Raw genomic sequence first — 56,164 nt, 5'->3', positions numbered from 1 at the left:
GCGTTCCCCGAGGCCCAGATGGTGCTGCCCGGACTGATCGGCGTGGCCAACACGCCGATGGCGCTCGCCGACGACAAGGGCAACACGATCATCGTCGACGCCGTCTCCAACCACGCGGCCGAACGCATCGCCCGCGCGGTCTGCGTGGAACTCGGCTGCCAGATCTCCAGCGCCGACACCGTGATGCGCGGCGACCAGCTCGCCGACGGTCTCGTCCCCGCCACGCTCACGCTCGCCGAACGGCTCGGCGCGGCTGTCCGCGAGGCGCGTGCCGCGCACGAGGATCCGGTACGGGCGGCCCGCGCCATGCTCTTCGGCAGCCATCTGCTGACCGGCAAGGTCGTGGATGTCAGCCGCCGCACCGAGGGCGGCTTCGCCCGGGGCAGCGCCCGGATCGAGGGCGTCGGCGGCGACGCGGGACGGGTTCTCGAACTCGGCTTCCAGAACGAACACCTGCTCGCCACCCGGGACGGCGAGACGGTCGCCACCACCCCCGACCTGATCTGCGTGCTGGACACGGACACGGGCGACCCGGTGACCACGGAGGGGCTGCGCTACGGGCTGCGCGTCAGCGTGCTGGCGGCCCCGTGCGACCCGCGCTGGACCACGCCGGGCGGACTGGCCCTCGCCGGACCGCGGTACTTCGGGTACGACGTGGACTACCTGCCGTTTCGCCGGGACTGACCCGCGCGCGACGGTTCCCGGGGCCTCGGGCCGAACCACGCGGCGGGCTCGGACCGGTCGGTGGCACGGGCCCGGGCGTGGTCGGCCGGTCCGCCTCCCGCGGACCGGCCGACCGCCGGTTGGGGCCGAGTCCCTTGCTCAGGCCGGGCGGTCGGCTCGCGCCGGCCGGTCGGCCCGGGCCGCTCGCCTGCCGGTCGTGTGCTTGCCGACCTTCATCGACGCGGCCGCGCAGACCAGCCCGAGCAGCAGGGTCAGCGCGCCGATGATGACGTTGTTCAGGATCACGCCGAGGCTCGGGGCGCTGCCGACGACCCAGGTCGAGATGATCATCCAGATGCCCATGGCGCAGATGGCCCAGCTCAGGCCGTACATCCGCTCCGGCATGGCGGTGAAACCCAGACCGAGTACCGCGATCGCGATACCCATGATCACGTTGTGCGTCGTCAGCCTGGGCTGGGTCCCCAGGAAATTGACCACCCAGGGCGAGATGGCGCAGTAGAGACCGACGAGGAACACCGGTGCGTCCACGAGCGCCACGTCGCGCCCGCCCATCACGCGGGCGTAGCGGTCGCGCATTTCGGAAACATCGGGGTGACCGGCCATGTCACGGCCGGCGTGCGAGAGGTTCGACATGGGGTTCGTCTCCTTCGCTCCTGCAGACCTGGCCGCCCCTTCCGAGCGATAGCGGCCTGCTCTGCCATTCTGCTCTTATATGCCCCTTATGTGTAGTTCTGGGGTGTGTGGGCATCCGGAGAAGCGGAACGCATGCTGGGCGCCCGGCCGTCCAGCCGCTGTGCCAGGGCGACCAGATGGGCCGTGTGCAGCACCCGGTTCCCGAACCCCGGAAGCGGAATGTGCAGCGGTTCGGTCCAGCGTGCCGGAATCGCGGTGTACCCGTACACGGCACCCGCCAGCGCGCCGGTCACGGCAGCGACCGTGTCCGTGTCCCCGCCCACGTCGACCGCGGCGGACAGCGCGTCCTCGAACGCATGCGTGGTGCGCAGCGCCCACAGCGCGGTGCCCAGGCACGGCCACACTGCCCCGTTGAACTCCGTCGCCGCGCCCGGGTGCCAGCCGGGTGCGAGAACGGCCGCCCACCGCTCGCGGTGATCGCCGTGCACGCGGTCGAGCGTGTCCGGAACGGCGGTGAGCGGATCGTCGCCGTCCAGCGCCACCCGGACGAGTTCGTGCAGGACGGCGGTGCCCTCCCAGGCGGCCGGGTCGCCGTGGGTGAGCGCGGCGATCCGGCGGGCGGCGTCCATCGTCGCCGTCCGTCCCGCACGCGCGAAGTACACCGCCGACGTGGCGGCCCGCATCAGCGAACCGTTGCCCGCGGCACGCCCCTCGACCTGGAAGTGCAGGGCCGCCGCGAGGTCCTGGTGCTGCGACCGGAAAGGTTCACCGGCTCGCGACGCCCGGCACGGCACCTCGCCGCGTTGTCGCATCACCCGAGTACGTCCAGTACGCGGACGATGCTCCGCCTTGCGATGCACCGCACCGGACGCCGCGAGCTTCCCGGCAAACCCTTCCGGCCACAGCACCAGCGGTCGCCGCTCGTCAGTACGGCCTCGGTCTGCAGGCCGATGTCCTTCGGCCCGGCGTCCGCCCAGCGGCGGAACCGGTCGAAGAGGTCGGGCGGATCGAAGCCGCCCCTCTCCAGCAGGGACTCGGCGACCAGCACGGCCATCTGTGTGTCGTCCGTGGCCTCGCCCGGCTCCCAGCCGCCGCCCCCGCACATCGTGCCGACGCCGTCGGGGAAACGGGCCGCGTACGCACCGGCGGGGCCGAACTCGAACGGCGCGCCCAGGGCGTCGCCGACCGCCGACCCGACCACCGCCCCCGCGACCCGGTCCGGCCGGTGCGGGGCCACCGGCCGCCGCGATCGATCCCGTCGGTTCCGTGAGGCCATGGCCGGAGCGTACGGGGACCGGCCCCCTTACACGCGCACTTTCCCCGAGCGGCCCCGGCCGCGCGTACGGGTGCGGCGTTCCGCTCCGGTGCCGACCGGCCCGCGATGCAGGTCGCGGGCCCGTTCGAAGCGGGTCCGCGCCTCGCCGAGGTCCACGATCGGCTCCGGGTACTCTGGCGCCGCATCCCGGGCGGCCGGTTTCCACGGCTCGTGGACGGTGCCGCCCGTCAGCCCGGCCAGCTCCGGGACCCAGCGGCGCACGTAGTCGCCCCGAGGATCGAACCGCTTTCCCTGGACCACCGGGTTGAGGACACGGTTCGGCCGGGTGTCCGTGCCCGTGCCGGCCACCCACTGCCAGTTCAGCTGATTGTTCGCCAGATCGCCGTCGACCAGCAGGTCCAGGAAGTGCGCGGCGCCGATCCGCCAGTCCACGTACAACGTCTTGGCCAGAAAGCTCGCCGTCAGCAGGCGCGCCCGGTTGTGCATCCAGCCCTCGTGCGCCAGTTGCCGCATCCCCGCGTCCACGAGCGGATAACCGGTGCGCCCGGCCCGCCAGGCGGCGGTCCCGTCCTCGTCCGCACGCCAGCGGTCGCCGCGCGGGCGGTAGTCGTCGTGCGCGGCGTCGGGGCGGGCGGCGAGCACCTGGTGGTGGAAGTCCCGCCAGGCCAACTGCCGTACGAACGCCTCGGCGCCGGGGCCGCCGCGTCGCCGCGCCCGGTGGACCGCCTCGGCCGCGGAGAGACAGCCGAAGTGGAGGTAGGGGGAGAGATGTGACGTCGCGTCGGCGGACAGGTCGTCATGGCGGCTCTCGTAGGCGTCCATCGGACCGTTCACCCAGGCGGACAGCAGCCGGCGCGCCACCGATTCGCCGCCGGTGGCGAGTCCGGGCGACACCCCGGCCACCTCCTTCCGCTGCGGCAACGGCTCGCCCCGCACTCCCTCCGGCACCCGCACCGCGCGGGGAGCGGGCAGTACACCTCGTACCCCCGTCGCCTCCCAACGGCGGAAGTAGGGCGTGAACACCGCGAAATGGTCCCGGCCCGCCGGAAAGACCCGGCCCGGCGGGAGCGCGGTGACCACCGCGTCATGGACGTGCAGCGCGCAGCCGACCGACGCCAGCGCGGTCCGCAGGCGCTCCTCGCGGCGCAGTGCGTATCCGCTGACGCCCGCCGCGACGTGCAGCTCGCGCGCGCCGGTCTCCACGACCACGGCACGGGCGGCCGCCACCGCGTCGCCGCTCCGGACGACCAGCCGGCCGCCGCGGCGGCGCAGGCCCGCGTCGAGGTCGTGGAGGCAGTCCGCGAGGAACGCCCGGCGGTTGGGGGCGTCGAAACCGGCCCGCCGGATCCCGCTGTCACGCACGAAGAGCGGGACGACTTCGTCCGCGTCGCGTACCGCCGCCCGCAGCACCGGGTTGTCGTGCAGCCGCAGATCGGAGGTGAGGAGTGCCACGGACACCGGCATGGGACGTACGCCTTTCCGTCGTCGTTCGCACGCCCGGGAGGCCGGGGGCCGCGGGCCCGGGGACCGTGCGACGGGTCACCGGGGCCGAGGCGCGCGGGCCCGGAGGCCGACGGCGCGGGCCGGGGGACCGTGCGGCAGCGGGGCCGGGGCGCGACGGTCCCGCGTGGGACGCTCGGGGCCGGGCGTGCGCGAGATCCTTCCACGTGGCCGGGCCGGGCGCCCGTCGGCCGCCGGAGCGTCCCCCTCGCGGCCGTACCGGCGCAGGTCCGTTCGACGCGGGGCAGCCGCGCTCACCCCGGAAGCGCGTGTGCCCCCGGCCGGAGCCGGGGGCACACGGGAGCGGGCGGTCTCATGCCGCCGCGCTCTCCTGTTCGCGCTCCACCTGGGCGTTCCACTCGCGCTTGACCGCGCGCCAGGCGTCGTCGTTCTGGCCGAGCCGCCAGTACCCGGAGATCGACAACCGGGAGAGCGGGATCCCGCGTTCCAGGCGCAGATGGCGGCGGATCTCCTTCACGAAGCCCGCCTCGCCGTGGACGAACGCCTGGACGGCGCCCTGCGGGAACTCCAGCTCCGTGACGGCGGCGACCAGCGCCTCGCCGACCCGGCGCTCCCCGCGGTGCAGCCAGGTCACCTCGACCCCGTCCGGCGTCACGATCTTCTGCTCCTCGGAGGCGTCCGCCACCTCCACGAACGCGTGCACCACCGCGCCCGCCGGCATCCGCTCCAGGGAGGCGGCGATGGCCGGGAGGGCGCTCTCGTCGCCCGCCAGGAGGTGCCAGTCGGCCACGGCGTCCGGGACATAGGCCCCGCCGGGACCGAGCATCGTCACCTGCTGGCCCGGGACCGCGCGCAGCGCCCAGGGCCCGGCGAGGCCCTCGTCGCCGTGGACCACGAAGTCGACGGCCAGCTCCCGGGCGGCCGGATCCCAGGAACGCACGGTGTAGGCGCGGGAGGAGGGCCACAGCTCCCGGGGCTGCTCCTCGCGGATGCGGGCCATGTCGAACGGGTGCGGGTAGTCCGCGCCCTCGGGCGCGAAGCAGATCTTGACGTAGTGGTCGGTGAACCCGGCGAGTTCGAAGTCGGCGAGCCCGTCACCGCCGAACACGACGCGCACCATGTGCGGGGTGATCCGCTCGGTGCGCAGGACCTCTGCCCGCTGCGCCTTGGGTGCCTGCCGTGCCGGTCGCTCTGCCACGAGGTTCTCCCCTGATCCGATTTGCTTAGGCTTACCTAAGCTAGCATCTCAGGTGTGCAGTGTGGAGAGCAGGCGCTGCAGGGCACCCCCCAGCCCCCAGCGCTTCGCGAGGGCCTCCAGGGCGACGGGATCGCGCGGCTCGGCGGGCAGCGCCGGGTCGAACGCGGGCAGCGGTACGTCACCGGCGACGCGGACCACCTTCGGCGCGACCGCCACGTAGTCCCGGGCCTCGTCGAGCCGCTTGCGCTGCGAGGGCGTCAGCCGGGAGGACGGTTCGTCGACGGCGGCCATGATCCCGGCCAGGTCGCCGAAGGCGTCCAGCAGTTTCGCCGCGGTCTTCTCGCCGATGCCGGGGACCCCGGGCAGGCCGTCGCTCGGGTCGCCGCGCAGCAGTGCCAGGTCGGCGTAGCCGGAACCGTCCACCCCGTACTTCTCCCGCATCCAGGTCTCGTCGGTGAGCTGGAGCGAGCCGACCCCCTTCAACGGGTACAGCACCCGCACGCCGCGGGCGTCGTCGACCAGCTGGTAGAGGTCGCGGTCGCCGGTGACGATGTCCACCGGCCCGGTGGCCAGGCGGGTGAGCGTGCCGATCACGTCGTCCGCCTCGTAGCCCGCGACGCCGACCCGGGCGATGCCCAGCGCGTCCAGCACGTCCTCGATCACCGGCACCTGCGGGGCCAGGGTGTCGGGGGTCTCCTCCTCGTCGGGCAGGCCCTCGGCGGTCTCGACCGCCACCCGGTGCGCCTTGTACGAGGGGATCAGCTCCACCCGCCAGTGCGGACGCCAGTCCGCGTCCATGCAGGCGACCAGGTCGTCCGGGCGGTGGTCCTGCACCAGGCGCGCGATGAAGTCGAGCAGCCCGCGCACGGCGTTGACCGGTGTCCCGTCCGGCGCGCGCACCGAATCGGGGACCCCGAAGTAGGCGCGGAAGTAGAGGGAGGCGGTGTCCAGGAGCATGAGTCGTCGCGTCACACCCCGATGATGCCGCACCCCGCCGACACCGCCCGTCGGCCGCGTGGGCGGCGGGGCGAGGGGCGGGCCGGGGTGCCCGGAAGGGGGGGCGACGGCGCCCCCACCCCCGGGCCGAGCGCATGCCATACCCCGCTTGAATGTGACCTGAATCACTCTTGCGTTTGGCTCGTGTAAGTGGGGGCAGGCGCGCAGCCGGAGCGGAACACGTAACGATTTCAACCAGTGCACGTGCCGTGCGGACCGAATCCGCGCCGCTCCACGGTCTGCCGGAGGGGGTGGCAGACCGTTTTTCGGTTCAACGCGCGAGGTGTATGTGTCAAGGCTGCAAGCCGAACACCTGTACAAGGTGTTTGGTAGACGACCCGATCAAGCAGTGCGAAAGCTCGAAGGCGGCGCCGACCGCGACGAGCTGCGCGCCGACGGAACGACCGCAGCGGTGATCGATGCCTCGTTCACCGTGGAACCGGGACAGATCTTCGTCGTGATGGGTCTGTCCGGGTCCGGAAAGTCCACGTTGCTGCGCATGCTCAACGGGCTTCTGGAGCCCACAGCCGGACGAGTCCTGTTCGACGGCCAGGATCTGACCGCCCTGAGCCCCGCCGAACTGCGCCACGTCCGCTCCTCCAAGATCAGCATGGTGTTCCAGCACTTCGCGCTCTTCCCCCACCGGAGCGTGCTGGAGAACGCCGCGTACGGCCTCGAAGTGCAGGGCGTGCCGCGCGCCGAGCGCGAGAAGCGCGCCGTCGAGGCGCTGGAGCTGACCGGCCTCGCCGGCTGGGAGAAGTCCTGGCCCGACGAGCTGTCCGGCGGCATGCAGCAGCGTGTCGGCCTGGCCCGCGCCCTGGCCACCGACGCCGACCTGCTGCTGATGGACGAGTCCTTCAGCGCGCTCGACCCGCTGATCCGCCGCGACATGCAGGACCAGCTGCTCGAACTGCAGAAGCGCCTGAAGAAGACCATCGTCTTCATCACCCACGACCTCAACGAGGCCATGCGCCTCGGCGACCGCATCGCCGTGATGCGCGACGGCAGGATCGTCCAGCTCGGCACCGCCGAGGACATCCTCGTCACCCCGGCCAACGACTACGTCGCCTCCTTCACCCAGGACGTCGACCGCACCCGGGTGCTCACCGCGGGCGCCATCATGGCCGAGCCGCACACCGTCCTGGGCACCAGCACGGACGACGGCGAGGAACTGCGTACCCCGGACGACGTGCTGCGCGCGGCCCCGGCCACCGTCACCGAGTCCACGCCGATCATCGAGCTGTTCACCCCCTGCTCCCGCAGCGGGGTCGCCGTCGCCGTCACCGACACCGAGGGCGAACTCGTCGGCGTCGTGCCGCGTGCCCGGCTGCTCGCCGTCCTCGGCGAACCGATGAGCCCCACCGAGGTCCCGCAGGACGTCCGGACCCCGGCCGCCGACGCGAAGGGCGTCAAGAACCCGAAGAAGGTGGCCAGTGTTTAGGCTTCCTCTCGGCGACTGGGTCGACTCCGCCGTCGACTGGCTCCAGACCCATCTGTCCTGGCTGTTCGACGCGATCAGTTCGGTCGTCAGCGGCATGTTCGACGGCATAGCCGCCGTGCTCTCCGCCCCCGCCCCGCTGCTCTTCGCGGGCATTGTCGCCGTCATCGCCTGGTGGCTGCGCGGCCTGCTCGCCGGTGTACTCGCCTTCGTGGGCTTCGCCCTCATCGACTCCGTCGAGCTGTGGGACGAGGCGATGGACACCGTCACGCTGGTGCTCGTGGCCACCATCATCTCGTTGGTGCTGGCCGTGCCGCTGGGCATCTGGGCCTCCCGCTCGAAGGCCGTGAGCGCGGTGACCCGGCCCGTCCTGGACTTCATGCAGACCATGCCCGCCATGGTCTATCTGATCCCCGGCGTCATCTTCTTCGGCGTCGGCGTGGTCCCCGGGATCATCGCGACCATCATCTTCTCGCTGCCCCCGGGCGTCCGGATGACCGAACTGGGCATCCGCCAGGTCGACAGCGAGCTGGTGGAGGCGGCCGAGGCGTTCGGCACCACCCGGCGCAACACCCTGCTGCGGGTGCAGCTGCCGCTGGCGCTGCCCACGATCATGGCGGGCATCAACCAGGTCATCATGCTGGGCCTGTCCATGGTGGTCATCGCCGGCATGGTCGGCGGCGGCGGCCTCGGTGGCGCGGTCTACCGCGCCATCGGCAACGTCGACGTCGGCCTCGGCTTCGAGGCGGGCATCTCCATCGTCATCGTGGCCATGTACCTGGACCGGATGACCGGCGCGCTCGGCCGCGAGGTCTCGCCACTGGCCCGCCGGGCGGTCGCCAAGGCGCAGGCCATGGCCGGCGGACTGAAGATCTGGAACCACCGCCCGCAGCCTGTCGTCGCGGTCGTCGGGGTCGTCGTCCTCGCGCTCGTCGCGGGCGGCATGGGCCTCTTCGGCTCCGGCGGCGCGGACAAGGGCACGGGCGTCGACGCCACGAAGCCGGGCACCGGCAAGAAGATCAGCATGGGATACATCCCGTGGGACGAGGGCATCGCCTCCACGTTCCTCTGGAAGGAGATGCTGGAGCGGCGCGGCTACCAGGTCGACGTCGAGCAGTACGAGGCCGGGGCGCTGTACACCGGCATGGCGGGCGGCCAGATCGACTTCGAGACCGACTCCTGGCTCCCGGTCACCCACGCCCAGTACTGGGAGAAGTACCAGGACCGGCTGGAGGACCTGGGCTCCTGGTACGGCCCCACCTCGCTGGAGCTGGCCGTCCCCGCGTACATGAAGGATGTCCGGTCCCTGGAGGACCTCAAGGGCAAGGCGTCGCAGTTCAAGGGCCGGATCGTCGGCATCGAGCCGAGCGCCGGCGAAATGGGCCTGCTCAAGGAGAAGATCCTGCCGGGCTACGGCCTGGACAAGGAGTACAAGGTCGTCGACGGCTCCACGCCGTCCATGCTGGCCGAGCTGAAGCGCGCCTACGCCAAGAAGGAACCGATCGTCGTCCCGCTCTGGTCGCCGCACTGGGCGTACAACCAGTTCGAGCTCACCAAGCTCGAGGACCCCAAGGGTCTGTGGGGCAAGGGCGACGGCGTCCACACCCTGGCCCGCAAGGGCTTCTCCGCCGACCACCCCGAGGTCGGCCGCTGGCTGAAGAACTTCAAGATGACCGAGGACCAGCTCACCGGTCTGGAGGCGGAGATCCAGAAGGCCGGCTCCGGCAACGAGCAGAAGGCCGTGCGCACCTGGCTGGAAGCGAACCCCGGCGCCGCCGACAAGTGGACCCCCGTGGCGGGGGCCGGTGCGGCCGAGGGCGCGAACGGCAAGGACGAGCGCTCCCGCCCCCTCGACGTCGCCTGGTTCCCCTGGGAGGAGGACATCGCCGCCACCTATCTGTGGAAGGCGGTCCTGGAGGAGCGCGGCTACAAGGTCAACCTCAAGCAGTTCGAGGTCGGCCCGATGTACGCGGCGATGTCCCGCGGCCAGATCGACGTGCAGTTCGACGGCTGGCTGCCGTACACCCAGAAGAACTACTGGGAGAAGTACGGTTCCCGGCTGAGCGACCTCGGTTCCTGGTACGGCCCGACGTCCATCGAGGTCGCGGTGCCCTCCTACGTGAAGGACGTCGAGTCCCTCGCCGACCTCAAGGGCAAGGCCTCGCGGTTCAAGGGCCGGATCATCGGCATCGAGCCGGGCACCGCCACGATGGAGAACCTCAAGACGAACGTGCTGCCGACCTACGGCCTCGACAAGGAGTACCAGGTCGTCGACTCCTCGACGCCCGGCATGCTGGCCGAGCTGAAGCGCGCGTACGCCAAGAAGGAGCCCATCGCGGTCCTGCTGTGGACCCCGCACTGGGCGTACAACGAGTTCGACTTGACCAAGCTGAAGGACCCCGAGAAGGCCTTCGGTGACGGCGACCGGCTGCACACCATCGCCAGCAAGGACTTCCCGAAGACCTACCCGCGGCTGACGAAGTGGTTCAAGGACTTCAGGCTGAGCGAGGACCAGCTCGCCGGACTGGAGAACGAGATCCAGAAGCACGGCGCCGGTCATGAGAAGGAGGCCGTCGGCGCCTGGATGAAGGAGAACCCGGGCATCGTGGACACGATGGCTCCCCAGTAGGGCCCGGACAGGGACTCCGCGACACCGGGGAAGGGGTGGGCACCGCCACGGGCGGGCCCACCCCTTTCCGTTGCCCCAGGACCGGGGGAGGGTTGGTCCCAGGGCCGGGGACCGGCGGTCCGGAAGCCGTCCTCCGGTCCCGTCCGCAGGGCGTACGCGGGTCGTGCGGAAGCCGCACGCCGGTCCGTGCGGAACCGCCCGGAGGGGCCCTAACCGGCCGATCTCGCGCAACCATGTGCGGAATGCGCCGACAACCGGAAGGATGACGAGTCGGGAGGGAGCCGCACATGGACGAGAAGGAAACACTCCGCGTGGGCGCCGCGATCCGCCGAAGGCGCAGGTCCCTGGGGCTCACACTGGCCGCGGTCGCGACGCGCAGCGGTCTGTCCGTGCCGTTCCTCAGCCAGATCGAGAACGAGCGGGCGCGCCCCAGCACCCGGTCCCTGGACCGGGTCGCCGGAGCTCTGGAGACCACCCCGGCCCGGCTGCGCGCCGCCGCGGACTCGGCACGCGCCGTCGACGTCGTACGGGCGGCCGGGAGCCGGGCGGACGCCGGGACCGGAGCGGTCGCCGGGCGCCACGGCGACCGCCGGGGGACCGATGAGGCCGGCGGACACGAGGGGAGCGGCGCGGTCGACGGGGTGCGCAGGGTGGTGCGCGGACGCCACCAGCTCAGCGCCCTGGAGTTCACCGGCGAACTCGACCTCGGGCGCGAGTTCCAGCACCGCAACGACGAGGTGATGTACGTGGTGCGGGGCGCCGCGGAGGTGGAGGCGGAAGGGCGGGCGTACCGCTTGGAGGAGGGCGACACGCTGTTCCTGTCCGGCGGGGTGCGGCACCGCTGGCGGGCCACGACGCCCGGCACGCGGCTGCTGGTTGTCGCGGTCGCCGAGCACATCGACGCGACCGTCGACCCGCGCCGCTGAGAGGTGTCCGTCGTGCGCGTCGTCTCCCTGGTGCCCTCGCTCACCGAGGCCGTGGCCGTCACCGCCCCCGGCCGGCTCGTCGGCGTCACCGACTGGTGCACCCACCCCGCCGGGCTGACCGCCGCCCGCGTCGGCGGCACCAAGAACCCCGACGTGGCCGCGATCGTCGCGCTGCGGCCCGACCTCGTCCTCGCCAACGAGGAGGAGAACCGCGCCCCGGACCTCGCGGCGCTCCGGGACGCCGGTGTCGAGGTGCTCGTCACCGAGATCCGCACCCTCGACCAGGCGTTCGAGGAGCTGGAGCGGGCCCTGGCCGCCGCCTGCGGCGCGCCCCGGCCGCGCTGGCTGGACGAGGCCGAGGCCGCCTGGGCCGCGCTGCCCCCGCCCCGGGCCCCGCGCCGTGCGGTCGTGCCCGTCTGGCGCAGGCCCTGGATGGTGCTGGGCCGCGACACCTTCGCCGGTGACCTGCTGTCCAGGCTCGGCGTCGACAACGTCTACGCGGGCCACGCCGAGCGCTACCCCCGGATTCCCCTCGACCGGCTGAACGCGGCCGGCGCCGATCTGGTGGTCCTGCCCGACGAGCCGTACCGCTTCACGGCGGACGACGGGCCGGAGGCATTCCCGGCGCTGCCCGCCGCACTCGTCGACGGGCGGTATCTCACGTGGTACGGGCCGTCGCTGCTGCGGGCGCCTGCGGAGCTGCGAGCAGCGCTCCGCTGAGCAGCCCGCGCAGCGTCCGCGCCCCCGCCACCGCCCATGCCGTCACCAGCAGTGCGTACAGCGCGACGGCCAGCCAGGTGTACGCGTCGAGGCCGGTGTGCCGGGCCAGCCCCGCGGCGCCCGTGACGCACGTGCCGACCGGGAAGGTGAAGCCCCACCACGTCATGGCGAAGGGCATGCCGTTGCGAATCGCGCGCACCACCAGGGCGGACGCCAGGGCCAGCCACATCAGCGCGAAACCCATCACCGGCACCCCGTAGAGCACGGCGAACGCCTCGAAGCCCGCGGCGTACGGCGCCGGGACCGTCCCCTCCGCCACATCGGCGAGCTGGCCGACCGCCGTCGTCGACTGGCCCAGCGGCCCGAGGACCAGGAACAACGTGGGCGTCAGCGCGAGCGGCAGCGGACCCTGGTGGACCAGCCGGGCGAAGACCAGCGGCAGCATCACCAGTGTGGCCAGCAGGCTCAGCCCGAACATCGCGTAGCAGGCCAGCAGCATCGCCTGGCGCCACTGCCCGGCGGGCAGCTCGGGGATCAGCAGTGGGCCGAGCGCCGCGGAGACCATCGGGGCCACCACCGGCAGCAGCCACACCGGCGAGGCGGTGCCGGCCTCGATCCGGTGGCGCGCGACCATCAGGTACGGCACCGCGACCGCGGCCACCAGCCCGATCACCGTGCCCGCCGTGTACAGCACGGCGTCCAGGGCCACGGCCGCCCCGTGTCCGACGACGTCCCGGCCGACCACCATCGTCGAGCCCCCGACGGCCAGCAGCGCCATCGAGAGACAGCCGTAGAACGGGGCGACGGCCGGGTCCAGCAGATGACGGCGGGCCTGGTCGCGATGGGCGGCCCAGTGCCCGGCGCGGGCCACGAGCACCACGGCCAGCATGACCGTCGCGAGCGCCCACACCACCGTGCAGGCGCCCCGCAGCCCCGGAACGCTCACCGGCAGCGCGACCCCCGCGCTCGCCACGATCGAGGTGCCCATGACACTCGCGTACCAGTTGGGGCCGATGTGCCGCAGCCGGGGGAGGGGCGGGGCGTCCGGTCGAGGGGCGGCGGACCGCCCGGTCGGCTGTGGGACGTCGGATTGCCGGGGCTGCGAAAAGATGGCCATGCCACGATTCTCGGAAGGAGCGCGGAACCCCACCAGGGACTCCGTCCCTATGAGGCCATAAGCTGGATTTATGACCACCGGCACGCATGTTCCGCTCTCCCACCGGGTTCCCGACCTCGGCGCGCTGGAGCTGCTGCTCGCCGTCGCCCGGCACGGCAGCCTGGGGCGCGCGGCCCGCGAGGTCGGGGTCACCCAGCCCGCGGCCAGCAGCCGGATCCGGTCCATGGAGCGGCAGCTCGGCCTGGCCCTGCTGGACCGTTCACCGCGTGGTTCCCGGCTCACCGACGCGGGCGCGCTGGTCACCGACTGGGCGCGCAGGATCGTCGAGGCGGCCGAGGCGTTCGACGCCGGTACGCAGGCGCTGCGCGACCGCCGGGACTCCCGGCTGCGGATCGCCGCCTCCATGACCATCGCCGAGTACCTGCTGCCGGGCTGGCTGATGGCGCTGCGCGCCGAGCGGCCGGACACCGCGGTCTCGCTGCTCGCCGGGAACTCGGCGGCGGTCGCGGGGCGGCTGCTCGCCGGGGAGGCCGATCTCGGGTTCGTGGAGGGCCTGTCGGTGCCGGCGGGGCTCGACGGCACGGTCATCGCCCACGACCGCCTCGTCGTCGTGGTCGCCCCGTCCCACGCGTGGGCCCGCCGCCGCACCCCGCTGACCCCGCGCGAACTCGCCGCGACCCCCCTGGTGCTGCGGGAGCCGGGCTCCGGGACCCGCCAGGTCCTGGACGCGGCCCTGGCCGCGCACGGCGGGCTCGCCGTGCCCCTGCTCGAACTCTCCTCGACGACCGCGGTGAAGGGCGCGGCCCAGAGTGGGGCCGGACCGTGCGTGCTCAGCGAACTGGCGGTGGGCGAGGAACTGTCCGCCCGGCGGCTGGTGAAGATCCCGATCGGCGGCATGCGGCTGCGGCGCCAGTTGCGCGCGGTGTGGCCCTCCGGCCATCGCCCCACGGGCCCGGCGCGCGATCTGCTGTCCCTGACGGCGCGGGACGTCCGGCCGCACTGAGGGCGGGCGGGGCCGCCCGCGGAGCCGGTGGTGCGTCCCGCCCGCCGGTCAGTCGCCCGTTCGCCGCGGCGGGGCGAGGCCCTCCAACGGTGCACGGGCCGCGACCGGGCGGGATGTCGTGGCCGCCGCCACCAGTGCCCGTGCCAGCCGCAGGTCCTCGCCCATCTCCGGATGCCACTGCACCCCGAGGACCCACGGGGACCCGGGCAGCTCGACCGCCTCGACCGTGCCGTCCGCCGCGTGCGCCGAGGCCACCAGGCCCGGGGCGAGCCGTCGTACGCACTGGTGGTGGTAGGTGGGGACGGCGCTCTCCTCCGGCACGATCGACGCGTAGAGCGTCCCCGCCACGGGGACGACCGGGTGCGAACCGAGGGCCCCGGCCGCTCCCAGCGGTCCGCCGTGCCCGTCGAGGTGCTGGGTCAGGGTGCCCCCGAGCGTCACGTTGAGCAGCTGCATGCCGCGGCAGACGCCGAGCAGCGGGGTGCCGCGCTCCAGCGCGGCCCGGATCAGGGCCGTCTCCCAGATGTCGCGTTCCTCGGCGGGAGGGCCCGTCCTGAAGTCGCGCTCCGCGCCGTACAGGGCCGGCTCCACGTCCGCGCCGCCCGCGACGACGAGACCGTCCAGCCGTGCCACGGCGGCTGCGGCCCGGGCCGGGGCGTCCGGCGGGAGCAGCACGGCCAGGCCGCCCGAGCGCTGGATCATGCGCGGATAGGCGGCGGGGAGGAGCGCGGCGGGCAGTTCCCAGACGCCCCAGCGGGCCGCAGGTTCCAGGTAGGTGGAGACGCCGATGAGAGGTTCGGACACGGGGCGGTCCCTCCGGTCGGCCGCCGCTGGGCGGGCGGCGGGCTCGGTTCCATCATGCCAATGGTGGCAGAGAATACCTTTGGGATCGGGCGGGATCACCGCCCGGGCGGCCCGGTCCCGGCGCCGGCCGCTCGGGCCGGGAACCCCGCGAGCCCGGGCGGGGGCCTCGGCGGCTCGCGCCGGGAGGCTCAGGCCAGAAAGCCGCGCAGCAGCGCGGCCGTACCGTCGCAGTGCTCGCGCGTCACCGCGCGCGCGGCCTCCGCGTCCCCGTCCAGGACCGCCTCGACGATGCTCGTGTGCTGGTGCTGGGAATGCTCCAGGTTCCGCACCAGCAGGGGTATGCAGTCCAGCAGGTCGTTCACCGTGGCCCGGACCGCCGCGTACTGCGCGGTCAGCGAGGGCGAGCCGGCGAGTTCGGCCAGGGTCAGATGGAAGAGGGTGTCGCGCCTGCGGTATTCGGGCAGAGGAGCCTCGTGCGTCGCCGCCAGAGCAGCCCGCAGCCGCTGCACGCCCGCGTCCGTCACCCCCTGTTCGGCGCAGAGCCCGGCCGCTCCGGCCTCCAGCACCTCACGGAAGCGCAGCGCGTCGTCCAGGTCGACCGACTCCACCTTCCGGCGCAGCTCCGCCTCGCCCGCCCCGGCGCACCGGGGCACCACGAACGTGCCGCCGTACCGCCCCCGCCTGCTCTCCACCAGGCCCTGGTCGTGCAGCACCTTCAGCACCTCGCGCAGCGTGACCCGGCTGATCCCCAGCAGTTCGGCCAGTTCGCGCTCGGCCGGCAACCGCCCGCCGCCCGGCACCAGGCCCAGCCTGACCACCTGGAGGATCTGCTCCAGCGCCTCCTCGAAGCCGTTGCCCGCCCGGACCGGCCGGAGCACGGGCAGCAGACGGTCGGTGAACTCGTTTTCCTCGGCCACGCCCCGTGGTTCCCTTCGCAATCAAAGGTTCTCTTGCATACCTTAGAGGGTCCGGCAGTGGGCAGCACGGGAGCAGGAGCGGGGCCGGGGTGCGCGCATCGCAGGGCGGAGGACCGGGCCGACACGGGGCATCGGCGACCGACGACGACGCCGCGAGACGCGCGCCCCGGCCCCCGCCGCGCGACGCCCGCCGAACTCAGAGGAACGTACGGCCCTCGCCCCGGTACGTCGGCACCGTCGCCGTCACCCGGTCGCCCTCGACCAGCCGCAACACGTCGAAGCGCTCGCACAGTTCACCGGCCTTCGCGTGCCGGAACCACACCTTGTCGCCGATCAGCAGATCGTCGGCCGGTGAACCCAGCAGCGGCGTCTGCACCTCGCCGGGCCCCTCCTGGGGGTCGTAGCCCAGGCCCTCCGGCAGATACGGGACCGGCAGCCGGTCCGGCCCCGCGGGGCCGGACGCCGGGTAGCCGCCGCCGAGCACGGTCACCACCCCCGCCTCCGGGCGGCGCACCACCGGCTGGGCGAACAGCGCCGCCGGACGCGCAGTGAACGACGTGTAGTTGTCGAACAGCCGGGGCACGAACAGCCCCGACCCGGCCGCGATCTCCGTCACCGCCCGCTCCGCCGCCGTGTGCTGCACACTGCCGGTGCCGCCGCCGTTCACGAACTCCAGGTCCGGAGCGACCGCCCGCACGGCCCGCACCGACTCGGCCCGCCGCACGACCAGCTCCCTGCGGCTCGTGGCCTGCATCAGCCGGACCGCCCGCGAGCGCAGCGGATGCCCCGCGACCGCGTCCCCCACCCCGGCGATGTGCCCCTCGTACGCCATCAGACCCACCAGCCGGAAGCCGGGCCTGCGCACCACCGAGCGTGCCAGCTCGGCCAGTCGGGCGGGCGTCCGCAGCGGCGAGCGGCGGGCGCCGATCCGCACCCGGCCGCCCAGCAGACGCAGCGAGGTGTCCAGTTCGAGACAGACCCGGATCTCCTCCCGGCCGCCGGCCCGTGCCGCGTCGATCAGCTCCAGCTGCGCGTGGTCGTCCACCATCACCGTCACGGTCGCGGCGAGCTTCGGGTCGGCGGCCAGCTCCGCGAAGCCGGCCCGGTCGGCCGACGGATAGGCCAGCAGCACGTCGTCGAATCCGGCCCGCGCCAGCCACAGCGACTCGGCCAGCGTGAACGACATGATCCCGGCGAACCCGGGCCGGGCCAGCACCCGTTCCAACAGGGCCCGGCAGCGCACGGACTTGCTCGCGACCCGGATCGGTTTGCCGCCGGAACGGCGCACCAGGTCGTCGGCGTTGGCGTCGAACGCGTCCAGGTCGACGACGGCGAGCGGGGCGTCCAGATGGGCGGTGGCCCGGTCGTAACGGGTCCGGTCAGCGGCGCGGGCAGTCATGGCCGCAGCTTGCCAGACGTCCGTACCGCTGGGTAGGGGGATGATCCGCACAGATCGCCCCGCCGCCCCGGCGTCCCGCTCCCAACCGGGCCCCGCCACCCCGTAGAGTGACGGCACGCGGCGAACCAACGGGCCTGCCTGCGGCGTCGATCCGCGCACGGTACGGAATGGGATCAGGGGGGCGGATGAGTACCGAGGCGCAGCGTCCTCCCGTTCCGCCCCGCCCGGCCGTGGCCCCCGCACCCGCCGCCCCGCCCGCCCCGACGGCAGCACCCGTACCGGCTCCGACGGCCGCCGCGACGCCGCCGGTCCGCGCCCAGCACCCGTACACGCACCGGCAGCCGTTCCCCGAGACACCCGCCGAGACCACCACCCGGCTGCGCCCGGTACGGACCCGCCACCCCGCCCGCACCGCGGCCGCCGCGGTGTGTGTCGTGCTCGGACTCGGACTGATCGGCGGCGCCGCCACCGGCGCCTGGCTGACCAGCACCTCCTCCGCGGACCCCGCCGCCCGCAGTCCCTACACGGTCGGGCGCTCCGCCTGGCACAGCGTCCCCGTGGACACCCTCTTCCCGCGCGTTCTCGACGGCCGGGGAGCAGGGCCCGGCGGCGCCGACCGGGTCTGGACCAGGCTCGCCGTGGCCCCGGACGGCGGCTGCGCGCCGGCTCTGGACCCGCTGCTGGCCCGGGCCCTGCGCCCGGTCGGCTGCGCACGGCTGCTGCGGGCCACGTACGCCGACGCCACCACGAGCTCCGTCACCACGGTCGGGGTGATCTTCACCGAGGGGGACGCCCGGGCCATGACGACGCTGCGCGACCGGTTCTCCGAGCAGCACCTCGACCGCCGCGCCGACCTGATGCCCCGCACCTACCCCGTCGACGGCACGGTCGCCGCCGCGTTCGGCGACCGGCAGCGTGCCGCCTGGTCCGTCCGCGTGTCGACCGGGATGCCCGTCGTCGTGTTCGCCGTCTCCGGGTTCGCCGACGGGCGCCCCGTCAACGACCCGCGACCCGCGGACCGGGCCGCCGACCCCGAGGCGAAGGGCACGGTCGCCGAGGCCGGGCTCGGCCACGAGGCCGGAGGCGTCGCCGACCGGATCGAGCGCGGTCTGCGCCGGGCCGTCACCGACCTCACGGAGAAGCCGCGATGAGCCGCCGCGCCCGCCGCCGCGTGCTGGGCGCGGTCTGTGCCGCCACCGCGTTCGCGCTGCTGCCCGCGGTCCCGGCCCGCGCCGATGCCATACGGGACCAGCAGTGGGGTCTGGAGGCGCTCCACGCCGACCAGGCGTGGCGGACCACCAAGGGCCGGGGGATCACCGTCGCCGTCGTCGACACCGGGGTCGACGGCAGCCTCCCCGACCTGGACGGCCAGGTACTGCCCGGCAAGGACATGATCGGCTTCGGCGCCCGCCGCGGCGACCACGCCTGGGCGCGGCACGGCACGGCGATGGCGGGCATCATCGCGGGCCGCGGCCACGGAGCCGGTGGCGCCGACGGGGTGCTCGGCGTGGCGCCCGGGGCGAGGATCCTCCCGGTCCGGGTGATCCTCGAAGCCTCCGACCCGGCCCGCGCCAGGGCCCGGGAGTCCCGTGGCGCGGCCCTCGCCGACGGCATCCGCTGGGCCGCCGACCACGGCGCCGACGTCATCAACCTCTCGCTCGGCGACGACAGCGAGTCGGCCCACCCGGAAGCGGGCGAGGACGCCGCGATCCAGTACGCGCTGGGGAAGGGGGCCGTCGTCGTCGCCTCCTCGGGCAACGGCGGCGAGAAGGGCGACCACGTCTCCTACCCCGCCGCCTACCCCGGGGTGATCGCCGTCGCCGCCGTCGACCGGTACGGCACCCACGCCGCCTTCTCCACCCGCCGCTGGTACACCACCGTCAGCGCGCCCGGGGTCGACATCGTCGTCCCCGCCCCCGACCGTCAGTACTACGTGGAGTGGGGCACGTCCGCCGCGGCCGCGTTCGTCTCCGGGGCGGTGGCACTGGTGCGCGCCGCGCATCCGGGACTGACCCCGGCCCAGATCAAGCAGCTGCTCATGGACACGGCCCGCAGCGGCTCGGGCTCCGGCCACGACGACGCCCGGGGGTACGGCATCGTGGACCCCGCCGCCGCGATCGAGGCGGGCTCCGCGCTCCGCCCCGCCGGTCTGCGGGCCGAGTCGGCCGAGGCCGGGTACCGCGAGCGGTACTTCGGACCGGGACCCGCCCCCGAGCACCACGACACCAGGCCCACCGGCCGGCTCGCCCTCGCCGCCGGCGGCCTCGGGGCCGTCCTGCTGGCCCTGGCCGTGATGCTGTGGCGCGGCGGGCCCGGCGGCCGGGCCGGAGCGCGGCGCCGGGCCTGATCCGGTACGCCGACGGGCATCCGGGACGGCGGCGGAGTACACGCCGACCTGCCGGAAGGGCGCGCGGGCGCAGGGACTACGCTCGCCCCGTGGAGCTGAAGAACATTCCGGACCCCGGTTACTCCGACGACGACGGCTCGGCCGACCCGGCACTCACGGCGGCGCTCGCCGCCTGGGCCGAGGACCGGACGGCGGTCGGCCCGGTACTCGAAGCACTCCAGGGGACCCGGCTGCTGGTCCCCGTCGTCGCCGTGCTCGGCGAGGTGGAGGTGGACGAGAACGGGCTGCGTCGCGAGAAGACCAGCGACATGGCCGTCCCCACCCTCCTGGCCGGGGACCGCCGCGCCCTGCCCGCCTTCACCTCGACCGACTCGCTGGCTCTCTGGGACCCCGGGGCCCGCCCCGTCGCCGTCCCCCTGCACCAGGCCCTGCGCGCCGCCGCGCACGAGAAGGCGGACACCGTCGTCCTCGACCTCGCCGGACCGGTCGCGTTCGAACTGACCGGCCCCGCGCTGCTCGCCCTCGCCGAGGGCCGCACCAGCGCCGATCCGCTGGACGACCCCGCGGTCACCTCGGCGGTGCGCGACGCGGTCGCCGCCGAGCCGGCCGTGGTCCGCGCCCATCTCGGCCCCGGCCGGGCCGACGGCACCCTCGCCCTCGTGCTCGACGCCGGGACGGACCCCGCCGACGCGGCCCGCCGGGTCGCCGAGCGGCTGGCGGCCGACGAGGTCCTGCGCGCCCGTCTGGTGCGGGGCCTGGACCTGGCGGTGCTCCCGGCCGACGCGGCGGCACCGGGCGAGGCCCTGTTCACGCGCTGAGCCCCCGGAGCCCGTACGACACGAGTGAGCCCACCGCCCCCGGGGGCGGTGGGCTCACTCGTGTCGTACGGGAGAGAGAAGGGCGGAAGAAGGAGGGGCGGGTCAGCCGAAGATCGGACCGGTGTACTTCTCGCCGGGGCCGGTGCCGGGCTCGTCCGGCACGAGCGACGCCTCGCGGAAGGCGAGCTGGAGCGACTTCAGACCGTCACGCAGCGGAGCCGCGTGGAAGGAGCTGATCTCCGTCGTACTGGCGTCCAGCAGACCGGCCAGGGCGTGGACCAGCTTGCGGGCCTCGTCGAGGTCCTTGTGCTCGTCGCCGTCCTCGGTCAGGCCGAGCTTCACGGCGGCGGCACTCATCAGATTGACCGCGACCGTCACGATCACCTCGACCGCGGGCACCTCCGCGATGTCGCGGGCCATCTCGTCGAAGCCGGGGGAATCGTTCACGGGGGTCGCGTCACTCATGCGCCATACGATAGGCGCACGTGAACACCGTGCCGTGGGCGGGAGTGCCGGGAGACACCGGGTTAGCGCACGCCCTGCGGAACTGCTAGCCTTGTGTGACGACCGGCTGGGCGACTATGCGCCCGGCCCACAAGTGGAGGCTCCGATCTCCCACCTGGCTGCCCCTCGGGGCGGCGGGTCACCGGTCAGGCGGTGCCCATCGTTCCGTACGGACGATGGAGCCGCCCGATGCGCCCCGCGGAGGACCGCGGCGGTGTTCCGGTTGTTTCAGGAGCCCCGCCTGTGTCCCGTCGGGGCATTTTTCTTGTCCTTGTGCGGTTGGTCTGATCGAAAACAGACGTTACGTGGCTGTCCGCCAGGCGGTCGCGTGGTGCTACCGAGGAGGATCCATCAGCGCCGAGCCCCGCATCAACGACCGGATTCGCGTTCCCGAGGTGCGACTTGTCGGTCCCAGCGGCGAGCAGGTCGGGATTGTTCCGCTTGCCAAGGCCCTGGAACTCGCGCAGGAGTACGACCTCGACCTGGTCGAGGTGGCGGCGACCGCCCGTCCGCCCGTGTGCAAGCTCATGGACTACGGGAAGTTCAAGTACGAGTCGGCCATGAAGGCCCGTGAGGCGCGCAAGAACCAGGCGCACACGGTCATCAAGGAGATGAAGCTCCGGCCGAAGATCGACCCGCACGACTACGACACCAAGAAGGGTCACGTCGTCCGGTTCCTCAAGCAGGGCGACAAGGTCAAGATCACGATCATGTTCCGTGGTCGTGAGCAGTCCCGCCCCGAGCTGGGCTTCCGACTGCTCCAGCGTCTGGCTTCGGACGTGGAGGACCTCGGTTTCATCGAGTCCAACCCGAAGCAGGACGGCCGGAACATGATCATGGTTCTTGGCCCGCACAAGAAGAAGACCGAAGCCATGGCCGAGGCCCGCGAGGCCCAGGCGGCCCGCAAGGCGGGGCGCCAGGGTTCCGGCGCCGGTGCCGAGGGCGAGAACGCCCAGGCTTCGGGAGAGACACCTTCCGAGTCGTGATCTCAGGGGGCCGCCATCCAGGCGGCCCCGGGTCACCCCGGAATCCCCACCAAGAACTGACGCCCCTGCTGTCCGGTGCCCGCACCGAGAGGGGCGCCACTGACGAGGAGAGAACGGCGCGATGCCGAAGAACAAGACGCACAGCGGTGCCAGCAAGCGTTTCAAGATCACCGGCTCCGGCAAGGTGATCCGCGAGCGCGCCGGCAAGCGCCACCTTCTTGAGCACAAGTCGTCCAAGAAGACCCGCTCGCTGACCGGCACGGTCGTGCTGGCCCCGGCCGACGCCAAGAAGGTCAAGAAGCTTCTCGGCAAGTGAGTCCGTCGCCCCGGGTGATCCCGCGGGCGCGACCTCGACTGAGACCGGGACCCATTCGTTTTCGGGTCGTGTGAGTCCAACCACGGCCCCGCTGCAAGGAGTTGACAAGTGGCACGCGTCAAGCGCGCAGTAAACGCCCACAAGAAGCGCCGGGCGATCCTGGAGCAGGCCAGCGGTTACCGCGGCCAGCGCTCGCGGCTGTACCGCAAGGCGAAGGAGCAGGTCACCCACTCCCTCGTCTACAACTACAACGACCGCAAGAAGCGCAAGGGCGACTTCCGCCAGCTGTGGATCCAGCGCATCAACGCCGCTGCCCGTCAGAACGGCATGACGTACAACCGCCTCATCCAGGGTCTGAAGGCCGCCAACATCGAGGTGGACCGCAAGATGCTGGCCGAGCTCGCGGTCAACGACGCCAACGCGTTCGCCGCCCTGGTCGAGGTCGCCCAGAAGGCCCTTCCGAGCGACGTCAACGCCCCGAAGGCCGCCGCCTGATCCAGGCCGCACCTTCCGTTCGCTGAGCCGGACCCGCAGGCGCTCGCCGTCTGCGGGTCCGGTGCGTTGCACCCCCGTTCCGTTCCGTACGTCCGTCACCTCCGTACGCAGAGAGGCTCGCCGCCGACCATGGGCACCCCCGAACTGATCTCCCCGCGATCCCCGCGCGTCACCGCCGCCCGGCGGCTGGCCAAGCGCAACTTCCGCGGCAAGGAGCGCAGGTTCATCGCCGAGGGCCCGCAGGCCGTGCGCGAGGCGGCCGGACACCGCGGCGCCGACGGCGAACCCACGCTGATCGAGCTCTTCGCCACCGTCGAGGCCGCCGAGCGGTACGCCGACATCGTCGACGCCGCCCTCGCGGCCGGCGCCCGGGTGCACCTCGCGGACTCCGATGTCCTCGCCGACGTGTCGCAGACCGTCACCCCGCAGGGCCTGATCGGCGTCTGCCGCTTCCTCGACTCCCCGTTCGACGCCATCCTCGCCGCGCGGCCGAAACTGGTCGCCGTGCTCGCCCACGTACGCGACCCCGGCAACGCCGGCACGGTACTGCGCTGCGCCGACGCCGCGGGCGCCGACGCCGTCGTGCTCACGGACGCCTCGGTGGACCTCTACAACCCCAAGTCCGTCCGGGCCTCGGTCGGCTCGCTCTTCCATCTGCCGGTCGCGGTCGGCGTCCCGGTCGAGCAGGCCGTACAGGGGCTGAGGGAGGCGGGCGTACGCATCCTCGCCGCCGACGGCGCGGGCGACGACGACCTCGACGACGAACTCGACGCCGGGACCATGGGCGGGCCGACCGCCTGGGTCTTCGGCAACGAGGCGTGGGGGCTGCCGGAGGAGACCAGGGCGCTGGCCGACGCCGTCGTGCGGGTGCCGATCCACGGCAAGGCGGAGAGCCTCAATCTGGCGACCGCGGCGGCCGTCTGCCTGTACGCCTCCGCGCGGGCCCAGCGGTCCCGCTCCTGAGCCCGCTCCCGGGCCGGGGCGGGGCCCGTGACGGCGCCGTGATCGTGTCCCGCCGGACGGCGCACGGCGCACGGAGGGCGTGCGCCCCCGCAGGGTGTCGTACCGTCACCGACGACTAGTAGGGTGACGGGCCCGGGGGCCCACTGCACCGGTCAACATCGCGAGAGGTGGGACAGGGGATATGGGCGTCGGCATGAACAGGCCGCGCGGGACACGCACCGCCGCCGTGCACGCCTGCGAGGAACCCGACGCAGCGGACGGGCCGCCCGACTGCCGGAGCCCCGCCCCCCGTCCCCGCCCGGACGCCGACGCCCCCGGGGATCCCCACCGGGGCATCGACCCCGACGACCTGCCCGACGGCCTGGTCGTCGCAGACGCGTCCGGCCGGATCGTCCGCTACAACGCCGCGGCGGCCCGCATCACCGCCGTGCCCCGGGCCGCGGCCCTCGGCCACCTCCTGGAGCAGGCGCTGCCGCTGGAGGACCTCAAGGGCCACCGCTGGTGGGCCCTGACCGATCCGTACGGCGGGCTGGCCACCCGCACCGGCCAGCCCGAGCGCCACCTGCTGCTGCCGGGCGGCCGCGAGGTCCTGGTCTCCGCACGGTACGTGCGCGAGCGCCCGACCGGTCCCGTGCGCCGCGTGGTGGTCTCCCTGCGCGGCACCGAGGCCCGCCGCCGCAACGAGCGCAGCCACGCCGAACTGATCGCGACCGTGGCCCACGAACTGCGCTCCCCGCTGACCTCCGTCAAGGGGTTCACCGCGACGCTCCTCGCAAAGTGGGAACGGTTCACCGACGACCAGAAGCGGCTGATGCTGGAGACCGTCGACGCCGACGCGGGCCGCGTCACCCGGCTCATCGCCGAACTCCTCGACATCTCCCGGATCGACTCCGGCCGGCTGGAGCTGCGCCGGCAGCCGGTGGACCTCTCCGCCGCCGTCGAGCGCCACGTCCAGGCCCTCACCGCCAAGGGCCAGGACCCCGACCGCTTCCTGGTCCGCACCTGCCAGCCGGTGCCCGGGGTCTGGGCCGACCCGGACAAGGTCGACCAGGTGCTCGGCAACCTCCTGGAAAACGCGGTGCGCCACGGCGAGGGAACCGTCACCATCGAAGTCGCACCCGCACCGGCGGACGACGACGAGAAGGGAACGGCCGTCACCGTGAGCGACGAAGGTCCCGGCATCCCCGAGGAATCGATGTCCCGCGTCTTCACCCGTTTCTGGCGGGGCAGCAAGCGCGGCGGCACCGGCCTGGGCCTGTACATCGTCAAGGGCATCGTCCAGGCGCACGGCGGGACGATCACGGTCGGCCGCGGCCCCGGCGGCGGCGCCGAATTCCGGTTCGTCCTGCCCGTGAGCACTCCCGCCTACCTCGGATAGCGGCGTCCGGGCCGCGGACGGCGGTGTTCGCGCGGCGACCGGACGGGCCGGGGGCGGGGTGCCGGGAGGCCGTCCGCGCCGCCCGCGGACCCTGCACACGTCCGGAGCCCTTTAGACTCGTCCTTTGGCACCTTTGCGTCCTCCGGCCGTCGGGCGGGGCCGCCGGGGTCCGGGGCGTCCCCGGTTCAGAGCAGTACCAGCCAATCGGAAGCACGGGAAGAGATGTCGGCACCGAACAAGTCGTACGACCCAGTCGAGGTCGAGGCACTGAAACCGGAAGAGATCGAGCGCATGCGGGACGAGGCGTTCGCCGCCTTCGCCGCCGCCGGTGACCTCGACGCGCTCGCCCGGGCGAAGACCGCGCACACCGGCGGCACGTCGCCGCTGGCGCTCGCCAACCGGGAGATCGGCGCGCTGCCGCCCCAGGCCAAGGCCGAGGCGGGCAAGCGCGTGGGCCAGGCCCGCGGCGCCGTGAGCAAGGCCCTCGCCGCCCGTCAGGCGGAGCTGGAGGCCGAGCGGGACGCCCGCGTGCTGGTCGAGGAGGCGGTGGACGTCACGCTGCCGTACGACCGTGTCCCGGCCGGCGCCCGCCACCCGCTGACCACCCTCATGGAGCGCGTCGCGGACGTCTTCGTGGCCATGGGCTACGAGATCGCGGAGGGCCCCGAGGCCGAGGCGGAGTGGTTCAACTTCGACGCGCTGAACTTCGTGCCCGACCACCCGGCCCGGCAGATGCAGGACACCTTCTTCGTCCGCGGCGCCGACGGCGCCGACACCGACGAGTCCGGGGTCGTGCTGCGCACCCACACCTCGCCGGTCCAGGCCCGCACCCTGCTCGACCGCGAGCCCCCCGTCTACGTCGTCTGCCCCGGCCGCGTCTACCGCACCGACGAGCTCGACGCGACGCACACCCCGGTCTTCCACCAGATCGAGCTGCTGGCCGTCGACGAGGGCCTCACCATGGCCGACCTCAAGGGCACCCTCGACCACATGGTCCAGGCGCTCTTCGGCGCGGACATGAAGACCCGGCTGCGGCCGAACTTCTTCCCGTTCACCGAGCCGTCCGCCGAGATGGACATGGTCTGCTACGTCTGCCGCGGCGCGTCCGTCGGCAACCCGGACCGCCCCTGCCGCACCTGCGGCAGCGAGGGCTGGATCGAGCTCGGCGGCTGCGGCATGGTCAACCCCAGGGTGCTCATCGCCTGCGGCGTCGACCCCCAGAAGTACAGCGGATTCGCCTTCGGGTTCGGCATCGAACGGATGCTGATGTTCCGCCACAACGTCGAAGACATGCGAGACATGGTCGAAGGTGACGTCCGTTTCACCCGGCCGTTCGGGATGGAGATCTGATGCGCGTCCCGCTTTCCTGGCTGCGGGAGTACGTCGACCTGCCGGCGACGGAGACCGGCCGTGACGTACAGGCCGAGCTCGTCGCCGTCGGCCTGGAGGTCGAGACCGTCGAGCAGATCGGCGCCGGCCTCAAGGGCCCCCTGGTCGTCGGACAGGTCCTGACCATCGAGGAACTGGAGGGCTTCAAGAAGCCCATCCGCTTCTGCACGGTCGACGTCGGCGACGCCAACGGCACCGGCGAGCCGCAGGAGATCGTCTGCGGAGCCCGCAACTTCTCCGTCGGCGACAAGGTCGTCGTGGTCCTCCCGGGCGCCGTCCTGCCCGGCGACTTCGCGATCTCCGCGCGCAAGACGTACGGCCGGACCTCGCACGGCATGATCTGCTCCGCCGACGAGCTCGGCATGGGCGACGACGGCACGCACGGCATCATCGTGCTGCCGCCGGAGCACGAGGTCGGCACCGACGCCATCGAGCTGCTCCAGCTCGTCGACGAGGTCCTGGACATCGCCGTCACGCCCGACCGCGGCTACTGCCTGTCCATGCGCGGCGTCGCCCGCGAGACCGCCATCGCGTACGGCCTGCCGCTGCGCGACCCGGCGCTCCTGGACGTGCCCGCGCCGAACGCGTTCGGACACCCGGTGAAGGTCGCCGACCCGGTCGGCTGCGACCGGTTCACCGCGCGGACCGTCGTCGGTCTCCAGCCCGAGGCGCGCTCCCCGATCTGGATGCAGCGTCGGCTGCAGAAGGCCGGGATGCGCCCGATCTCGCTCGCCGTCGACATCACCAACTACGTGATGCTGGAGCTCGGCCAGCCGCTGCACGCCTACGACCGCACCCGTCTCGACGGGCCGATCGGGGTGCGCCGCGCCCAGCAGGGCGAGAAGCTCACCACCCTCGACGGCACGGTCCGCGCCCTGGACGCCGAGGACCTGGTCATCACCGACGACCGCGGCCCGATCGGCCTCGCGGGCGTCATGGGCGGCGCCAACACCGAGATCGCGGACGCCCAGGACGGCACCCACGGCACCACCGAGGTCGTCATCGAGGCGGCGCACTTCGACGCGATCTCGATCGCCCGTACCGCGCGCCGCCACAGGCTGTCCTCCGAGGCGTCCAAGCGCTTCGAGCGCGGCACCGACCCGCAGGCCGCGGCCGCCGCCGCGCAGCGCACCGTCGACCTGCTGGTGCTGCTCGCGGGCGGTACGGCCGAGGCCGGGGTCACCGAGGTCTGTGCCCCGTCCGCACCCCGCACCATCGCGATGCCCGCGTCCCACCCCGACCGGGTGGCCGGCGTGGAGTACGGCCGTGAGACCGTCGTGCGCCGCCTCCAGGAGGTCGGCTGCGACGTCTACGGGCAGGACGAGCTGATCGTCACCGTGCCGTCCTGGCGTCCCGACCTCAGCGAGCCGAACGACCTCGCCGAGGAGGTCATCCGGCTGGAGGGCTACGAGAACCTCCCGTCCACGCTCCCGACGCCCCCGTCCGGGCGCGGGCTCACCGACCGCCAGCGGCTGCACCGCCGGATCGGCCGGGCGCTCGCCGGGGCCGGGTACGTCGAGGCGCTGAACTACCCGTTCGTCGGCGGCGCCGTGTTCGACCAGCTCGGGCTCGACGCCGACGACGCCCGCCGCCGCACGGTCGACCTCGTCAACCCGCTGTCCGACGACGAACCGTCCCTGCGCACCACGCTGCTGCCGGGGCTGCTCGGCGTGCTGCGGCGCAACGACGGGCGGGGCGGTCACGACCTGGCGCTGTTCGAGACCGGGCTCGTCTTCAGGCCCGCCGACGGCGCGGCGAAGGCCGTCCGGCTGTCCGTCGACCGCCGTCCCGGCGACGAGGAGATCGCCGCGCTCGACGCCGCGCTGCCGCACCAGCCCCGCCACGCCGCGGTCGTCCTCGCGGGCGCCCGCGAGCAGGCCGGCTGGTGGGGCGCGGGCCGCCCGGCGGACTGGGCCGACGCCGTGGAGGCCGCCCGCGCGGTCGCCCGGGAGGCGGGTGTCGAGGCGACCGTCCGAGGCGCCCAGCACGCGCCGTGGCACCCGGGCCGGTGCGCCGCGCTTTACGTCACGGTGAACGGGGAGGAGACCCTCCTCGGGCACGCCGGCGAGCTGCACCCGCGCGTCGTCAAGGCGCTCCACCTGCCGGAGCGCACCTGCGCCATGGAGGTCGAGCTGGACGTCCTGGAGCGGGCTGTCGACGGACCGGTCAGGGCGCCCGGCATCTCCGCCTTCCCGGTGGCGACCCAGGACGTCGCGCTGGTCGTCGCGGAGAACGTCCCGGCGGCCGACGTGGAGCGGGCGCTGCGCGAGGGCGCGGGTGAACTCCTCGAATCGCTGCGACTGTTCGACGTCTTCACCGGCGACCAGATCGGCGCGGGCCGCAAGTCCCTGGCGTACGCGCTGCGCTTCCGCGCCGCGGACCGCACGCTGACCGTCGACGAGGCCACGGCCGCCCGTGACGCCGCGGTGGCGCTGGCCGCCGAGCGGACGGGCGCGGTGCTGAGGGGCGCGTAACGGCACACCGCGCATCGCGCGGCATGGGACGAAGGGGCGTGTCCGGGCTTCGGGCACGCCCCTTCGTGCTCGCAGGGAGACGTGGGCGCGGGTGCGGCCCGCCCCGTCCGACGTCCTCGCGGGGCGCGACCCGGGACGGCGCGCGAACGCGAACGGGGCCGGACCGGGCGCACCGGTCCGGCCCCGAACAGGCGCGGTCGGGGATCAGGAGTACACGTAGAAGCCCGAACCGGTCTTGCGGCCGAGCCGCCCCGCGTCCACCATGCGCTGGAGCAGCGGGGGAGCGGCGTACAACGGCTCCTTGAACTCCGCGTACATCGAATCGGCGACCGATGCCACGGTGTCCAGCCCGATCAGGTCGGAGAGCTTGAGCGGCCCCATGGGGTGGGCGCAGCCGAGCTCCATGCCGTTGTCGATGTCCTCGCGGCTGGCGATCCCCGACTCGAACATACGGATCGCGGAGAGCAGGTACGGGATCAGCAGCGCGTTGACGACGAAGCCGGACCGGTCCTGGGCGCGGATCGGATGCTTGCCGAGGACGTCCTGCACCAGGGCCTCCGCACGCTTCACCGTCTCGTCGGACGTCGTCAGCGCGGGGATCAGCTCGACGAGCTTCTGCACCGGTGCCGGGTTGAAGAAGTGGATGCCGATGACCTGGTCGGGGCGGGAGGTCGCCACGGCCAGCTTCACCAGCGGGATGGAGGAGGTGTTCGAGGCCAGGATCGCGTCCGGCCGGGTCACCACCTGGTCGAGCACCTGGAAGATCTCGGTCTTGACCTGCTCGTTCTCCACGACGGCCTCGATGACGAGATCGCGGTCGGCGAACTCTCCGAGGTCGGTCGTGTAGGTCAGCCGGGCGAGTGTCTCGTCCCGTTCCTCCGGAGTGATCTTGCCGCGGTCGGCGGCCTTCGAGAGGGAGTTGTGGAGCCTGGTGCGGCCGATCTCCAGCGCCTCGCCGGTGGTCTCGGCCACCTTGACCTCGAGACCGCTGCGGGCGCACACCTCCGCGATGCCCGCGCCCATCTGGCCACAGCCCACCACTCCGACGCGTGAAATATCGGCCATAGAGTCCGTCACCTCGTGCCTTTCGCTGATCTCCGAGTCGCAGGTTCCCGTGTGAGTCCGGTGCCCGCCCCGACCCCCCGACGTTACTCCGCCGCCTACGGGTGATCGCGGGCCGGGGCGGGCATGCTCTGCCGTACGCCCGAGCACGGAGGCGACGGACACCGGCGCGGACCGACAGCGACGGCGCTTGCCGGCGATGTCGGTCACGACGAGGACGACGAGGGAGAGAGACGGCAGGTGCGAGACGAGATGCGGCAGATGGCCCGAAGAGGGTTTGTGACGGGAGCGGCCGGAGCGGTCGCCGGAGCGATGGGCGGGGCCGTCCTGGCGGGTGACGCCGTCGCGGCTCCCGCCCGGCAGGGGCCCGCCTCCCGGACGGTCGACGGCCCCGGGCGGGAGGGCGCGCCGCCGCACGGCGGCGGCCACCGGACCGCGCGGCGCGAACTGCGCGGTGTGTGGGTCGCCACCGTCGCCAACCTCGACTGGCCGTCGAAGCCCGGTCTGACGGCCGCCGCGCAGCGCGCGGAACTGATCGACCACCTGGACGAGGCCGTCGACCGGCGGCTGAACGCCGTGATGCTCCAGGTCCGGCCGACCGCCGACGCCCTGTGGCCCTCGCCGTACGAGCCGTGGGCCCAGTACCTCACCGGCGTCCAGGGCAAGGACCCCGGCTGGGACCCGCTGGGCACCGCCGTGCGCGAGGCCCACGACCGGGGGCTGGAACTGCACGCCTGGTTCAACCCGTACCGGGTCGCCAACCACACCGACCCGTCCCGGCTGGCCGCGGCCCACCCCGCCAGGCTGCACCCCGACTGGGTCCTGCCGTACGGCGGGAAGCTCTACTACAACCCGGGCCTCCCCGAGGTCCGCCGCTTCGTCCAGGACGCGATGCTGGACGCGGTGCGCCGCTACGACGTCGACGCCGTGCACTGGGACGACTACTTCTACCCGTACCCGGTGGCCGGGCAGGAGTTCGCCGACGACGCCGCGTACGCGAAGTACGGTGCGGGGTTCCCCGACCGGGCCGCCTGGCGGCGCGACAACACCGACCGGCTCGTGCGCGAGACCGGCGAGCGGATCAAGAAGATCAAGAAGAACGTCCGGTTCGGCATCAGCCCGTTCGCGGTCTGGCGCAACGCCGCGACCGATCCGCGCGGCTCCGCCACGAGGGCGGGCGTGCAGACCTACGACGACCTGTACGCCGACACCCGCGGCTGGATCAAGAAGGGCTGGATCGACTACATCTGCCCGCAGGTCTACTGGAATCTGGGGTTCGCCGCCGCCGACTACGCCGAACTGGTGCCCTGGTGGAACGAGGTCGTGCGGGGCACGGGCGTCGATCTGTACATCGGCGAGGCGCTGTACAAGGCCGGTGATCCCGCCCAGCCGGCCGCCTGGCAGGACCCGGCCGAACTCTCCCGCCACCTCGACTTCGCCGCCGCCTGCGACCAGGTGCGCGGCCATGTCTACTTCTCGGGCAAGGACGTGGTCGAGGACCGGATCGGCGCGATGGCCCGCGTGGTGGGCGACCACTACCCGGGCCGGGTGCGCCCGCCCCGCTGAGGGAGCGGCGGAGCGGACGCGGGGACGGGGCGGGCGGCCGGGAGAACCGGTCCGTCCGCCCGTGGCCCGGGAGCGACGAGCGCCGCCGCGGAGGCCGCTACGGGCTCTCCGGTGTCCGCTTCCTGTCGGCGGTGTGCTGTACGACGCTGTCGGGACCGGGCGAAATCAGGTGCTCGTGTCCGTCCTCGGACCGGACGCGGAACGGGGGAGTGCCCCCGGCACCGAGCACTTCGAGGATCTCTGCGACCTTGTCGCGCTGCCCCACGGTCCTGCCGTGCGTCAGCAGCCGGTCGCCCGCGTGTGCCTCCATCGGGAGTGACCTCCTCACGGGTGGCGGTCCTTGTCGACAAGTCTATGACCGAAAAGTGACTTCGCCCGGTGGGGAAGCGGGGATCGCGGGCCGGACGCCGGGGCCGGGTTCGCGCGGGTGTGCCTCGCCGGGGCGCCGGGTGCGCGGCCTCGCCGCGGGTGGCAGGCGGGCGGCGAGGGGACTTCGTCACGGGGAAGGGGCCGGGGCGGTTCCTCGTCACGGGCCCTCGTCACGGTTCCTCGGCGCGGGGCCGGGCGCGCCCCGCGCGTTGGGTGACCGCGATGCAGACGAGGACCGCGACCGCCGCCACCGGCGCCGCCGCCGACACGTCCTCGCCGAGCAGGAAGAACGACCATCCCAGGGTCAGCAACGGCTGCGCGAGCTGGAGCTGGCTGGCCCGGGGCACGCCGATCTCCGCCATGCCCCGGTACCAGACGTACAGGCCGAGGAAGGTGGACCCGGCGGCCACCCAGACCAGTCCGATCACCCCGTGCGCGGTCATCCGCACCGGCTCCAGGGGCAGCGCCACCGCCGCCCCGGCCACCGCGAGCGGCAGCGAGAGGACGAGCGCCCAGCCGACCACCTGCCAGCCCGGCATGACCACGGCCAGCCTGCCCCCCTCCGTGTATCCCGCCGCGCAGACCAGCAGCGCGCCGAACAGGTACAGATCGCCGGCGGACAGCGCGCCGCCGCTCTGGCCCACGGTGAACCCGATCACCACGCCCGCCCCGGCGAGCGCCGCGAGCCAGAAGGCGCGGGGCGGCCGGATCCCGGTGCGGAGCGAGGAGAACACCGCGGTCGTCAGGGGGAGCAGCCCCACCACCACGGCGGCGTGGGAGGTCGTCGAGGTCTGCAGGGCCAGCGTGGTCAGCATCGGGAAGCCGATCACGACGCCCGCGGCCACGACGACGAGCCCGGCCCGGTGCGCGCGGTCCGGCGGTGGGACCCGCCCCGCCAGCAGGAACCCGCCCGCGATCAGCGCGGCGAGCACGGCGCGCAGGGCCACCAGGGACCAGGGTGCGAAGCTCTCCAGGCCCCAGACGGTGGACGGGAAGGTCAGCGAGAAGGCGGCGACGCCGAGGCAGGCGAGAACCACCCCGCCGCGGTTCGACGTGGTGGTTCCCGCCACATCGACCGCTATCGTCCTGCTTTTGGTAGCGCTATCCTCGACTCTCATGCACGAGCCTAGCAGCGTGGCCCAACTGGCGGATTCCCTCCGGAGCGAACTCGACCGCTACCCAGCAGATGGAAAGCTGCCGTCCAGTCGGGCTCTCGTCGAGCGCTTCCGGGTCAGCCCCGTGACCGTCTCCCGGGCCATCGCCCGGCTCGCCGCCGAGGGCCTCGTCGTCACCCGGCCCGGCGCCGGCGTCTTCCGGGCCCGCCCCCGTACGGACACGCCCCCACCGGGCGACACCTCCTGGCAGGAGGTCTCCCTCAGCGGTGACGGCGGCCCCGAGGCGGTGCCGCGCACCGTCGACGCCTCCGGTGTCCTGGTCACGCTCGCCGCGCCCCCGGCCGGTGTCATCGAGCTGAACGGCGGCTACCTCCACTCCTCGCTCCAGCCGGAACGGGCGCTCGCCGCCGCACTCGCCAGGGCCGGCCGCCGCCCGGGTGCCTGGGACCGCCCGCCCATCGACGGGCTGCCCGAACTGCGGGCCTGGTTCGCCCGGGACATCGGGCCCGCGCTCGGTGCCGCCGACGTGCTGATCACCGCGGGCGGCCAGAGCGCGCTGGCCGTCGCGCTGCGGGCGCTCGCCCCCTCGGGGGCTCCGGTGCTGGTCGAATCGCCCACCTATCCCGGCATGCTCGCCGCCGCCCGGGCCACCGGACTGCGCCCGGTGCCGGTGCCCGTGGACACCGGCGGAGTGCGTCCGGAGCTGCTCGCCGCCGCGTTCCGGGCCACCGGCGCGCGGGTCTTCGTCTGCCAGCCGCTCTTCCGGAACCCGACGGGCGCGGTCCTCGCCCCCGAACGGCGCGGCGAGGTCCTGCGCATCGCCCGGGCGGCGGGGGCGTTCGTCGTCGAGGACGACTTCGCCCGGTGCCTGGTGCACGACGACGCCGGTCCGCTGCCCCCGCCGCTGGCCGCCGACGACCCCGACGGTGTGGTCGTCCATGTCCGTTCCCTCACCAAGGTCACCTCGCCCAGCCTGCGGGTGGGCGCGCTCGCCGCCCGAGGTCCGGTGCTCGCCAGGCTGCGCGCCATCCAGGTCGTCGACAGCTTCTTCGTGCCCCGGCCGCTCCAGGAGGCCGCGCTCGAACTGGTGGGATCCCCGGCATGGGGGCGCCATCTGCGCTCCGTGTCGGCCGAGTTGAGGAACCGGCGCAACATCATGACGGCGGCCCTGCGGCTCGACCTGCCGGCCCTCGCGCTCCCGCACGTCCCCTCGGGCGGCGGCAGTCTGTGGCTGCGCCTGCCCGGGACGGGGGCGGGCACCGACGAGTCCGCGGTGGTCTCGGCGGCGCTGCGCGCGGGCGTGGCCGTCGCGCCCGGCCGCCCGTACTTCTGCGCCGAACCCCCTTCCCCGCACATCCGGTTGAGCTTCGCCGCGGTCGCCGGCCCGGCCGAGATCGTCGAGGGCGTCCGCCGACTGCGCACGGCCTGCGAAGAGACCTTGGGGATGCTGCCGGCCGGATCCGGGGACGGATGTCCGGCGGAGGAGCCGACGGAACCGGGCGGGAGGACGCGGTAGGGGCCGCGAGGCCGTCCGCGGGGCGCGGGGCATGCCGGGCCCGTCGACGGAGCGGCGCACCGCACGGGGACCGCGTTCCCGAACCTTCGTAAAGGCTTGCGATTACCCCCTTGACCCGGGTGGCGTTCGGCTCCACGATCGCCGCCATGACTGTGCGAGTCTCGCTCGTCGCCGCGGCCCGCAGTTCCGCGCCGCTCGCCGAGCGCTTCGACGAGGACCGGCCGCTCGACCCCACCGGGTGGCACGAAGTGCGGATCGCCGCGCACGCCCTGGCACCCCTGGGCGCCGCCGAACTGCGCTACTGCTCGCCCACCGCGCGCAGCCGCGCCACCGGTCGGGCGCTCGGCTACGCACCGCTCGTCCAGCCCGCGCTGCGCGACTGCGACATGGGGCGCTGGCGCGGCTGCACCCTGGCCGACGTCGCCGCCTGCGAGCCCGCCGCCGTCGACGCCTGGCTCGCCGACCCGCGCTCCGCCCCGCACGGCGGCGAACCGCTGCTCGCCTTCATCTCCCGGATCGGGAGCTGGCTGGACACCCGGCCCGCGTGCGAGGGCGCCATCGTGGCCGTCGCGGAACCCGCCGTCGTCCGGGCCGCGCTCGTCCACGCCCTCATGGCCCCACCGTCGACGTACTGGAACGTCGACGTGCGCCCGCTGTCGACGGTCACGCTCTCCGGTGGGCCGGGGCGTTGGAGCCTGCGGCTCGAAGCGGGAGCCCACTGACCGGCCGTCGTCGGCGCCCGCGTTCGTTCCCCGTGCGCGGCGTCGTGCGGGGAGCGGACGCGGTGCGGCGTCCCCGGCCGCACGCGTACGGCCGGGACGCCGTCCCTAGTGCCGCTCCCGGCAACGTTTGCCCCGTCGCACCGCCCGGCACGCACTCCCCCAAGGCCTTAAGGGCCAGGGGGGACCCCCTTCGGCGTTGGCCGAAAGCCCACGTAGCCCTTCCCCAAGCTCTCGACTTCGTTCGAGCAGGGGAGACCCCATCCGAGGGCTTTCGGCCGCCTTGCGATCGCACGCACCGGACGCCGCTCCTTCCGGGCAAANGTCCCCGGCCGCACGCGTACGGCCGGGACGCCGTCCCTAGTGCCGCTCCCGGCAACGTTTGCCCCGTCGCACCGCCCGGCACGCACTCCCCCAAGGCCTTAAGGGCCAGGGGGGACCCCCTTCGGCGTTGGCCGAAAGCCCACGTAGCCCTTCCCCAAGCTCTCGACTTCGTTCGAGCAGGGGAGACCCCATCCGAGGGCTTTCGGCCGCCTTGCGATCGCACGCACCGGACGCCGCTCCTTCCGGGCAAACCTTGCCGGTCACGGCACTGGTGCCGCTCCCGGCACTAGCGGGGCGGTTCGGTCAGCCCTCCTTGTCGTCCTCGTCCTTGTCCTCGTCCTCGCCCTTGTTCGGGGGGTCGGAGAGGAACGTGAGGGCCTCGGCGATGGCCGTCTCGGCGGCCGACTTGTCGATACCGAGACCCGACAGCACGCCCGCGCCGTCCTCCTGCTCCAGCAGGGCGAGCAGGATGTGCTCGGTGCCGACGTAGTTGTGCCCCATGCGCAGCGCCTCGCGGAACGTGAGTTCCAGCGCCTTGCGGGCCCCGGCGTCGTACGGGATCAGGTCCGGCACCTCGCCCGCGGCGGCGGGCAGGGTCTCGGTCGCGGCCCGGCGGATCGCGTCCGGAGTGATGCCCTGGGCCTTGACGAAGGCGATGCCCAGCCCCTCCGGCTCGCTGAGCAGCCCCAGCACCAGGTGTGCGGTGCGCACCTGGTCGTTGCCCGCCGCCCGGGCCTCGTTCTGCGCGGCCATGACGACGTTCTTGGCCCGCGGGGTGAAGCGGCCGAAGCCCTGGCTCGGGTCGAGGTCCGACGGTTCGCCGGGGTCCTTGGCGACGAAGCGCTTCTGGGCCGCCTGCCTGGTCACGCCCATGCTCTTGCCGATCTCGGTCCAGGAGGCGCCCGAGCGCCGGGCCTGGTCCACGAAGTGGCCGATCAGGTGGTCGGCCACGTCGCCGAGGTGGTCCGCGGCGATGACGGCGTCGGAGAGCTGGTCGAGGGCGTCGGTGTGGGTCTTCTTGATGGCCTCGATCAGGTCGTCGAGGCGCACGGGATGGGTCATGCGTACGGGATTCACCATGCGTCAACCGTAGGTTGACAGTCGGGGGGTGTCAACCGCGAGTTGACAGTGGAGATGCCGGGAATGACGGAGCGCGCCGCCCGACGGGGCCCGTCGGACGGCGCGCTCGTTCAGAGGTCGCGCATGCGTTCTGTCATGCGGTCGTGCAAAGGGTGCGTACGCCGCGCGCGAGGGCGCGGGCGCGGGTCAGAGGACGCCGCTGTCCGCGATGGTGATCTTCGCCTGGGGGCGGCCGCTCTGCGTGCCGAGGGCCTCGATCTTCTTGACGAGGTCCATGCTCTCCTCGTTGTCGACCTCGCCGAACACCACGTGCTTGCCGTCCAGCCACGACGTCACGATGGTCGTGATGAAGAACTGGGAGCCGTTGGAGTCGGGGCCGCTGTTGGCCATGGACAGCAGGCCGGGCTTGGAGTGCGTCAGCTTGAAGTTCTCGTCGGGGAACTTCGCCCCGTAGATGCTCTTGCCGCCCGTGCCGTTGCCCGCGGTGAAGTCGCCGCCCTGGAGCATGAATTCGGGGATGATCCGGTGGAAGGACGATCCCTTGTAACCGAAGCCCTTCTCGCCGGTCGCCAGCGCGCGGAAGTTCTCCGCGGTCCTGGGAACGACGTCGTCGAACAGTTTGAACGTGATCCGCCCGGCGGGCTCGTCGTTGATGGTGATGTCGAAGTAGACCTTGCTCGTCATGGAACCATCCTGACATCGACGCGTCCGGGGGCGCCCGGCGGGAGCGGTTGCACGCCACCGGGGCGCCCCGTCATCCGCGGCGCGGAAGCGGATCGCCCCGGTTGTCCGCACTGCGGAAGGCGGTGGTGCGCGCTGTCCGACTGTGGTTACCCTGGGCGCATGATCGTGCTCGTGACCCGCCGCCACGTGGACTACGCGCGTGTCACGACCATGAGTTGTCCCACCGCCCGCTGACGCGGCCCCGTGGTGGCACATCCCGCGCCGTAGCCGCGCACACCCCCGCGTACGCCCTCCGCACGGAGCCCCCGTACGCCTGCTTCCTGCACCCCGCCGCTCACACCGGCACCACCCCGCCCGCCGCCGGGCATCGCACGTGTACCGAGGAGAAGCATGAGCCAGCCGATCGACGCCGACACCGCCGGCCACACCCCCGAGGACGAGCCGACCGGATCCGCCACCCCCGGCTGGTCGTTCGAGACCAGGCAGCTGCACGCCGGCGCCGTCCCCGACCCGACCACCGGCGCCCGGGCGGTCCCGATCTACCAGACGAGCTCGTTCGTCTTCCGCGACACCCAGCACGCGGCCGACCTCTTCTCGCTCGCCGAGCCCGGAAACATCTACACCCGCATCCACAACCCCACCACGGACGTCTTCGAGCAGCGGATCGCCGACCTCGAAGGCGGCGTCGCCGCCGTGGCCCTCTCCTCCGGGCAGGCCGCGGAGACCCTCGCCGTCCTCAACGTGGCCGGGGCCGGCGACCACATCGTCTCCAGCGCCGCGCTCTACGGCGGCACGTACAACCTCTTCCGGCACACCCTGCGGAAGTTCGGCATCGAGGTGTCCTTCGTCGAGGACCCGGACGACCTCGACGCCTGGCGGGCCGCCATCCGGCCCGGCACCAAGGCCCTGTTCGCGGAGACCCTCGGCAACCCGCGCGGCAACGTCCTCGACGTCCGCGCCCTCGCCGACATCGCGCACGGGGCCGGGCTCCCGCTGATCGTCGACAACACCGTGCCCACCCCCTTCCTCCTGCGTCCCATCGAGCACGGCGCCGACGTCGTCGTCCACTCGGCGACCAAGTTCCTCGGCGGTCACGGCACCACCATCGGCGGCGTCGTCGTCGACGCCGGGACCTTCGACTTCGGCGCGCACCCCGAGCGCTTCCCCGACTTCAACGAGCCCGACCCCAGCTACCACGGGCTGCGCTACTGGCCCGCCCTCGGCCCCGGCGCGTACGCCATCAAGCTGCGGGTCCAGCTGCTGCGCGACCTCGGACCGGCCATCGCGCCGCACTCCGCCTTCCTGCTCCTGCAGGGCGTGGAGACGCTGAGCCTGCGCATGGAGCGCCACTCGTCCAACGCCCAGGCGCTGGCGGAATGGCTGGAGCAGCGCGACGAGGTCGCGGCCGTCCACTACGCCGGGCTGCCGTCCAACCGCTGGTACGAGGCCGGGCGCCGCTACCTGCCGCGCGGCGCCGGGGCCGTGCTCTCCTTCGAGCTGCGCGGCGGCGTCGAGGCGGGCAAGCGTTTCGTGGACGCCGTCGAACTCTTCAGCCACCTCGCCAACATCGGTGACGTGCGCAGCCTCATCATCCACCCCGCGTCCACCACCCACGGCCAGCTCGACGACGCGCAGCTCGCCGCCACCGGCACCTCGCCGGGCCTGCTGCGTCTGTCGGTCGGCATCGAGAACCTGGACGACCTCAAGGCGGACCTGGAGGCCGGCTTCCGCGCCGCGAAGGAGGCGTCCTGAACACCGCCGACCACCCCGCCGACGGGACCACCCCGAGGGCGATCCCGCCTCCTGCCACCGGCGCGTGGCAGGAGGGGGACCCCCCGGGGCGCCGCAGCTGGTACCACCGTCCGGGGGCCCTGCCGTTGGAGGGCGGCGGCCGGCTCCCGGACGTACGGCTGGCGTACGAGACGTGGGGGCGGCTCGCGCCCGACCGCTCCAACGCGGTCCTCGTCCTGCACGCGCTCACCGGCGACAGCCATGTCGCCGGACCGGTCGGGCCCGGCCACCCCAGCCCCGGCTGGTGGGACGCGCTGATCGGGCCGGGCCGGGCGCTCGACACGGACCATTGGTTCGTGGTGGCGCCGAACGTCCTGGGCGGCTGCCAGGGAAGTACGGGCCCGGCCTCGCCGCGCCCCGACGGCCGTCGCTGGGGCGGGTCGTTCCCCCGGCTCACCCAGCGCGACCAGGTGCTCGCGGAGGCCGGGCTCGCCGACGCGCTGGGCATCGACCGCTGGGCCCTCGTGCTCGGCGGCTCCATGGGCGGGATGCGGGCGGTGGAGTGGGCCGTGTCCCGCCCGGAGCGCGTCGCGTCGCTGCTGCTGCTGGCCACGACGGCGGTGGCGAGCGCGGACCAGATCGCCTGGGCCACCGCCCAGCTCCACGCGATCCGCGCCGACCCCAACTGGCGGGGCGGCGACTACCACGACGCAGGACCGGGGCAGGGGCCGCACGCGGGCCTCGGCGTCGCCCGCCGCATCGCCCACATCACCTACCGCGGGGCCGAGGAACTCGACGCCCGCTTCGGCAACCGTGCCCAGGACGGGGAGGACCCCTCGCTGGGCGGCCGTTACCAGGTCGAGTCCTACCTCGACCATCACGCCGCCAAGCTCGTCCGGCGCTTCGACGCGGCCAGTTACGCCGTGCTCGCCGAGGCGATGAACGCCCACGACGTGGGCAGGGGCCGCGGCGGCACGCGAGCCGCCCTCGCCCGGGTGACGGCGCGGACCCTGGTCGCGGGGGTCGACTCCGACCGCCTCTACCCGCTGTCGCAGCAGGAGGAGCTGGCCGCCGGGATCCCCTCGGCCGGCCGGGCCCGGGTGGTCGCCTCGCCGTACGGCCACGACGGATTCCTCATCGAGACGCCGCAGATAGCCGCGCTGGTGCGGGAACTCCTGGACGACGTACGGGACACGGCCGCCGTTCAGGCCGGGTGAGCGCCGCCGCCGGGGGACCACCGTCCTGGTGTCTCCCGGCGGCAGCCGGGCCCGTCGGCGATCCGGGCCGTCGGCAACCCGGTCGGTAGCCCGGACCGTCGGCCCGAGCCCTCGGCCCGTGCCCCCGCTCACACCGGTCCCTGCTTTGACCTTGACCCGGTCCCTGCTTTGACCTTGACACGGTGACAGGGTCTTCACTGCTTGCCGAGGAGGTGGTCTCGATGACAGTCACGAGACGGGACACGGACACGGTACGAGCGCTTCGGGAGTTGGAGGACGGCCGTTCGTCCGTGCGGCTGAGGGCTGCTCTGGCGGTCGGCAGCACGCCCGACCCGCGCTTCGTCGACAAGCTGGTCGAGCGATGCGCGATCGAGCCGGAGTTCTTCGTCCGCGACATGCTGACCTGGGCGCTCACCCGCCACCCGGTGTCCGTGACGCTTCCCGAGCTGCTCCGTGAAGTCCGCTCGGAGCGTGCGCAGGCGCGGAGCCAGGCGCTGCACACACTGTCCAAGATCGGGGACCGGCGGGCGTGGCCGGCGATCACCGCCACGCTCCTGGCCGACGCCGACGACGAGGTGGCGCGGAGCGCCTGGCGGGCCGCGGTCGTGCTCGTGCCCGAGGGCGAGGAGTCCGCGCTGGCCACGGCTTTGGCGACGCAGCTCGGGCGCGGCGGGCGGGAGACGCAGCTGAGTCTCAGCCGGGCACTGGTCGCACTGGGCGAAGCGATCGTGCCGGCTCTGCGTACCGCGACGACGGCCCCTGCCCCGAGCATCCGTGCGCACGCGCTCGCCACACGACGGCTGCTGCGCGACCCGGACGCCGGATTCGAGTTCGCGATCGAGGAGGCGAAGCGCATCGTGGTACTCGGCGGATCCGACCAGGAGGGCTGACAGGACGTGTTGATCGGTGAGGTGGCGCGGCGGTCCGGGGTCAGCGCCCGCATGCTCCGGCATTACGAGTCGCTCGGTCTGGTGCGTCCTTCGGGCCGCAGCGGCTCCGGCTACCGGGAGTACTCCGGGGAGGACGTCCGGCGGATCTTCCACATCGAGAGCCTGCGGTCGCTGGGGCTGTCGCTGCGCGAGATCGGACGCGCGCTCGACGACCCCGGCTTCACGCCCTCGGCACTCGTCGACGACCTCATCCGTCAAACGCGCGAGCGGGTCGCGGCGGAGACCGAGCTGCTCACGCGGCTGCGCCGGATCGATGCCGCGGACCCCGCCGACTGGACGGACGTCCTCAAGGTCGTCGCGCTCCTCCAGGCGCTGCGGTCCAAGAGCGCCGACGCGCGCCAGCGCGCGGCCCTTTCCTCGGTCGACGAGGTTCCGGTGCCGGTGGAGGCCCTGGTCGAGGCGGTGCTCAGCGAGACGGTGCCGAACGTCGCCGGGGCCCTTCGATGGGCGCTGGCGCGATCGGGCGGCCGCGGCCCGGCACTGCTGGCGGAGGGCCTCGGCTCACCGGTGGCCGTGGTGCGGGAACGTGCCGTTCAGGCCCTCGCCGAGATGCCCGGTGGTGAGGCCGCCGCGCTGCTGCGGGACGCCCTCGCGGACCCCGACGCCGTGGTCCGCGGGCATGCGGCCCTGGCGCTCGGGGCACGTGGTGCGGCCGAGACGGTCCCGACGCTCATCGACATGATCGTGGAGGGAAGGAACGACACCGATGCGGCCGATGCGCTGAGCGTGCTGGCGAGCGACACCGCGACGGCGGACCGGATCGCGAGCGGGCTCGTCGACCGCCTCGCCCATGACGCCACCGAGGCGCCCGCACGCGGACGGCTGACGCAGGCGCTGGCGGGCATCCCCGGGACGCGGGCGTCACATGCCCTCGTGGAACTGTCGCACGACGCGGAGCCCGCCGTCGCGCTGACCGCGGCGTACCTTCTTCGGCGTGGTCGGGCAGCCGGAGACCGGTGATGGTCTCCGGCCGCCCGACCACGGCCGGTCGGCGGATCCCGAGGGGGATGGTCGGCGGACGACACCACGCCCGGCGCCCGGCGGGAACGCATTGCCGCGGGTGAGAGCTTCGGCCGTCGACCGAGCATCAGGGTCCGCCACGGGGCGTGCTCGTCCGCCATCAACGACTCCCGGTGACGGACCTGCGGCCTTTCGGAGGCGGTGACAGCGCGGGCGGGGCTGGGCCGGGCCCCTGTTGGAGCCTGTTCGCGCCGCCTCGACACCCGATGGTCGTTCTCTGCGGCCACCCGCGCCCGTTTCGCGTGGCGGGTCGGCCTCGGCTCTTGACGACCTCGGCGATCCGCAGGGCGGCCCGGGCGGGCGTGAGGTGCGCGGTGTCGACCAGGATCGGGTGTCGCCCGTCTCGAAACGTCGCGCCCGCGGCTCAGCCGCAACGCTCGGAGGGACCGACCCGCGCGCCGAAGGGTCGGACCGGCCGCTCGGTCCCGTGCGGCCACGCGGCGCACAATGAGGGTCATTGCATAAAAGTGCAAGGGTGCGTATAGTCATGCCATCGACGAGGAGGGTTTCGATGGTGGTACGTGCAGCGGTGGCAGGGGCGAGCGGATACGCCGGCGGGGAGCTGCTCCGCCTCCTGCTGGCCCACCCCGAGGTCGAGATCGGGGCCCTCACCGCCCATTCCAACGCGGGGCAGCGGCTCGGCGCGCTGCAGCCGCATCTGCGGCCGCTCGCCGACCGGGTGCTGGAGGCGACCACGCCCGAGGTGCTCGCCGGGCACGACGTCGTCTTCCTCGCCCTGCCGCACGGCCAGTCCGCCGCCGTCGCCGAACAGCTCGGTGACGAGGTGCTCGTCGTCGACATGGGCGCCGACTTCCGGCTCGCGGACGCCGCGGCCTGGGAGGAGTTCTACGGCTCGCCGCACGCCGGTACGTGGCCGTACGGTCTGCCCGAACTGCCGGGCGGGCGTGCGGAGTTGGCCGGGTCCAAGCGAGTCGCGGTGCCCGGCTGCTACCCGACGGCCGTCTCGCTGGCGCTCTTTCCGGCGTACGCGGCCCAGCTGGCCGAGCCCGAGGCCGTGGTCGTTGCCGCGTCCGGCACCTCCGGGGCGGGCAAGGCGGCCAAGCCGCACCTGCTGGGTTCCGAGGTGATGGGCAACATGTCCCCGTACGGCGTCGGCGGGGTCCACCGGCACACCCCCGAGATGGTGCAGAACCTCAGCGCGGCGGCCGGGGAGCCGGTCACCGTCTCCTTCACCCCGACCCTGGCGCCGATGCCCCGGGGCATCCTCGCCACATGCAGCGCGAAGGCGAGGCCGGGAGTGGGCGCCGAGGCAGTGCGCGACGCGTACGAGAAGGCGTTCGCCGACGAGCCGTTCGTCGAGCTGCTCCCCGAGGGGCAGTGGCCCGCCACCGCGTCCGTGTACGGCTCCAACGCCGTGCAGATCCAGGTCGCGTACGACGAGGCGGCGCACCGGATCGTCGTCGTCTCGGCCATCGACAACCTCGCCAAGGGCACTGCGGGCGGCGCCCTCCAGAGCATGAACATCGCCCTCGGACTTCCCGAGGACACAGGTCTCTCCACGATCGGAGTCGCACCGTGAGCGTCACGGCAGCACAGGGATTCTCGGCGGCGGGCATCGCCGCCGGGATCAAGGAAAGCGGAAACCCTGACCTGGCCCTCGTGGTCAACCACGGCCCGCGTCGCGCCGCCGCGGGCGTCTTCACCTCCAACCGCGTCAAGGCCGCCCCCGTCCTCTGGTCGCAGCAGGTGCTCAAGGGCGGCGAGGTCGGCGCCGTCGTCCTCAACTCCGGTGGCGCCAACGCCTGCACGGGCCCCAAGGGCTTCCAGGACACGCACGCCACCGCCGAGAAGGCCGCCGAGGTCCTGCCCGGCCACAGCGCGGGCGAGATCGCGGTCGCCTCGACCGGGCTGATCGGCACCCTGCTCCCGATGGACAAGCTGCTGCCCGGCATCGAGAAGGCCGCCGCCGCCCTCAGCGAGCACGGCGGCGAGAAGGCCGCCATCGCGATCAAGACCACCGACACCGTCCACAAGACCGCCGTCGCGGGCGGCGAGGGCTGGACCGTCGGCGGCATGGCCAAGGGCGCGGGCATGCTCGCCCCCGGCCTCGCCACCATGCTGGTCGTCCTCACCACCGACGCCGACGTGGACGCCGCCGGGCTCGACTCCGCGCTGCGCGCCGCCACGCGCACCACCTTCGACCGGGTCGACTCCGACGGCTGCATGTCCACCAACGACACCGTGCTGCTGCTGGCCTCCGGCGCCAGCGGGACCACTCCGGACCAGGACGAGTTCGCCCAGGCCGTGCGCGCCGTCTGCGCCGACCTCGCCCGGCAGCTCATCGGCGACGCCGAGGGCGCCTCCAAGGACATCCGGATCGAGGTGATCAACGCCGCGACCGAGGACGACGCCGTCGAGGTGGGCCGCTCCATCGCCCGCAACAACCTCCTCAAGTGCGCCATCCACGGCGAGGACCCCAACTGGGGCCGGGTCCTCTCCGCGATCGGCACCACGAAGGCCGCCTTCGATCCCGACCAGCTGAACGTCGCCATCAACGGTGTCTGGGTCTGCAGGAACGGCAGCTTCGGCGAGGACCGTGACCTGGTCGACATGCGCTACCGGGAGGTCGCCGTCACCGCCGACCTGGCCGCCGGCACCGAGTCCGCCGTCATCTGGGCCAACGACCTCACCGCGGACTACGTCCACGAGAACAGCGCGTACAGCTCATGACCACGGCGCGGAAGCACACCGCACTCCCGAAGGCGCAGATCCTCATCGAGGCACTGCCCTGGCTGACCCGGCACCACGGCAGGACCGTCGTCATCAAGTTCGGCGGCAACGCCATGGTCGACGACGAGCTGAAGGCGGCCTTCGCCCAGGACGTCGTGTTCCTGCGCCAGGCCGGCCTCAAGCCCGTCGTGGTGCACGGCGGCGGTCCCCAGATCAGCGCCCAGCTCGACAAGCAGGGTCTGGCCAGCGAGTTCAAGGCCGGCCTGCGCGTCACCACGCCCGAGGCGATGGACGTCGTACGGATGGTGCTGGCCGGACAGGTCCAGCGCGAGCTGGTCGGGCTGCTCAACCGGCACGGCCCGCTCGCCGTCGGCCTGACCGGCGAGGACGCCCACACCATCACGGCCGTACGGCATCGCCCGGTCATCGACGGGGAACCCGTCGACATCGGCCGGGTCGGCGAGATCACCGCCATCGACACGGGCGCGATCCAGGCGCTGCTGGACGACGGCCGCATCCCCGTGGTCTCCTCCATCGCCCGTTCCGCCGACGACCACCACGTCTACAACGTCAACGCCGACACCGCCGCCGCCGCGCTCGCCGCCGCGCTGGGGGCCGAGACGCTGATGGTCCTCACCGACGTCGAGGGCCTGTACGAGGACTGGCCGAACAGCGACGACGTGATCAGCCGCCTCACCGCCACCGAGCTGGAGAAGCTGCTGCCCGAGCTGTCCAGCGGCATGGTGCCCAAGATGGAGGGGTGCCTGCACGCCGTACGGGGCGGCGTCGAGACCGCCCGGGTCATCGACGGCCGGGTCCAGCACTCGATCCTGCTGGAGATCTTCACCGACGAGGGAATCGGCACGATGGTCGTGCCCGACGAGGCACCCGACACCCAGGGGGAGTCATGAGCAACCAGGAGTACGCGCAGCGCTGGCAGCACGCGCTCATGGACAACTACGGCACCCCCCGGCTCTCCCTCGTCCGCGGCGAGGGGGCCAGGGTGTGGGACGCCGACGGCACCGAGTACCTCGACTTCGTCGGCGGCATCGCGGTCAACGCGCTGGGCCACGCCCATCCCGCCGTCGTCGAGGCCGTCTCCGCCCAGGTCGCCTCCCTCGGCCACGTCTCCAACCTCTACATCGCGCCGCAGCCCGTCGCCCTCGCCGAACGGCTGCTCCAGCTCTTCGGCCGCGACGGACGGGTCTACTTCGCGAACTCCGGCGCCGAGGCCAACGAGGCCGCCTTCAAGATCGGCCGGCTGACCGGCCGGACCCACATGGTCGCCACCGAGGGCGGCTTCCACGGCCGGACCACGGGGGCGCTCGCGCTCACCGGCCAGCCGGGGAAGCGCGAGCCGTTCCAGCCGCTGCCCGGCGACGTCACCCACGTCCCGTACGGGGACGCCGAGGCCCTGCGCGCCGCCGTCACCACCGACACCGCGCTGGTCGTCATCGAACCGATCCAGGGCGAGAACGGTGTGATCGTGCCGCCCCGGGGCTATCTGGAGGCCGCCCGGGAGATCACCCGGGCCACGGGGACCCTGCTCGCCCTCGACGAGGTGCAGACCGGCATCGGCCGCTGCGGCCACTGGTTCGAGCACCAGGCCCACCAGGGCGTGGAGCCCGATGTCGTCACCCTCGCCAAGGGGCTCGGCGGCGGGCTGCCGCTGGGCGCGACCGTCGCCTTCGGCCCGGCCGCCGAGCTGCTGAAGCCGGGCCACCACGGCTCGACTTTCGGCGGCAACCCGATCGCCTGTGCCGCCGGACTGGCCGTCCTGGACACCCTGGCGACCGACGGAGCCCTGGACCGGGTGAAGCGGCTCGGCGAGAGGATCCGGGACGGAGTGGAAGGTCTCGGGCACCCTCTGGTCTCCCACGTCCGCGGCTCCGGCCTGCTGCTGGGTATCGTGCTCACCGAGCCCCGCGCGCCCCAGGTGCAACAGGCGGCTCAGGGAGCCGGAATCCTGGTGAACGCCCCCGCCCCCGACGTCCTGCGGCTGATGCCGCCGCTGATCATCGGTGACGCCGAGGTGGAGGCGTTCCTCCGGGCACTTCCCGGCGCCCTCGACGCGGTACACGGGGACGGACGATCCGGAGAATGAGGCGACGACGATGACCGAGGCGCAGGAGACCGAGCAGAGCGGGCCCTCCGTGCCGCAGACCCGCACCGCGCGCCACCGCCGGATCGTGGACATCCTGAACCGGCAGCCGGTGCGCTCGCAGAGCCAGCTGGCCAGGCTGCTCGCCGACGACGGGCTGAGCGTCACCCAGGCGACGCTCTCCCGCGACCTCGACGAACTGGGTGCGGTGAAGATCCGCAACACCGGGGGCGAGCTGATCTACGCGGTGCCGAGCGAGGGCGGTTTCCGCACCCCGCAGGCGCCGCTGGGCGGATCCGCGAAGGAGGAGCGGATGCGCCGGCTCTCCGCCGAACTGCTCATCTCGGCGGAGGCGTCGGCCAACCTCGTCGTGCTGCGCACGCCCCCCGGCGCCGCGCAGTTCCTCGCCTCGGCCATCGACCAGGCCGAACTGCACGACATCCTCGGCACCATCGCGGGCGACGACACGCTGCTGCTGATCAGCCGGGACCCGGCGGGCGGCCAGGCCCTCGCCGACCACCTGCTGCGCCTGGCCCAGAACGAGCGCTGACCGACGCGGCATCCGGTGCCGCCGGGCCGGTCCCGGGCGTCACCGGGACCGGCCCCGCGCACGCTTCGTATGTGCCGCCGGCCGTCCGCGGACCGGCCGTCCGTCGTCCCGGATGCGTCGGCCACCGGTTCGTGGACGCTCTCAGTAGCGGATGATCGAGGTCGGGCCCGAACGGGTCCCGATCGCGATGTGCGGACGACGGGCCGGTTCCACCCAGCCGAGGATCCGGTCCATCGCGGCTGCCGGTACGGAGACGCACCCGGCGGTCGCGCCGCGCCCGTCGACGTGGAGGAAGATCCCGGCGCCGCGCCCGCGCACCGGGCGCACGTAGTTGAAGCCGATGACGAGGGCGCGGGCGTACTGCGTCGGATGGTCGGCCAGCCGCTCCGCCTCGCTCGCCCGGCAGTCCGCGGGCCGGGGCTCCACCCAGCGGTTGTAGGCGCGCGCCGCGTTGTCCTGGCACCACCACGACCGGCCGGTGATCCGGCGGTACGGATGGACGGTGCCGTGCGGCGCCGCCCCGGTCCCGAAGGCGTACGGCAGGCCGTACAGGCCGGTGGGCGTGGTGGAGGTGCCCTGCTTGCGGGTCGCCCCCTCGGCCAGGCCCTTCGCGCCGAACCGGGCCGGGGCCGACCCGGCCCTCGTCCAGACGCCCCGGCGCAGGTCCCACCAGGTGACGGTGCCCGTGGTGGAGCCCCCGGCCGGGGCCTCGGCCGTGATCAACTGAGTGCCGCCGCCGGTGTCAGCCATCCGGGCGGGCAGGGGCGGCGCGGCGACGGGCCCGGCCGCGACCGTGCCCGCCAGTGCGAGCAGGACCGTGCCGGCCAGCAGGGATCTGCGCATGCCCGGACGGTACCCCGCGGCGCCCCGCCGTACCCGGACCCGCCACGGCGGCCACGCCCACCGCCAGGCGCTCAGTCCCGTTCCACGCCCGGCATCGCCGGCAGCGGGAGCGGCAGGCCCGGCAACCCGTCGATGCTGGTCGCGATGTGTTCCTTCTGCTCGAAGTACGTGCTCAGCGAAGCGTCGTCCTCGCGGGCGAAACGCTGGGCGTGCAGGGGCCGGTCCGCGTCGTACGACATGAACGGGACGGCGAACCCGCAGCTGTCCCGGATCAGTTCCGCCCGCACCACGATGACGGCGCGCAGCCCGTGCGGGTCGGGATCCACCTGGCGGAAGTGCCCGAGCAGCGACGGGAACCGGGGGTCGTCGCGGAAGACCGGCTCGCCGCGGCCGTGCACGCGCACGATGGTCGGCGGCCCCTGGAAGGCGCACCACATCAGGGTGATGCGGCCGTTCTCCCGGAGGTGGGCGATGGTCTCGGCGTTGCTGCCCGCGAAGTCCAGGTAGGCCACGGTCCGTTCGTCGACGACCGCGAAGGAGCCGCTGACGCCCTTGGGGGAGAGGTTGACCGTGCCCTCGCCGTCCAGCGGCGCGGTCGCGGTGAAGAAGATGCGCTGTTCCTCGATGAAGGTCCTGAGCCGCCCGTCGATTCGTTCGTACGTCTTTCCCATGGCGGCATTGTCGTCGCGGCGGCCCCGTCCGGACAGGCCGTTTCACCGGGCGGCACCGCCCGCCCGGGCGGGGGCGCGTCCCGTCGTACGCGGGGCACGGCCCGTCGGACCGGTCCGCCACGACGGGAGAACGGGGCCGCAGGGCCCGCGCCGCGCCGCCCACCAGCACCTTTGACAAACCATACGGAGGACTGCATAGTTATACCCATCAGTGATTGCACCGTAAGGAGAAACCCGTGACCGAGCGCGTCGTACTCGCCTACTCGGGCGGCCTGGACACCTCCGTCGCCATCGGCTGGATCGCCGAGGAGACGGGCGCCGAGGTCATCGCCGTTGCCGTGGACGTCGGCCAGGGCGGCGAGGACCTGGACGTCATCCGCAAGCGCGCGCTCGCCTGCGGTGCCGTCGAGGCCGAGGTCGCGGATGCGAAGGACGAGTTCGCCGAGGGCTACTGCCTCCCGGCGATCAAGGCCAACGCCCTCTACATGGACCGCTACCCGCTGGTCTCGGCCCTGTCCCGGCCGGCCATCGTCAAGCACCTCGTCGCCGCCGCGAAGAAGCACGACGCCGGCATCGTCGCCCACGGCTGCACCGGCAAGGGCAACGACCAGGTCCGCTTCGAGGCCGGCATCGCCGCGCTCGGCCCCGACCTGAAGTGCATCGCCCCGGTCCGCGACTACGCGATGACCCGCGACAAGGCGATCGCCTTCTGCGAGGAGAAGAACCTCCCGATCGCGACCACCAAGAAGTCCCCGTACTCCATCGACCAGAACGTCTTCGGGCGCGCCGTCGAGACGGGCTTCCTGGAGGACATCTGGAACGCGCCGATCGAGGACATCTACGAGTACACCCAGAACCCGGCCACCCCGCGCGAGGCCGACGAGGTCGTCATCTCCTTCAAGGAGGGCGTCCCGGTCGCCATCGACGGCAAGCCCGTCACCGTCCTCCAGGCCATCCAGCAGCTCAACGAGCGGGCCGGCGCCCAGGGCATCGGCCGGATCGACATGGTCGAGGACCGTCTCGTCGGCATCAAGTCCCGCGAGGTCTACGAGGCCCCGGGCGCGATCGCGCTGATCACTGCCCACCAGGAGCTGGAGAGCGTCACCGTCGAGCGCGAACTGGCCCGCTACAAGCGGCAGGTCGAGCAGCGCTGGGGCGAGCTGGTCTACGACGGCCTGTGGTTCTCGCCGCTCAAGCGCGCCCTGGACGGCTTCATCGAGGAGGCCAACCAGCACGTCACCGGCGACATCCGGATGACCATGCACGCGGGCCGCGCCGTCGTCACCGGCCGGAAGTCGGAGCAGTCGCTCTACGACTTCAACCTCGCCACCTACGACACCGGCGACACCTTCGACCAGTCCAAGGCGCAGGGCTTCATCGAGATCTTCGGCCTCTCGTCGAAGATCGCCGCCAAGCGTGACCTGTCCTGATCCCCAGCTGTTACGTCACCGCCTCCCCGGACCCTCCGTGCGGGGAGGCGGTCGCACATCCACCCCTTGTTCTTCCGAGGAGCACGCAGTGAGCAACGGCACCAGCAACGGCGACGTACGCCTCTGGGGCGCCCGCTTCGCCGACGGTCCCGCCGAGGCCCTGGCCAGGCTGTCCGCCTCCGTCCACTTCGACTGGCGGCTCGCGCCGTACGACATCGCGGGCTCCCGCGCCCACGCGCGCGTGCTGAACAAGGCGGGCCTGCTCACCGACGACGAGCTGGACCGCATGATCGCCGGGCTCGACCGGCTCGAATCCGATGTGGCGGACGGTTCGTTCACCGGTACCGTCGCCGACGAGGACGTCCACACCGCGCTGGAGCGGGGCCTGCTGGAACGCCTCGGCCCGGAACTCGGCGGCAAGCTGCGCGCCGGCCGTTCCCGGAACGACCAGATCGCGACGCTCTTCCGGATGTACCTGCGCGACCACGCCCGGATCATCGGCGGGCTGATCGCCGAGCTCCAGGGCGCGCTGGTCGGCCTCGCCGAGGCCCACCCGGACGTCGCGATGCCCGGCCGCACGCACCTCCAGCACGCCCAGCCGGTCCTCTTCGCGCACCATGTGCTGGCCCACGCGCAGGCCCTGTCGCGGGACGCCGAGCGGTTGCGGCAGTGGGACGAGCGGACGGCCGTCTCCCCGTACGGCTCCGGCGCCCTGGCCGGTTCGTCCCTGGGCCTGGACCCGGAGGCGGTCGCCGCCGAGCTGGGCTTCGAGCACGGGTCCGTCGGCAACTCGATCGACGGCACGGCCTCCCGCGACTTCGTCGCCGAGTTCGCCTTCATCACCGCGATGATCGGCGTGAACCTCTCCCGGATCGCGGAGGAGGTCATCATCTGGAACACGAAGGAGTTCTCCTTCGTCACCCTGCACGACGCCTTCTCCACCGGCTCCTCGATCATGCCGCAGAAGAAGAACCCCGACATCGCCGAGCTGGCGCGCGGCAAGTCGGGCCGCCTCATCGGCAACCTGACGGGCCTGATGGCCACGTTGAAGGCGCTCCCGCTGGCGTACAACCGGGACCTCCAGGAGGACAAGGAGCCGGTCTTCGACTCCTGCGACCAGCTGGAGGTCCTGCTCCCGGCGTTCACCGGGATGATGGCCACCCTGACCGTCAACCGTGAGCGCATGGAGGAGCTGGCCCCGGCCGGGTTCTCGCTCGCCACCGACGTCGCCGAGTGGCTGGTCAAGCAGGGCGTGCCGTTCCGCGTCGCGCACGAGGTCGCGGGCGCCTGCGTGAAGGAGTGCGAGCAGCAGGGCATCGAGCTCGACCAGCTGACCGACGAGCAGTTCGCGAAGATCTCCGAGCACCTGACGCCCGAGGTCCGCACGGTCCTGAACGTGCCCGGCGCGCTCGCGTCCCGCAGCGGACGGGGCGGCACCGCCCCGTCGGCGGTGGCCGTCCAGCTCACCGAGGTGAAGGCCGACCTCGCGGTTCAGCAGGAGTGGGCCGCCGCGAAGAAGAAATGACGACGGTGCGGAACCGGAGGGCGGGAGGGCGCGCACGCGCTCCCGCCCTCCTGTCCTGCCGGGCCGGGTTACGTTGACGCGGAGCGCACCCGAACGACGAGGAGCCCACGATGCCCTTCGCACGGCTGGCCACAGCGACGACGCCGACCGCCCACATCGGGCTCGGTCTCGCGGCGGTCGGCAGACCCGGCTACATCAACCTCCACCGCGACCGCGATCTGCCCGGCGACCGCGGCGTCGAGGCGCTGCGCGAACGCACCCACGAACTGCTGGACGCCGCCTACGCGCAGGGCGTCCGCTACATCGACGCGGCCCGCTCGTACGGCCGTTCGGAGGAGTTCCTCGCCGACTGGCTGAAGGCGCACCCGGAGGCGGACGACGTCGTCGTCGGCAGCAAATGGGGCTACACCTACACCGCCGACTGGAAGGTCGAGGCCGAGGCGCACGAGGTGAAGGACCACGGCCTCGCCACGTTCCTGCGCCAGCGCGCCGAGACCGGCGCCCTGCTCGGCGACCGCCTCGACCTCTACCAGATCCACTCGGTCACCGTCGACAGCCCGGCCCTGACCGACCGGGAGCTGCACGCGCGGCTCGCCGGGCTCGCCGCCGAAGGGGTCACCGTCGGCCTCTCCACCAGCGGCCCCCGGCAGGCCGACGCCATCCGGGCCGCGCTCGCCGTCACGGTCGACGGCGAGCCGCTCTTCCGTACCGTCCAGGCCACCTTCAACGCACTGGAGACGTCGGCCGGAGCGGCGCTCGCCGAGGCGCACGACGCAGGGCTCACCGTCATCGTCAAGGAGGGCATGGCGAACGGGCGGCTCGCCGGGACGGAGGCCCCCGCGGTGATCCGGGAGATCGCGGCCGACGCCGGGGTGGGGGCGGATGCGGTCGCACTCGCGTTCGTCCTGTACCAGCCGTGGGCCGGAGTGGTGCTCTCGGGCGCGGCGACCGTCGAACAGCTCGCCGGGAACCTGCACGCGGCCGTCGTCGAACTGGACGAGGAGCGGCGCTCCCGGCTCGGCGCGCTCGTGGAGGATCCGGAGGCGTACTGGCGGTACCGGGCCGCGCTGCCGTGGGGCTGAGCGAGAGGCGCGTGCGCGCCGGCGGACCGGGCGGGCGGTGCGCCCCGGCCGGTCCGGTGCGTCGGGCGGAGCGGGGCCGACGAAGGCAGCGGGGCGGGGCCGATGAGAGCGGGCGGGCCTCTGTCACATCGACGGCCCCCGGCGCGTCATCACGGTGACGGATCACGACGGAGGAAAAGGCCACTGTGGAGACGAACGAGTTGCTGGCGGAACGCTTCGAGGAGAACCGGAACCAACTGAAGGCCGTGGCCCACCGGATGCTCGGCTCGGCGAGCGAGGCGGAGGACGCCGTCCAGGAAGCCTGGATCCGGCTCAGCCGTACCGACAGCGCGGCGATCGAGAACCTGGGCGGCTGGCTGACGACGGTCGTCGGGCGGGTGTGCCTGGACATGCTCCGCTCCCGCCGCTCCCGGCGCGAGGCGTTCCTGGACGAGGCGTTCCCCGGCGCGGGAGTGCCCGAGGCGCACGCCCCTGAACCCGTGCTCGGCGGCCGTCCGGACGACGACCCCGAGGAACAGGCGCTGATGGCCGACTCGGTCGGCCTCGCGATGCTGGTCGTCCTGGAGACGCTGGACCCGGCCGAGCGGCTCGCGTTCGTCCTGCACGACATGTTCGCCGTGCCCTTCGACGAGATCGCGCGGGTCGTGGACCGTACCCCGGCCGCGACGCGGCAGCTCGCCAGCCGGGCCCGGCGCCGGGTGCGCGGGGCGGATCCGGACCCGGGTCCGGACCACGCCCGCAGGCGCGAGGTCGTCGACGCCTTCCTGGCCGCCGCCCGCGGCGGTGACTTCGAGGCCCTCGTCGCCGTGCTCGACCCGGACGTGGTCGTGCGCTCGGACGCGGGCGCCGGTGGCGCGGGCATGCCGATCGTGGCGCGGGGCGCCGAGGCCGTGGCCCGCCGGGCGATGATGTTCGCGCCGTTCGCCCGTTCGTCGCAGCGGGCCCTGGCCGGCGGGGAACCGGCGGTCGTCTCGATGCGTGAGGGCGGGCGGTTGTCGGTCATGGTCTTCACGATCGAGCGGGGGAGGATCGTCGCCCTGTCCGTCACGGAGGACCCGGCGCGCCTGCCCGGCCTCGATCTGGCCGTCCTCGACGGCTGACGGGCGCCGACCCCGTGCGGCGGTGGTGGCGGACACCGCCGCACAGGGCCCGGGGCGGCGCGCGGGCGGCTCAGCGCGCGCCGCCCCGGCGCCCGTCCGCCCACCCCGCGAGCGTCTCGAAGTCGCCCGGCAGCAGCCCGGTGCGCGGATCGATCCACAGCAGCAGCGCCGCCGCCCCCTGCCCATGGACCCACTCCCGGTCCCGGTCGGCGATCTCGTCGTCGATCCAGGCGAAGGGCCGGCCGGCCGCGTACGCCACGATGTACGGCGTCTTCCAGTACGTGTCCTCGGGAGCGGCGACGGGAAGCGACGGCCAGTCGATGTACGGCAGCGGGGGCAGGCCCAGACGCGGCCCGATCCACACGTTGGCCTCGTCCATCCAGGTCGTCGCCCAGACCAGCTCGTAGCGCCCGGCGAGGCCGAGCAGCGCCAGGCCGTGCTCCGGGTTGAGCAGGACGGGCAGCGGCGGTCCGAACTCCCAGCCCGTCGGCCGCGTCCAGTGCCGCGTGTAGCCGTCCGGGACACGGCGGTTCATGAGTGCCGCGTACGGATTGAGCGGACCGTCGATGTCGATCAGCAGCAGCGGCTTCATACCGACATGGTCCTCTTCCGTCCGCCGCGGTGGCGACGGTCCCGTAGCGCGCGGGGCGACGGGCCGCTCGGTACGGGCGATGGTCTCCCTCGGTACGGACGACGATCCTCGATGAGACATATTTGTCTCATATGGTTTATCGTCGTCTCATGAGACTCGACCGTGAACAGGTGCTCCGCAGCGCCGCCGCGCTGCTGACCCGAAAATCGACCGCCACCATGGACGAGGTCGCTCGGGCCGCGGGCATCGGGCGCGCCACCCTGCACCGGCACTTCGCGGGACGGGATGCCCTGGTCAGGGCGTTGGAAGACCTGGGCATCCGGGAATTCGAGGCCGCGCTCGACGCCGCCGCGCTCGACGAGGGCACGTCCGAGGAGGCGCTGCGGAGGCTGGTCGCGGCCGTGGAGCCGAGTGCCGGGCTGCTGTCCTTCCTCGTCACGGAGAACCAGCTCTTCGAGGGCGACGAGCTGAACGAGGGCTGGAACCGGCTGGACGCCAGGGTCGCCGCCTTCTTCCGGCGCGGCCAGGAACGCGGCGAGTTCCGGATCGACCTCACCCCCGCCTGGCTGACCGAGACCCTCTACGGACTCTTCTCCACCGGGGCCTGGGCCGTTCAGGCGGGCCGGATCGCCGGGCAGGACTTCCAGTACATGATCGTCGAGTTGCTGCTCGGCGGCGCGCGTCGGAGCGTAGAACGATGAGCACACTCGACCAGCACGTGCAAGCCCCTCGGGAACTGCGGCGGCCGGGGCGGTGGATCGCCCTGGCCGTCCTCGTCCTCGCGGTGCTGCTCGTGGCCGTCGACGCCACCGTCCTGGGTCTCGCCACCCCGTTCCTCACCGAGGACCTCAAGCCGTCCGGCACCCAGCTGCTCTGGATCGGCGACGTCTACTCCTTCGTCATCGCCGGTCTCCTGGTCTCCATGGGGAGCCTCGGCGACCGCATCGGCCGCAAGAAGCTGCTGCTGTGCGGGGCGATCGCCTTCGGCGCGGTCTCCGTGCTCAACGCGTACGCGAGCAGCCCCGAGATGATGATCGCGGCCAGGGCGCTGCTCGGGGTCGCGGGCGCCACCCTGATGCCGTCCACGCTCGCCCTGATCCGCAACCTCTTCCACGATCCGCGCGAACGCAGTCTCGCCATCGGCATCTGGGGAGCCATGGCCTCGGCGGGCGCGGCCGTCGGTCCCGTCGTCGGCGGGTTCCTCCTGGAGCACTTCTGGTGGGGCTCGGTCTTCCTGATCAACCTGCCCGTCATGGCCGTCCTGGTCGTCGTCGGCGCCAGGATGATCCCCGAATCGAAGAACCCGGCCCCGGGACCCTGGGACCTGGGCAGTGTGGCGCTGTCGTTCCTCGGCA

At 73.1% G+C, this 56,164-nt stretch carries 51 protein-coding genes and 2 pseudogenes (2 of these 53 only partly in view); 34 read left to right on the top strand and 19 right to left on the bottom strand.

What is annotated here, in order from left to right:
- A protein-coding gene (locus tag AMK22_RS22835; protein ID WP_073787813.1) for a DUF917 domain-containing protein crosses the window boundary here: on the top strand, positions 1 to 684 show its 3' portion. Its footprint begins 390 nt before the window's first position; the window shows 684 of its 1,074 coding nt (coding positions 391–1,074); the start codon falls outside the window, past its left edge; its stop codon occupies positions 682 to 684.
- Between the two features lie 138 nt (positions 685 to 822).
- On the opposite strand, the gene AMK22_RS22830 is transcribed toward AMK22_RS22835, so the two are convergent.
- From AMK22_RS22830 to AMK22_RS22805, 6 genes and pseudogenes are all read right to left on the bottom strand, one after another.
- Positions 823 to 1,317, bottom strand: a complete 495-nt coding sequence (locus AMK22_RS22830; protein WP_199883295.1) for an SPW repeat protein — start codon at positions 1,315 to 1,317, stop codon at positions 823 to 825.
- Between the two features lie 86 nt (positions 1,318 to 1,403).
- Positions 1,404 to 2,060: pseudogene (locus AMK22_RS22825) on the bottom strand (ADP-ribosylglycohydrolase family protein); the annotation flags it as partial.
- 164 nt (positions 2,061 to 2,224) lie between these two features.
- Positions 2,225 to 2,593, bottom strand: a pseudogene (locus tag AMK22_RS22820) (ADP-ribosylglycohydrolase family protein); the annotation flags it as partial.
- 27 nt (positions 2,594 to 2,620) lie between these two features.
- Positions 2,621 to 4,057: a cryptochrome/photolyase family protein gene (locus AMK22_RS22815; protein ID WP_079186333.1), complete on the bottom strand. Its 1,437-nt coding sequence runs from the start codon at positions 4,055 to 4,057 to the stop codon at positions 2,621 to 2,623.
- Between the two features lie 349 nt (positions 4,058 to 4,406).
- Positions 4,407 to 5,252: a siderophore-interacting protein gene (locus AMK22_RS22810; protein ID WP_073787811.1), complete on the bottom strand. Its 846-nt coding sequence runs from the start codon at positions 5,250 to 5,252 to the stop codon at positions 4,407 to 4,409.
- Positions 5,253 to 5,300: 48 nt separating this feature from the next.
- On the bottom strand, positions 5,301 to 6,209 hold the full coding sequence (locus tag AMK22_RS22805) for a 5'-3' exonuclease (RefSeq protein WP_073787809.1): 909 nt from the start codon (positions 6,207 to 6,209) through the stop codon (positions 5,301 to 5,303).
- Between the two features lie 388 nt (positions 6,210 to 6,597).
- On the opposite strand from AMK22_RS22805, the gene AMK22_RS22800 reads away from it, so the two are divergent.
- The 4 genes from AMK22_RS22800 to AMK22_RS22785 all read left to right on the top strand — a co-directional run bounded on the left by AMK22_RS22800 (position 6,598) and on the right by AMK22_RS22785 (position 11,961).
- On the top strand, positions 6,598 to 7,689 hold the full coding sequence (locus AMK22_RS22800) for a quaternary amine ABC transporter ATP-binding protein (protein WP_073787807.1): 1,092 nt from the start codon (positions 6,598 to 6,600) through the stop codon (positions 7,687 to 7,689).
- The gene (locus AMK22_RS22795) at positions 7,682 to 10,315 is read left to right on the top strand and encodes an ABC transporter permease/substrate binding protein (RefSeq protein WP_073787805.1); all 2,634 of its coding nucleotides are present in this window, start codon (positions 7,682 to 7,684) and stop codon (positions 10,313 to 10,315) included. The genes AMK22_RS22800 and AMK22_RS22795 overlap by 8 nt, the downstream gene beginning before the upstream one ends.
- Positions 10,316 to 10,602: 287 nt before the next feature.
- Positions 10,603 to 11,241, top strand: a complete 639-nt coding sequence (locus tag AMK22_RS22790; protein ID WP_073787803.1) for a helix-turn-helix domain-containing protein — start codon at positions 10,603 to 10,605, stop codon at positions 11,239 to 11,241.
- A gap of 12 nt (positions 11,242 to 11,253) precedes the next feature.
- Entirely contained in the window at positions 11,254 to 11,961 is a 708-nt protein-coding gene (locus tag AMK22_RS22785; protein ID WP_073787956.1) for a helical backbone metal receptor, read from the top strand.
- Here the strand turns inward: AMK22_RS22785 and AMK22_RS22780 are convergent.
- The gene (locus AMK22_RS22780) at positions 11,900 to 13,078 is read right to left on the bottom strand and encodes a TDT family transporter (protein WP_073787801.1); all 1,179 of its coding nucleotides are present in this window, start codon (positions 13,076 to 13,078) and stop codon (positions 11,900 to 11,902) included. The genes AMK22_RS22785 and AMK22_RS22780 overlap by 62 nt on opposite strands.
- A gap of 70 nt (positions 13,079 to 13,148) precedes the next feature.
- Between AMK22_RS22780 and AMK22_RS22775 the strand changes: the two genes are divergently transcribed.
- Positions 13,149 to 14,081 carry a LysR family transcriptional regulator gene (locus AMK22_RS22775; RefSeq protein ID WP_073787799.1) on the top strand — a complete coding sequence of 311 codons (933 nt, stop codon included), beginning with the start codon at positions 13,149 to 13,151 and terminating at the stop codon, positions 14,079 to 14,081.
- 48 nt (positions 14,082 to 14,129) lie between these two features.
- On the opposite strand, the gene AMK22_RS22770 is transcribed toward AMK22_RS22775, so the two are convergent.
- The 3 genes from AMK22_RS22770 to AMK22_RS22760 all read right to left on the bottom strand — a co-directional run bounded on the left by AMK22_RS22770 (position 14,130) and on the right by AMK22_RS22760 (position 17,201).
- Positions 14,130 to 14,885: a gamma-glutamyl-gamma-aminobutyrate hydrolase family protein gene (locus AMK22_RS22770; protein ID WP_073787797.1), complete on the bottom strand. Its 756-nt coding sequence runs from the start codon at positions 14,883 to 14,885 to the stop codon at positions 14,130 to 14,132.
- Between the two features lie 188 nt (positions 14,886 to 15,073).
- Positions 15,074 to 15,802, bottom strand: a complete 729-nt coding sequence (locus AMK22_RS22765) for a FadR/GntR family transcriptional regulator (RefSeq protein WP_073787795.1) — start codon at positions 15,800 to 15,802, stop codon at positions 15,074 to 15,076.
- 196 nt (positions 15,803 to 15,998) lie between these two features.
- Positions 15,999 to 17,201 carry an amino acid deaminase/aldolase gene (locus tag AMK22_RS22760; RefSeq protein WP_073787793.1) on the bottom strand — a complete coding sequence of 401 codons (1,203 nt, stop codon included), beginning with the start codon at positions 17,199 to 17,201 and terminating at the stop codon, positions 15,999 to 16,001.
- Between the two features lie 185 nt (positions 17,202 to 17,386).
- Between AMK22_RS22760 and AMK22_RS22755 the strand changes: the two genes are divergently transcribed.
- The 3 genes from AMK22_RS22755 (at position 17,387) to AMK22_RS22745 (ending at position 20,366) form a co-directional block, all read left to right on the top strand.
- A complete protein-coding gene (locus AMK22_RS22755; RefSeq protein ID WP_338014186.1) occupies positions 17,387 to 18,352 on the top strand; it encodes a hypothetical protein in 966 nt (321 codons plus the stop codon).
- Positions 18,349 to 19,548, top strand: coding sequence for a type VII secretion-associated serine protease mycosin (mycP, locus tag AMK22_RS22750; protein ID WP_073787791.1), 1,200 nt, complete (start codon positions 18,349 to 18,351; stop codon positions 19,546 to 19,548). The genes AMK22_RS22755 and mycP overlap by 4 nt, the downstream gene beginning before the upstream one ends.
- 89 nt (positions 19,549 to 19,637) lie before the next feature.
- Entirely contained in the window at positions 19,638 to 20,366 is a 729-nt protein-coding gene (locus AMK22_RS22745) for an SseB family protein (protein ID WP_073787790.1), read from the top strand.
- A 102-nt stretch (positions 20,367 to 20,468) separates the two neighbouring features.
- Here AMK22_RS22745 and AMK22_RS22740 read toward each other — a convergent pair whose 3' ends face one another.
- Positions 20,469 to 20,831, bottom strand: coding sequence for a DUF1844 domain-containing protein (locus AMK22_RS22740; RefSeq protein WP_073787788.1), 363 nt, complete (start codon positions 20,829 to 20,831; stop codon positions 20,469 to 20,471).
- Positions 20,832 to 21,175: 344 nt separating this feature from the next.
- Here AMK22_RS22740 and infC point away from each other — a divergent pair, with 344 nt between their 5' ends.
- The 7 genes from infC to pheT all read left to right on the top strand — a co-directional run bounded on the left by infC (position 21,176) and on the right by pheT (position 28,871).
- Positions 21,176 to 21,856, top strand: coding sequence for a translation initiation factor IF-3 (infC, locus tag AMK22_RS22730; RefSeq protein ID WP_073787786.1), 681 nt, complete (start codon positions 21,176 to 21,178; stop codon positions 21,854 to 21,856).
- 121 nt (positions 21,857 to 21,977) lie between these two features.
- Entirely contained in the window at positions 21,978 to 22,172 is a 195-nt protein-coding gene (gene rpmI / locus AMK22_RS22725; RefSeq protein ID WP_073787784.1) for a 50S ribosomal protein L35, read from the top strand.
- 108 nt (positions 22,173 to 22,280) lie between these two features.
- On the top strand, positions 22,281 to 22,667 hold the full coding sequence (gene rplT, locus AMK22_RS22720) for a 50S ribosomal protein L20 (RefSeq protein ID WP_073787782.1): 387 nt from the start codon (positions 22,281 to 22,283) through the stop codon (positions 22,665 to 22,667).
- 129 nt (positions 22,668 to 22,796) lie between these two features.
- Positions 22,797 to 23,630: a TrmH family RNA methyltransferase gene (locus tag AMK22_RS22715; protein ID WP_073787780.1), complete on the top strand. Its 834-nt coding sequence runs from the start codon at positions 22,797 to 22,799 to the stop codon at positions 23,628 to 23,630.
- Between the two features lie 181 nt (positions 23,631 to 23,811).
- Positions 23,812 to 25,008 (top strand): sensor histidine kinase, encoded by a 1,197-nt coding sequence (locus AMK22_RS22710; RefSeq protein WP_073787778.1) that lies wholly within the window; start codon positions 23,812 to 23,814, stop codon positions 25,006 to 25,008.
- Between the two features lie 222 nt (positions 25,009 to 25,230).
- Positions 25,231 to 26,358, top strand: coding sequence for a phenylalanine--tRNA ligase subunit alpha (gene pheS / locus AMK22_RS22705; protein ID WP_073787776.1), 1,128 nt, complete (start codon positions 25,231 to 25,233; stop codon positions 26,356 to 26,358).
- Positions 26,358 to 28,871 carry a phenylalanine--tRNA ligase subunit beta gene (pheT, locus tag AMK22_RS22700; protein ID WP_073787774.1) on the top strand — a complete coding sequence of 838 codons (2,514 nt, stop codon included), beginning with the start codon at positions 26,358 to 26,360 and terminating at the stop codon, positions 28,869 to 28,871. Before pheS ends, pheT begins: the two co-directional genes overlap by 1 nt.
- 204 nt (positions 28,872 to 29,075) lie before the next feature.
- On the opposite strand, the gene AMK22_RS22695 is transcribed toward pheT, so the two are convergent.
- Positions 29,076 to 29,936: a 3-hydroxybutyryl-CoA dehydrogenase gene (locus AMK22_RS22695; RefSeq protein WP_073787772.1), complete on the bottom strand. Its 861-nt coding sequence runs from the start codon at positions 29,934 to 29,936 to the stop codon at positions 29,076 to 29,078.
- A gap of 249 nt (positions 29,937 to 30,185) precedes the next feature.
- Between AMK22_RS22695 and AMK22_RS22690 the strand changes: the two genes are divergently transcribed.
- The gene (locus tag AMK22_RS22690; protein ID WP_199883298.1) at positions 30,186 to 31,499 is read left to right on the top strand and encodes a glycoside hydrolase family 10 protein; all 1,314 of its coding nucleotides are present in this window, start codon (positions 30,186 to 30,188) and stop codon (positions 31,497 to 31,499) included.
- A 97-nt stretch (positions 31,500 to 31,596) separates the two neighbouring features.
- Here the strand turns inward: AMK22_RS22690 and AMK22_RS22685 are convergent, their stop codons facing one another.
- On the bottom strand, positions 31,597 to 31,809 hold the full coding sequence (locus AMK22_RS22685; protein ID WP_073787768.1) for a DUF1918 domain-containing protein: 213 nt from the start codon (positions 31,807 to 31,809) through the stop codon (positions 31,597 to 31,599).
- 229 nt (positions 31,810 to 32,038) lie between these two features.
- Positions 32,039 to 32,986, bottom strand: a complete 948-nt coding sequence (locus tag AMK22_RS22680) for a DMT family transporter (RefSeq protein WP_073787767.1) — start codon at positions 32,984 to 32,986, stop codon at positions 32,039 to 32,041.
- On the opposite strand from AMK22_RS22680, the gene AMK22_RS22675 reads away from it, so the two are divergent.
- Complete coding sequence (locus AMK22_RS22675) at positions 32,985 to 34,499, top strand: aminotransferase-like domain-containing protein (RefSeq protein ID WP_073787766.1); 1,515 nt, start codon at positions 32,985 to 32,987, stop codon at positions 34,497 to 34,499. The two genes, AMK22_RS22680 and AMK22_RS22675, sit on opposite strands and share 2 nt — an antisense overlap.
- A gap of 146 nt (positions 34,500 to 34,645) precedes the next feature.
- Entirely contained in the window at positions 34,646 to 35,221 is a 576-nt protein-coding gene (locus tag AMK22_RS22670) for a histidine phosphatase family protein (RefSeq protein WP_199883294.1), read from the top strand.
- Between the two features lie 624 nt (positions 35,222 to 35,845).
- On the opposite strand, the gene AMK22_RS22665 is transcribed toward AMK22_RS22670, so the two are convergent.
- Positions 35,846 to 36,622 (bottom strand): Clp protease N-terminal domain-containing protein, encoded by a 777-nt coding sequence (locus AMK22_RS22665; RefSeq protein WP_073787764.1) that lies wholly within the window; start codon positions 36,620 to 36,622, stop codon positions 35,846 to 35,848.
- Positions 36,623 to 36,808: 186 nt separating this feature from the next.
- On the bottom strand, positions 36,809 to 37,306 hold the full coding sequence (locus AMK22_RS22660; RefSeq protein ID WP_073787763.1) for a peptidylprolyl isomerase: 498 nt from the start codon (positions 37,304 to 37,306) through the stop codon (positions 36,809 to 36,811).
- A gap of 390 nt (positions 37,307 to 37,696) precedes the next feature.
- Here AMK22_RS22660 and AMK22_RS22655 point away from each other — a divergent pair, with 390 nt between their 5' ends.
- From AMK22_RS22655 to AMK22_RS22615, 9 genes are all read left to right on the top strand, one after another.
- A complete protein-coding gene (locus AMK22_RS22655; protein WP_073787762.1) occupies positions 37,697 to 39,058 on the top strand; it encodes a bifunctional o-acetylhomoserine/o-acetylserine sulfhydrylase in 1,362 nt (453 codons plus the stop codon).
- Positions 39,055 to 40,254: a homoserine O-acetyltransferase MetX gene (gene metX / locus AMK22_RS22650; protein WP_199883297.1), complete on the top strand. Its 1,200-nt coding sequence runs from the start codon at positions 39,055 to 39,057 to the stop codon at positions 40,252 to 40,254. Before AMK22_RS22655 ends, metX begins: the two co-directional genes overlap by 4 nt.
- A gap of 221 nt (positions 40,255 to 40,475) precedes the next feature.
- The gene (locus AMK22_RS22645) at positions 40,476 to 41,144 is read left to right on the top strand and encodes a HEAT repeat domain-containing protein (RefSeq protein WP_073787760.1); all 669 of its coding nucleotides are present in this window, start codon (positions 40,476 to 40,478) and stop codon (positions 41,142 to 41,144) included.
- Between the two features lie 6 nt (positions 41,145 to 41,150).
- Positions 41,151 to 42,164: a MerR family transcriptional regulator gene (locus AMK22_RS22640; RefSeq protein ID WP_073787759.1), complete on the top strand. Its 1,014-nt coding sequence runs from the start codon at positions 41,151 to 41,153 to the stop codon at positions 42,162 to 42,164.
- 571 nt (positions 42,165 to 42,735) lie between these two features.
- Positions 42,736 to 43,764, top strand: coding sequence for an N-acetyl-gamma-glutamyl-phosphate reductase (argC, locus tag AMK22_RS22635; RefSeq protein ID WP_073787758.1), 1,029 nt, complete (start codon positions 42,736 to 42,738; stop codon positions 43,762 to 43,764).
- The gene (gene argJ, locus AMK22_RS22630) at positions 43,761 to 44,915 is read left to right on the top strand and encodes a bifunctional glutamate N-acetyltransferase/amino-acid acetyltransferase ArgJ (protein WP_073787757.1); all 1,155 of its coding nucleotides are present in this window, start codon (positions 43,761 to 43,763) and stop codon (positions 44,913 to 44,915) included. Before argC ends, argJ begins: the two co-directional genes overlap by 4 nt.
- The gene (argB, locus tag AMK22_RS22625; protein WP_073787756.1) at positions 44,912 to 45,826 is read left to right on the top strand and encodes an acetylglutamate kinase; all 915 of its coding nucleotides are present in this window, start codon (positions 44,912 to 44,914) and stop codon (positions 45,824 to 45,826) included. The genes argJ and argB overlap by 4 nt, the downstream gene beginning before the upstream one ends.
- Entirely contained in the window at positions 45,823 to 47,019 is a 1,197-nt protein-coding gene (locus AMK22_RS22620; protein ID WP_073787754.1) for an acetylornithine transaminase, read from the top strand. The genes argB and AMK22_RS22620 overlap by 4 nt, the downstream gene beginning before the upstream one ends.
- A gap of 10 nt (positions 47,020 to 47,029) precedes the next feature.
- Complete coding sequence (locus AMK22_RS22615) at positions 47,030 to 47,566, top strand: arginine repressor (RefSeq protein ID WP_073787752.1); 537 nt, start codon at positions 47,030 to 47,032, stop codon at positions 47,564 to 47,566.
- Between the two features lie 141 nt (positions 47,567 to 47,707).
- On the opposite strand, the gene AMK22_RS22610 is transcribed toward AMK22_RS22615, so the two are convergent.
- Both AMK22_RS22610 and AMK22_RS22605 read right to left on the bottom strand, forming a co-directional pair.
- The gene (locus AMK22_RS22610) at positions 47,708 to 48,409 is read right to left on the bottom strand and encodes a L,D-transpeptidase family protein (protein ID WP_073787751.1); all 702 of its coding nucleotides are present in this window, start codon (positions 48,407 to 48,409) and stop codon (positions 47,708 to 47,710) included.
- 71 nt (positions 48,410 to 48,480) lie between these two features.
- Positions 48,481 to 49,080 (bottom strand): pyridoxamine 5'-phosphate oxidase family protein, encoded by a 600-nt coding sequence (locus tag AMK22_RS22605; RefSeq protein WP_073787749.1) that lies wholly within the window; start codon positions 49,078 to 49,080, stop codon positions 48,481 to 48,483.
- 236 nt (positions 49,081 to 49,316) lie between these two features.
- On the opposite strand from AMK22_RS22605, the gene AMK22_RS22600 reads away from it, so the two are divergent.
- From AMK22_RS22600 to AMK22_RS22585, 4 genes are all read left to right on the top strand, one after another.
- A complete protein-coding gene (locus AMK22_RS22600) occupies positions 49,317 to 50,510 on the top strand; it encodes an argininosuccinate synthase (protein ID WP_073787747.1) in 1,194 nt (397 codons plus the stop codon).
- 88 nt (positions 50,511 to 50,598) lie between these two features.
- A complete protein-coding gene (gene argH, locus AMK22_RS22595) occupies positions 50,599 to 52,035 on the top strand; it encodes an argininosuccinate lyase (protein WP_073787745.1) in 1,437 nt (478 codons plus the stop codon).
- Positions 52,036 to 52,145: 110 nt separating this feature from the next.
- Entirely contained in the window at positions 52,146 to 53,117 is a 972-nt protein-coding gene (locus AMK22_RS22590) for an aldo/keto reductase (protein WP_073787744.1), read from the top strand.
- Between the two features lie 185 nt (positions 53,118 to 53,302).
- Positions 53,303 to 54,217 carry a sigma-70 family RNA polymerase sigma factor gene (locus AMK22_RS22585; RefSeq protein ID WP_073787742.1) on the top strand — a complete coding sequence of 305 codons (915 nt, stop codon included), beginning with the start codon at positions 53,303 to 53,305 and terminating at the stop codon, positions 54,215 to 54,217.
- A gap of 70 nt (positions 54,218 to 54,287) precedes the next feature.
- On the opposite strand, the gene AMK22_RS22580 is transcribed toward AMK22_RS22585, so the two are convergent.
- Positions 54,288 to 54,809, bottom strand: coding sequence for a hypothetical protein (locus AMK22_RS22580; protein WP_073787741.1), 522 nt, complete (start codon positions 54,807 to 54,809; stop codon positions 54,288 to 54,290).
- A 149-nt stretch (positions 54,810 to 54,958) separates the two neighbouring features.
- Between AMK22_RS22580 and AMK22_RS22575 the strand changes: the two genes are divergently transcribed.
- Together AMK22_RS22575 and AMK22_RS22570 are read left to right on the top strand one after the other, a co-directional pair.
- A complete protein-coding gene (locus AMK22_RS22575; protein ID WP_073787739.1) occupies positions 54,959 to 55,510 on the top strand; it encodes a TetR/AcrR family transcriptional regulator in 552 nt (183 codons plus the stop codon).
- Positions 55,507 to 56,164 carry the 5' end (the start) of an MFS transporter gene (locus tag AMK22_RS22570; RefSeq protein ID WP_073787737.1) on the top strand. Its footprint extends 887 nt past the window's final position, so 658 of the gene's 1,545 nt are visible here — the first part of the coding sequence; its start codon is at positions 55,507 to 55,509; the stop codon falls past the right edge of the window. The genes AMK22_RS22575 and AMK22_RS22570 overlap by 4 nt, the downstream gene beginning before the upstream one ends.

Source organism: Streptomyces sp. CB01580 (assembly GCF_001905795.1).
Lineage (GTDB): Bacteria > Actinomycetota > Actinomycetes > Streptomycetales > Streptomycetaceae > Streptomyces.
The sequence above is the reverse complement of the archived record's forward strand: the minus strand, read 5'-3'. Positions and strand labels throughout refer to the sequence as shown.

What these genes read in the sequence shown, in the direction of transcription:
- AMK22_RS22830 (WP_199883295.1), bottom strand. Translation starts at nt 1,317, where the DNA reads ATGTCGAACCTCTCGCACGCCGGCCGTGACATGGCCGGTCACCCCGAT.
- AMK22_RS22815 (WP_079186333.1), bottom strand. Translation starts at nt 4,057, where the DNA reads ATGCCGGTGTCCGTGGCACTCCTCACCTCCGATCTGCGGCTGCACGAC.
- AMK22_RS22805 (WP_073787809.1), bottom strand. Translation starts at nt 6,209, where the DNA reads ATGCTCCTGGACACCGCCTCCCTCTACTTCCGCGCCTACTTCGGGGTC.
- AMK22_RS22790 (WP_073787803.1), top strand. Translation starts at nt 10,603, where the DNA reads ATGGACGAGAAGGAAACACTCCGCGTGGGCGCCGCGATCCGCCGAAGG.
- AMK22_RS22780 (WP_073787801.1), bottom strand. Translation starts at nt 13,078, where the DNA reads ATGGCCATCTTTTCGCAGCCCCGGCAATCCGACGTCCCACAGCCGACC.
- AMK22_RS22775 (WP_073787799.1), top strand. Translation starts at nt 13,149, where the DNA reads ATGACCACCGGCACGCATGTTCCGCTCTCCCACCGGGTTCCCGACCTC.
- AMK22_RS22760 (WP_073787793.1), bottom strand. Translation starts at nt 17,201, where the DNA reads ATGACTGCCCGCGCCGCTGACCGGACCCGTTACGACCGGGCCACCGCC.
- AMK22_RS22755 (WP_338014186.1), top strand. Translation starts at nt 17,387, where the DNA reads ATGAGTACCGAGGCGCAGCGTCCTCCCGTTCCGCCCCGCCCGGCCGTG.
- mycP (WP_073787791.1), top strand. Translation starts at nt 18,349, where the DNA reads ATGAGCCGCCGCGCCCGCCGCCGCGTGCTGGGCGCGGTCTGTGCCGCC.
- AMK22_RS22740 (WP_073787788.1), bottom strand. Translation starts at nt 20,831, where the DNA reads ATGAGTGACGCGACCCCCGTGAACGATTCCCCCGGCTTCGACGAGATG.
- rpmI (WP_073787784.1), top strand. Translation starts at nt 21,978, where the DNA reads ATGCCGAAGAACAAGACGCACAGCGGTGCCAGCAAGCGTTTCAAGATC.
- AMK22_RS22715 (WP_073787780.1), top strand. Translation starts at nt 22,797, where the DNA reads ATGGGCACCCCCGAACTGATCTCCCCGCGATCCCCGCGCGTCACCGCC.
- AMK22_RS22710 (WP_073787778.1), top strand. Translation starts at nt 23,812, where the DNA reads ATGGGCGTCGGCATGAACAGGCCGCGCGGGACACGCACCGCCGCCGTG.
- pheS (WP_073787776.1), top strand. Translation starts at nt 25,231, where the DNA reads ATGTCGGCACCGAACAAGTCGTACGACCCAGTCGAGGTCGAGGCACTG.
- pheT (WP_073787774.1), top strand. Translation starts at nt 26,358, where the DNA reads ATGCGCGTCCCGCTTTCCTGGCTGCGGGAGTACGTCGACCTGCCGGCG.
- AMK22_RS22695 (WP_073787772.1), bottom strand. Translation starts at nt 29,936, where the DNA reads ATGGCCGATATTTCACGCGTCGGAGTGGTGGGCTGTGGCCAGATGGGC.
- AMK22_RS22690 (WP_199883298.1), top strand. Translation starts at nt 30,186, where the DNA reads ATGCGGCAGATGGCCCGAAGAGGGTTTGTGACGGGAGCGGCCGGAGCG.
- AMK22_RS22685 (WP_073787768.1), bottom strand. Translation starts at nt 31,809, where the DNA reads ATGGAGGCACACGCGGGCGACCGGCTGCTGACGCACGGCAGGACCGTG.
- AMK22_RS22675 (WP_073787766.1), top strand. Translation starts at nt 32,985, where the DNA reads ATGCACGAGCCTAGCAGCGTGGCCCAACTGGCGGATTCCCTCCGGAGC.
- AMK22_RS22680 (WP_073787767.1), bottom strand. Translation starts at nt 32,986, where the DNA reads ATGAGAGTCGAGGATAGCGCTACCAAAAGCAGGACGATAGCGGTCGAT.
- AMK22_RS22670 (WP_199883294.1), top strand. Translation starts at nt 34,646, where the DNA reads ATGACTGTGCGAGTCTCGCTCGTCGCCGCGGCCCGCAGTTCCGCGCCG.
- AMK22_RS22665 (WP_073787764.1), bottom strand. Translation starts at nt 36,622, where the DNA reads ATGGTGAATCCCGTACGCATGACCCATCCCGTGCGCCTCGACGACCTG.
- AMK22_RS22660 (WP_073787763.1), bottom strand. Translation starts at nt 37,306, where the DNA reads ATGACGAGCAAGGTCTACTTCGACATCACCATCAACGACGAGCCCGCC.
- AMK22_RS22655 (WP_073787762.1), top strand. Translation starts at nt 37,697, where the DNA reads ATGAGCCAGCCGATCGACGCCGACACCGCCGGCCACACCCCCGAGGAC.
- AMK22_RS22645 (WP_073787760.1), top strand. Translation starts at nt 40,476, where the DNA reads ATGACAGTCACGAGACGGGACACGGACACGGTACGAGCGCTTCGGGAG.
- argC (WP_073787758.1), top strand. Translation starts at nt 42,736, where the DNA reads ATGGTGGTACGTGCAGCGGTGGCAGGGGCGAGCGGATACGCCGGCGGG.
- argB (WP_073787756.1), top strand. Translation starts at nt 44,912, where the DNA reads ATGACCACGGCGCGGAAGCACACCGCACTCCCGAAGGCGCAGATCCTC.
- AMK22_RS22620 (WP_073787754.1), top strand. Translation starts at nt 45,823, where the DNA reads ATGAGCAACCAGGAGTACGCGCAGCGCTGGCAGCACGCGCTCATGGAC.
- AMK22_RS22615 (WP_073787752.1), top strand. Translation starts at nt 47,030, where the DNA reads ATGACCGAGGCGCAGGAGACCGAGCAGAGCGGGCCCTCCGTGCCGCAG.
- AMK22_RS22610 (WP_073787751.1), bottom strand. Translation starts at nt 48,409, where the DNA reads ATGCGCAGATCCCTGCTGGCCGGCACGGTCCTGCTCGCACTGGCGGGC.
- AMK22_RS22605 (WP_073787749.1), bottom strand. Translation starts at nt 49,080, where the DNA reads ATGGGAAAGACGTACGAACGAATCGACGGGCGGCTCAGGACCTTCATC.
- AMK22_RS22590 (WP_073787744.1), top strand. Translation starts at nt 52,146, where the DNA reads ATGCCCTTCGCACGGCTGGCCACAGCGACGACGCCGACCGCCCACATC.
- AMK22_RS22580 (WP_073787741.1), bottom strand. Translation starts at nt 54,809, where the DNA reads ATGAAGCCGCTGCTGCTGATCGACATCGACGGTCCGCTCAATCCGTAC.
- AMK22_RS22575 (WP_073787739.1), top strand. Translation starts at nt 54,959, where the DNA reads ATGAGACTCGACCGTGAACAGGTGCTCCGCAGCGCCGCCGCGCTGCTG.